The sequence below is a fragment of the Streptomyces diastaticus subsp. diastaticus genome (genome assembly GCF_011170125.1).
GTDB lineage: Bacteria > Actinomycetota > Actinomycetes > Streptomycetales > Streptomycetaceae > Streptomyces > Streptomyces diastaticus.
The window spans coordinates 869985-927655 of sequence record NZ_BLLN01000002.1 but is presented as its reverse complement, the minus strand read 5'-3'; the positions used below and the strand labels follow the sequence as shown (position 1 = coordinate 927655).

Genomic DNA, 57671 nt, shown 5'->3' with positions numbered 1-57671 from the left:
CCGGCTGGCCTACCTGGGGCGGTTCCTGCGCGCTCCGGAGACCGGGCGCCTGGAGCAGATCCAGGTGACCGGGCGGCGCGCGCAGCGCGTCTGACGGCTCACCCGCCGACCGGCGGGGGACGGCCGCGGCACCAGGCGAGCCCACCCCCGTCCGCCACGCCGCCACCCGGTGGCGGGGGAGCACCGAAACCGATCCGGAAGAGGACAGGAAGACATGGAACGCGGAACGGCACCCCGGCGACCGAAGCACCCGTCGAACGGCTCCGGCTATCCCGCGGACGCCTGCCTGCACGAGCTGTTCCAGGAGCAGGCGGCCCGCCGGCCGGAGGCGACCGCCCTCGTCCTCGGCGACCGCCGGGTCTCCTACGGCGAACTCAACGCGCGGGCCAACCGGCTCGCCCGCCACCTGGCCGGACAGGGCGTGGGACCGGGCGACCTGGTCGGCGTCTGCCTGGAGCGCGGTCCGGAACTGGTCACCGGCCTGCTGGCGGTGCTCAAGGCGGGCGCCGGCTGCGCGCCGATGGACCCCGCCTTCCCCGGCCCCCGGCTGGCCGAGATGGCCGGCCAGGCCGGCACCAGGGTCGTCGTCACCGACGTCGCGGGCGCCGACCGGGCCGCCGCCCTGGCACCCACCGTGGTCGTACTGCCCGGACCCGGCGCGCCCGAGGGGGCCCTCGCCGCGTACGGCGAGGAGGACCTGCCGCGCCGGGCCACGCCGGACGACGCGGCGTACGTCATGTTCACCTCCGGCTCGACCGGCCGCCCCAAGGGCGTGCTCTCCCCGCACCGCTCCCTGGTGCGCCTCCTCTTCGGCCAGGAGTTCCTGGTCCTCGGCGAGCACCGCACCTGGCTCCAGGCCGCGCCGGTCTCCTGGGACGCCTTCGCGATCGAACTGTGGGGGGCCCTGCTGCACGGCGGTACGGGCGTCCTGCACCCGGGCTCCACCCCCGACCCCGCGGTCATCACCGACCTGGCGGCGGCGCACGGCATCACCACCGCCTTCCTGCCCACCAGCCTCTTCAACGCGGTCGCCGACGAGTGCCCGGAGCTGATCGGCGGGGTGCGCGAGATCATGACGGGCGGCGAGGCGTGCAGCCCGCGCCACATGGCCAAGGCGCTGCGCGCCAACCCGGAACTGGCCCTCCTGCACGTCTACGGCCCGATGGAGAACGGCGGTTACACCACCTGGCACCGGGTCCGGCCCGACGAGCTGGACGGGTCCACCGTGCCGATCGGCCGTGCCATCGCCCACACCCGGGTGCACGTGCTCGACGACCGGCTCCGGCCGGTGGCCGAGGGCGGCACCGGCGAGCTGTGGATCGGCGGCGACGGCCTGGCTCGCGGCTACTTCGGCCGGCCCGCGCTCACCGCCGAACGGTTCGTCGCCTCACCCTTCACCCCCGGCGAACGGCTCTACCGCAGCGGCGACCAGGTGCGCCTGCTGCCCTCGGGCGAACTGGAGTTCGTGGGCAGGACCGACCACCAGGTGAAGATCCGCGGCTTCCGCATCGAGCCCGAGGAGGTACGCTCCGCCCTGCTCGGCCACCCCGCCGTCGCCGAGGCCGCCGTCGTCGCCGTCCGGCACGGCGAGGGCCCGCGCCGGCTCGCCGCCTACGTCGTCCCGACACCCGGGGACGAGGCCCCCGGCCGGGCCGAGCTGCGCGCCTTCCTCTCCCGCGAACTCCCCGCCCACATGGTGCCCAGCGCCTTCACCGCCCTGGAGCGGATGCCGCACAACGCCTCGGCGAAGGTCGACCGCGCCGCGCTGCCGGAGCCGGACTGGGCCGCCGCGGGGGAGGACCACGTCGCGCCGCGCGGCCGGGCGGAGGAGACACTGGCCCGGGTCTGGGCCGAGGTGCTGGGGGTGCCGCGCGTCGGCGCCCACGACGACTTCTTCGACCTGGGCGGCGACTCCATCGCCGCCGTGCGCGTCGCCTCCCGGGCCGCCGCCGCGCTCCGGACGCGCGTGGCGCCCCGCGCCCTGTTCCAGGCGCCGACGGTCGCCGCCCTCGCCGAACTGCTGGCCACGGCCACGGCCACGGAGCCGGCCGGCGCCCGCCCCGAGGGCCCGGCAGCCCCGAAGGCGGCCGGCCACACCGCGCTGCCCCTCTCGGACGCCCAGCGCCGGCTGTGGTTCCTCCACGAGTCGGGCTCCGGGGCCGCGGAGTACAACACCCCCCTCGGCCTGCGGCTGACCGGACCGGTGCGGACCGGTGCGCTGCGCGCCGCGCTGTGCGCGCTCTCCGCCCGCCACGAGCCGCTGCGCACCACCTTCGACTCGGCCGGCGGCGTCGGCACGCAGACCGTCCACGAGGTGCTGGAACCCGGCCTCGAACAGCTCGACCTGAGCGCGCTGCCCGCCCACGAGCGGGACGCGGCCGTCGAGCGGCACGTCCGGCAGGACGCGGAACGCCCCTTCGACCTGCGCACCGGACCGCCGGTACGCGCCCTGCTGCTGACCCTCGCCCCCGACCGGCACCTGCTCGTCCTCGACCTCCACCACCTGGTGACGGACGGCTGGTCGACCCGGCTGCTCATCGAGGAACTGGCCGCCCTCTACGCCCACCTGTGCGAGGCGCCCGGCACGGCGCCCCACGAGGCCGCCGCCGCCTGCGGGCTGGCCCCGCTGGAGACCCGGTACGCCCAGTTCGCGCTCCGGCAGCGGGAGCGGGCCGGGAGCGAGGAGCGGAGGGCGGCGCTGGAACGCTGGCGTGCCCGGCTGACCGGCGCCCCCGTGGTGGAACTGCCCGCCGACCGGGTCCGCCCGCCGGTGCGCTCCACCGCGGGCGCCGTCCACCGGTTCGAGCTGTCCCCGCGGCTCACCACCGCCCTGCGGAGGCTGGGCCGGGAACACGGCGCCACCCTCTTCATGGTCCTCGCCGCGGGTGTGCGGGCGCTCCTGGCCCGCGCCACCGGCGAGGAGGACATCTCCGTCGGCACCGTCTCCTCGGGACGTACCAGCCCTGAGCTGGAGCGGCTGATGGGCTTCTTCGTCAACACCCTGGTACTGCGCGGCACCGTCCGCCTCGACGCCGACTTCGGCGCCCTGCTGCGCGAGGTCCGCGGTACGGTGCTGGACGCCTTCGACGACGAGGACGTGCCGTTCGACCGGGTGGTCGAGGCGGTCGCCCCGCGGCGCGACCCCGGCCGGCACCCGCTGGTGCAGACCGTGGTGGCGCTCCAGGAGGAACTGCCCTCGGTCGACGACGCGGCCGGCCTGCGCATCGAGCCCTGCGACCTGCCGCGCGACCACGCGCGGTTCGACCTGTTCGTCGAGTTCACGCCCCGGGGCACGGCGCTGGGCTGCGCCCTGGAGTACAGCACCGCCCTCTTCGAGCCGGGGACCGTCGAACGGTTCGGGGCGCAGTTGACCGCCCTGCTGAGCGGCGCCGTCCAGCGGCCCGGCGAGGCGCTGGCCGCGCTGCCGCTGACCGACGGCGGGGAGCGGCCCGCGTCCGGCGCCGAGTCCGCGCGGGGTGGCGCCGACACCGGGCTCTGCCTGCACGAGGCGTTCGAGCGGCAGGCGGCCCGCACCCCCGACGCGGTGGCGCTGGTCTTCGAGGGCCGCCGGACCGGGTACCAGGAACTCGACGAGGCGGCCAACCGGCTCGCCCACCACCTCATCGCCCACGGCGCCGGACGCGGTCAGGTGGTCGCGGTCTGCCTGGAGCGCGGGCCCGAGCTGATCACGGCTCTGCTGGCGGTCCTCAAGTCCGGTGCCGCGTACGCCCTGCTGGACCCGGCCTTCCCCGACGAGCGGCTGGCCCGGACCCTGCGCCAAACCGCCGCCCCGGTCCTGGTCACCGACGCCGACGCGGCCGGCCGGTTCGCCGGCGCCACCGGAGTGCGGGTCCTGGACCTGGACGCCGAGCGCGGCTTGGTCGCCGCCCGTTCGCCGCTGGCCCCCCGCTCGGGCGTCACCCCGCTCGACGCGGCCAGCGTCATGTTCACCTCCGGCTCCACCGGCCGTCCCAAGGGCGTGCTGTCGCCGCACCGGGCCGCGGTACGCGTCGTCCTGGGCCAGGAGTTCGCCGCGTTCGGGCCGGGGCAGGTGTGGCTCCAGTCCGCGCCGATGTCGTGGGACGCCTTCTCCCTGGAGCTGTGGGGCGCGCTGCTGCACGGCGCCACCTGTGTCCTGCACCCCGGTTCGGTCCCCGACCCGGCCGTGATCGCCGCGCTCGTCCCGGCCCACGGCGTCACCACGCTCTGGCTCTCCGCCAGCCTCTTCAACGTCCTCGTCGACGAGGAGCCGGACGTCTTCGGCACGGTCCGGCAGGTCATCACCGGCGGCGAGGCCGCCTCCCCCGCCCATGTGGCGCGCGTCCGCGCCGCCTTCCCCCACCTGACGCTGGTCAACGGCTACGGCCCGGTGGAGAGCATGGTCTTCGCCACCGCCCGCCGGATCGAGGCGGACGACACCCGGCGGCCCTCGGTGCCGATCGGCACGCCGCTCGGCCGCACCCGGGTGCACCTGCTCGACGACCACCTGCGGCCGGTGGCGACCGGCCTGCCGGGTGAGGTGTGGATCGGGGGCGACGGGCTCGCCCTCGGCTACCTCGGCCAGCCCGCCCTGACGGCGGAACGGTTCATCGCCTCACCCTTCCAGCACGGCGAACGGCTCTACCGCACCGGCGACCTGGCCCGCCGCATCAACGACGGCGCCCTGGAGTTCATCGGGCGCGCCGACGACCAGGTCAAGATCCGTGGCTTCCGCGTGGAGCCGGGCGAGGTACGCGCCGCCCTGCTGCGCCACCCGGCACTGCTCGACGCGGCCGTCGTCGCCGTCCGCCCCGCCGAGGGCCCCAAGCGGCTCGCCGCCTACGCCGTCGCCGCGCCGGGAGCCACCGTGCCCGCCCCCGCCGAACTGCGGGGCTTCCTCGCGGCCTCACTCCCCTCGCACATGGTGCCGTCGGCCTTCACCGCGGTGGACCGGCTGCCGCTGACCCCGGCCGGGAAGCTGGACCGGGCCGCGCTGCCCGCCCCCGACTTCACGGCCGCGGCCACCGGCGGGTTCGTCCCGCCGCGCGAGGGGGCCGAGCGGACGCTGGCCCGCATCTGGTCCGAGGTGCTGGGCGTGGAGCGGGTCGGCGCGCAGGACAACTTCTTCGACCTGGGCGGCGACTCCATCCTCAGCATGCAGGTGGTCTCGCGGGCCCGGGCCGCCGGCATCCCGCTCCACTCCAAGGACGTCTTCCAGCGGCAGACGGTGGCCGCGCTGGCCGCCGTCGAGGGCGAGGCCGTCCGGCGCCCGGCCGGGGAAGAGGTGTCCGCCCTCGGCGAGGTCCCCACCACCCCGGTGCAGCACTGGTTCTTCGCCACCCCGCAGGAGCGGCCCGGCCACTTCGACCAGTACGTGGTCCTCGACCTCGCCCCCGGCACCGACCGCGCGGCACTGGCCACCGCCGTCGCCGCGCTGCCGGCCCGGCACGACGCGCTGCGCACCCGCTCGGTCCGCGAGAGGGGCCGGTGGGTCCAGTACACCGAGCCCCTCGGCGAGCCGGCGGCGGCCGGTCCGCGCACCGTCGACCTGACCGGGCGGACCGCCGCCGAGCAGGACGCCGCCGTCCGGGCGTGGCCGCACGGCGAGGGGGCCCGGTTCCGCCTGGAGGAGCCGGCCAAGTTCGCCGCGGTCCTCTTCGAGCGGGGCCCGGAACGGGGGCCGGCGCTGCTGCTGACCGCCCATCACCTGGTCGTCGACGGCGTCTCCTGGCGCATCCTCACCGAGGACCTGGAGACCGCCTACCACCAGGCGGCCGCCGGGCACCCCGTCGACCTGGGGGCGCCGACGACCTCGTTCCGCGCCTGGGCGCTCAGGCTGGAGGAGCACACCGCCAAGGGCGGGTTCGACGCCGAGGCCGGCTACTGGGAGAAGGCCGCCGCGCCGGGCCCCGCGCTGCCCCGCGACGGCGAGGGCCCGCGCCTGGCGGGCGCCGCCCGGAGCGTCACCGTGAAGCTGTCCGCCGAGGAGACCGGCAGCCTGCTGCGGCGGGCCTCGGCCGCGTACCACACGGGGGTGGAGACTCTGCTGGCCGCCGCCTGCGGCCGGGCGCTCGCCCGCTGGACGGGGCGGCGCCGCACCCTGGTCGCGATGGAGGGCCACGGCCGCGAGGAGCTGTTCGAGGACGTCGACCTCACCCGTACCGTCGGCTGGTTCACCTCGCTCTACCCGGTGGCGCTCTCGGTCGGCCCCGAGGACGGCTGGGACGTGACGCTCCCCTCCGTCAAGGAGCAGCTACGCGCCGTCCCCGGCCGCGGAGTGGGCTTCGGCGCCCTGCGGTACCTGTCCGGCGGCGCGCCCGGAGAGCCCGCCGACGGCCGGGTGGCGGGGGGCCTGCCCGAGGTGAGCTTCAACTACCTCGGCCGGTTCGACTCGGCGGGCGCCGACGGGCCCCTGGTCCAGGGCGGTTCGGGTGTCCAGCTCACCGAGGACCCCACGCGGCGCCGGCCGTTCCTCCTCGACGTGGTGGCCCGGGTGGAGGACGGGCGGCTCGCCGTGGAGTGGGTGCACTCCCCGGGCGTGCACGACGAGGCCACCGTGCGCACGCTCGCCGAGGAGACCGCCGCGGCACTGCGCGAGATCGTCCGGCACAGCGCCGACCCGTCGGCCGGCCGCGCCACCCCGTCCGACTTCCCGCTGGCCGGGCTGGACCAGGCCGCCCTGGACCGGGTGCTGGCCGGCCGCGACGTCGAGGACCTGTACCCGCTCACCGCGATGCAGAGCGGCATGTTGTACCACAGCCTGGCCGACGCGCGGCGGGGCCTGTACCTGGAGCAGATCTCCTTCACCGTGGACGGCCTCGACGACCCGGCCATGCTGGAGGAGGCGTGGCGCCGGGCGGTCGCCGACACCCCGGTGCTGCGCACCGCCGTCCTGACGGACGGCCTCTCCCAGCCGCTCCAGGCCGTCCACCGCACCGCCCCGCTGCCCGTCACCCACCTGGACTGGCGCGAGCGGACGGACCCCGCCCGGCGCGCCGCCGACTGGTCCGGGGTGATGGAGCGCGACCGCGCCCGCGGCCTCGACCTGGACCGGCCGCCGCTGTCCCGGATCACCCTGGCCCGGCTCCCCGAGGGCGGCGTACGGGTGCTGTGGACCTTCCACCACCTGCTCCTCGACGGCTGGAGCGTCTTCCAGTTGCTCTCCGACGTCCTGGACACCTGCGGCGCGGTCCTCTCGGGCGAGCCGGAGTCCCACCGCGCCGGCCGCCGCCCCTTCCGGGAGTACGCGGCGTGGCTCGCCCGGCAGGACACCGGTGCGGCGGTGCGCCACTGGCGCCAGGCCCTCGACGGGTTCACCGCCCCCACCCCGCTCCCCTGGGACCGCAAGCCGTCGGCCCGCCGGCAGAGCAGCTCCACCGGGCGGCTGAGCCGCGCCCTGCCCGCGCCGGTCACCGAGTCGCTGATCCGCACCGCCCGCGAGCACCGGCTCACCCTCAACACCCTCGTCCAGGGCGCCTGGGCACTGCTCCTGTCCCGCTACGCCGGCCAGGACGACGTCTGCTTCGGCGCCACCCGCTCGATCCGCCCCCCGGAGCTGCCGGGTGCCGAGACCGTCCTCGGCCTGTTGATCAACACCCTGCCCGTGCGGGCCGGGATCGAGCCGGGCGAGCAGCTGGTTCCCTGGCTCACCCGGCTCCAGGAGCGGCAGACCGCCGCCCGCGAGCACGAGCACCTGCCCCTGACCGAGGTCCAGGCGGGCAGCGGCGTCGCCTCGGGCACCGCGCTCTTCGACAGCGTGCTGATCTTCGAGAACTACCCGGTGGACACCGCGGCCCGGCCCGACGGGCTGCGGCTGCACACGGTCGACGGCGACGTCGAGACCACCAACTACCCGCTGGCCGTGACCGTCTACCCGGACGAGCGGCTGACCTTCCGCTTCGCCTACGACCCGGACCTCTTCGACGAGGCCACGGTGGAGCGGACGGCCGCCCGCCTGGAGCAGCTCCTCACCTCTGCGGCGCACCGGCCGCTGAGCCCCCTGCGGGCACTGGACTGGCTCACCGCCGAGGAGGAGCGGGAGCTGCTGGCGGCCGGCGAGGGCCCCGCGCCCACGGCCGCCGACGGCACGGTCCTCGACCTGCTCGCCGCGCAGACCGCCCGTACCCCCGAGGCGCCCGCGCTGAGCGGGGAGGGCACCACGCTGACCTACCGCGAGCTGGCCGAGCGTTCCGACCGGCTGGCGCGGGTGCTGGCCGGCCACGGCGCGGGCCCCGAGGACCTGGTCGCCGTCGCGGCCCGGCCCTCCACCGACCTGGTCGTCGCGCTGATCGGCGTACTCAAGTCGGGGGCCGCCTACCTGCCGCTCGCCCCCGACCATCCGGCCGAGCGGACCGCGTACATCCTCCAGGACGCCGAGCCGAAGCTGGTCCTGGCCGACGCCGCCGGGGCAAAGGCCCTGCCGGCGGGCACGCGGACGCTGCCCGTCGAGGACGCGGGGGCGGCCGTGGGGCCGGTCGCGGAGGCCGGATCCGGTCGCCCGCCGGGGGAGAGGCACCCCGCCTACGTCCTGTACACCTCCGGCTCCACCGGCCGGCCCAAGGGCGTCGTGGTCGAGCACCGGTCGCTCGCCGACTACGTGCGCTGGGCCGCCGGCGCCTACCCGGGCGCGGCCGGGGGCTCGGTGCTCCACTCGCCGCTCACCTTCGACCTGACGGTGACCTCGCTCTACCCGCCGCTGATCAGCGGCGGACAGGTGCGCGTCGCCGACCTGGAGGACGCGGCGCGGGCCACCGGCGACGACCGGGCGACCCTTGTCCTGAAGGCCACCCCCGCCCACCTGCCGCTGCTCTCCGCGCTCGGCGGGCAGCTCCCGGGCGCCGGTCAACTTGTCCTGGGCGGCGAGCAGTTGCTCGGCGAGGCGGTGGGCCGCTGGCGCCGGGAGCGTCCCGACGCCACCGTGGTCAACGAGTACGGGCCCACCGAGGCGACCGTGGGCTGCATGGAGTACCGGCTGCCGCCCGGCGCCGAGATCCCGCCCGGCCCCGTGCCGATCGGCCGCGCCCGGGCAGGCATCCGGCTGCGCGTCCTCGACACCTCCCTGCGCCCCGTGCCCGAGGGCGTCGCCGGCGAGCTGTACGTGGCCGGCACGGGCCTGGCCCGTGGCTATGTGCGGCGTCCGGCGCTGACCGCCGAACGGTTCACCGCCGACCCGTACGGCCCGCCCGGCACCCGCATGTACCGCACCGGGGACCTGGTGCGGCTGCGGCCCGACGGCGAAATGGAGTTCGTGGGACGCACCGACCACCAGGTGAAGATCCGCGGCCACCGGATCGAACTCGGCGAGGTCGAGGCGGCACTCGCCGCCCACCCCTCGGTGGCGGAGGCCGCCGCTCTCGCGCTCCCCGCCCCGCCCGGACGGCAGGAGACGGCGGAGACCGGGGACGGCGAGCCCCGGCTGCGGCTGGTCGGCTACGCGGTGCCCGCCGCCGGGCACCGCCCGGACGGCGCCGGGATACGCGCCGCCCTCGGGGCCCAGCTCCCGGCGTACATGGTGCCGTCGGCCGTGGTCGTGGTGGACGCCCTGCCGCTGACCGGCAACGGGAAGCTGGACCGCGCCGCCCTCCCCCAGCCGCCCGCGCAGGAGAGCGGCGAGGAGTACACCGCGCCCCGGACCCCCACCGAGGAGGCCGTCGCCGATTTGTGGGCGGCCCTGCTCGGAGTCGAACGGGTCGGCGCCCACGACGACTTCTTCGAGCGGGGCGGCGACTCGCTGCTGAGTCTCCAGGCCGTCCTGCGGATGAAGGTCGCCTTCGGCCTGGACCTCTCGCCGCGCGACGTCCTGAGCAGACCGACCGTGGCCGCCCTCGCCCAGCTGATCGAGGAACGCATCATCGCCGAACTGGAGCGGGCCGCCGCCGAGGAGGCGGGAGAGGACCTGCCGCCGTCCGCCTGAACGGCCGGCCGGACGCCCGGGCGGCGTCCGGCCGCCCCCCCTTGCCCGCCCCCGGAAACTTCCCGCACCACAGCCCACGGAGAGCCCACGTGACCGTCCCTGACCAGCAGAACGACCGCGTCGCAGCCCTGCCGGCGCACCTCCAGGAGCAGCTGCGCCGCAGGCTCGCGGGCGGCGGAACCCAGTCCGAGAACCGCATCCCCACCCTGCCCAGAGACGGCACCCCGCTGCCCGTCTCCACCGCCCAGCGCCGCCTGTGGATGCTGGGCGAACTCGGCCAGGGCGGCGCCGAGTACAACAGCGCGGCCGCCCTGCGCCTGACCGGTCCGCTGGACACCTCGGCCCTCGGCGCCGCGCTCACCGACCTGACCACCCGCCACGAGGTGCTGCGCACCACCTTCGCCGCGGACGGCGCAGAGCCGGTGCAGCGGGTCGCCGAGCCCGGCCCGCTCCCCCTGCGCGTCATCGACCTGCCGGACGGCGACGGCCCCGTGCGCGCGCGCCTCGACGCGCTGCTGCTGTCCGAGGTCCAGATCCCCTTCGACCTGCGCGAGGCCCCGCCGTTCCGGCCGTTCCTGATCCGCGAGTCGGCGGAGGTCCACGTCCTGGTGGTCTGCGCGCACCACATCATCACCGACGGCTGGTCCATGGGCGTGCTCCTCGACGACCTGGCGGAGCTCTACCGGTCGCGGCTGACCGGCGGCCCCAGCGGCCTGCCCGAGCCCCGCCTCCAGTACGCCGACGTCGCCGCCTGGCAGCGGGCCCGCCGGGACAGCCCCGCCCAGGCCGCGCACCTGGCCTACTGGGAGCGGACGCTGGCCGGGCTGGAGCCGCTGGAACTGCCCACCGACCGCCCGCGCCCGCAACTGCGCACCGGGGCCGGCGCCACCTGCTCCCTCGACCTGCCCGGCGAGGTCACACGGGGTCTGCGCAGGCTCGCCCGGGAGCACGGCTGCACCCTCTACACGGTGCTGGTCGCCGCGTACCAGGTGCTGCTGGCCCGGTACACGGGCAGCTCCGACATCGCGGTGGGGACCGTCGCCTCCGGGCGCGACCAGCCCGAACTGGAGCGGATGGCCGGGTTCTTCGTCAACACGGTGGTGCTGCGCAGCGCCGTCGACGAGCGGCAGCCCTTCACCCGTTTCCTGGACGAGGTCAAGGACACCGTCCTGGACGCCTTCGACCACCAGGACCTGCCCTTCGACGAGGTCGTCACGGCGCTGCGGCCCGAGCGCGACCTCGGCCGCACGCCGCTGGTGCAGACCCTCCTGGTGCTCCAGCGGGGCGCGGGTCCGGCGCCCGCCATGCCCGGCCTGGACGTCGAGCAGTACACCGTGCCGCGCGGCGCGGCCAACTTCGACCTCACCGTGGAGTTCGAGGACCGCGGCGAGACGGAGCTGCGCTGCACCCTCGAGTACGCCACCGACCTGTTCGACCCCGCCACCGCCCGGCGGACCGCCGCCCACCTGGCCTCGGTCCTCGGCGCGGTGGCCACCGCGCCCGGCACCCGGGTGGCCCGCCTGCCGCTGCTGGACGCCGAGGGGGAGCGGCGCGTCCTGGCCCTCGGCGAGGCCGTCCACGCCCCGGCCCCGCCGGCAGCCGACACGCTCCCGGCGCTCTTCGCCCGGCAGGCGGCCCGCGCCCCCGGCGCCGGCGCGCTGACCGACGGCCCGGCCACCCTCACCTACCGCGAGCTGGACGAGCGGTCCGACCGGCTGGCGCGACTGCTGGTGGAGCGCGGCGTGGGACCCGAGTCACGCGTCGCGGTGGCTCTGCCGCGCGGCGCCGACCTGGTGACGGCGCTGCTCGCGGTGGTCAAGGCCGGTGGCTGCTACGTGCCCCTGGACCCCGAGTACCCGGCCGACCGGGTCCGCCACATCCTCTCCGACTCCGCCCCGGACGCCCTGCTGACCTGCGCCGAGGTGGCTCCCACCCTGCCCACCGGGGAACTGCCTGTCCTGGAACTGGACGCGCCCGCCACCCGCGAGGCCGCCGCACGGCTCCCGGCCGGCGCCCTGACCGACGCGGAACGCCGCGCACCGCTCGGCGACGGCCACCCCGCGTACGTCATCTACACCTCGGGCTCGACCGGGCTGCCCAAGGGCGTCGTCGTACCGCACCGGAACGTGGTGCGCCTCTTCTCCGGGACGGCACAGGACTTCGCCTTCGGCGCGGACGACGTGTGGACCCTCTTCCACTCCTACGCGTTCGACTTCTCCGTGTGGGAACTGTGGGGCCCGCTGCTGCACGGCGGCCGCCTGGTCGTCGTGGACCACGCCACCTCCCGCTCCCCGCAGGACTTCCTGCGGCTGCTGGAACGCGAGCGGGTCACCGTGCTCAACCAGACCCCGTCCGCGTTCTACCAGCTGATCGAGGCCGACGAGGCGTCCGCCTCGGCCGGCGAGGAAGGCGCCGACCTGTCGGCGCTGCGCCGGGTCGTCTTCGGCGGCGAGGCCCTGGACCTCGGCCGCCTCGCCCCCTGGTACGCACGGCACCCGGACGGCCCGGTGCTGGTCAACATGTACGGCATCACCGAGACCACCGTGCACGTCACCCGGATACCGCTGGACGCCGGCTCCGCCGGGCGCTTCGGCGGCCGCAGCGTGATCGGCCGCCCCATCCCGGACCTCTCGGCCCGCGTCCTCGACAACGGCCTGCGGCCCGTCCCCCAGGGCATCACCGGCGAGCTGTACGTCGCCGGGCCCGGCCTCGCCCGCGGCTACCTGGGCAAGGCCGCGCTGACCGCCGGACGGTTCGTCGCCGACCCTTACGGCCCGCCCGGCACCCGCATGTACCGCACCGGAGACCTGGTGCGGCTGCGCCCCGACGGCTCGATGGAGTACGCGGGCCGCTCCGACCAGCAGGTCAAGATCCGCGGCTTCCGCATCGAACTCGGCGAGATCGAGTCCGCGCTGCACAGCCACCCCGGCGTGGCGAGCGCGGCCGTGGCCGTCCACCGCGACCAGGCCGGCCACCGGCGGCTGGTCGGCTACGCGGTGCCCGCCCCCGGCGACGCCCCGGACCCCCGGGCGCTGCGCGAGCACGCCGCCGCGAGCCTGCCGGACTACATGGTGCCCGCCGCCGTCGTCCTGCTGGACGCGCTGCCGCTGACCGCCAACGGCAAGCTCGACCGGAAGGCGCTGCCCGCCCCCGAGTACCCGGCCGCCGAGTCGGGCGGCACCGCGCCGCGCACCCCCACCGAGGAGACGCTGGCCGCCATCTGGTGCGAACTGCTCGGCGTGGACCGGGTGGGGGTGGAGGACAACTTCTTCGACCTCGGCGGCGACTCCATCCTCAGCATCCAGACCGCCACCCGGGCCCGCGCCGCCGGGCTCCGGCTGACCTCGCGCGACGTCTTCCTGCGGCAGACCGTCGAGCAGCTCGCCGCCGCGGCCGACGCCTCCGCCGACGCCGGCCGGGAGCCGGAGGCCGCCGTCGCCACGGGCCCCGCCCCGCTCACCCCCATCCAGCGCTGGTTCCACGAGACGTACCGGACGGCGCCCGACCGCGTCACCATGTCCGTGTACCTGCGGCTCGACCCGGACGCGGACGTCGCCGCCGTGCGCGGCGCCGTCCAGGCCCTGGCGGAGCGGCACCCCGCGCTCCGCTCCCGTTTCACCGTGCGCGACGGCGAGCGCGTGCAGGAGCCGGTCCCCGAGGCCACCGGCGAACTCCTCACCCACCTCGACCTGACCCCCGTACCGGCCGGCGAACGGCAGGCCGCCCGGGAGCGCGCGGCCGAGCGGGTCCGTGGCGGCTTCCGGCTGGAGACGGGGCCGCTGTTCGGCGCCGTCCTCTTCGACGAGGGCCCCGGCGTGGGGCGCCAACTCCTGTTGAGCGCACACCACATGGTCGTCGACGGGGTCAGCTGGCGGCTGCTTCTGGCCGAGCTGGACCGGGCCTACCGGCTGCTGGCCGAGGGCCGCCCCGCCGACCTGGGCGCTCCCCCGGTCTCCTTCGGCCAGTGGGCCCTCGCCCTGCGCGACCACGTCGCCTCGGGCGGGCTCGACCACGAAGCCGCCTACTGGGCCCAGGTCTTCGAGGGCGGCGGCGAACAGGTGCCGGTCGACCGGGACGGCGCCAACACCGCCGGGTCGCTGCGCACCGCGCACGCCGAACTCGACGCTCGGCTCACCGAGTCGCTGCTCCAGCGCGTCCCCGCCGTCTACCGCACCCGCGTGAACGACCTGCTGCTGAGCGCCGTCAGCACCGTCCTCGGCCGCTGGAGCGGCCATGAGCGCGTCGTCCTCGCGGTGGAGGGCCACGGCCGCGAGGCCGCCGTGCCCGCCTGCGACCCGGCCGGCACCGTCGGCTGGTTCACCGCCATGCACCCGGTCGCCCTCCGTCCGGACACCGGGGACGGCTGGCGTTCGGTGATCCGCTCGGTCAAGGAGCAGTTGCGCGCCGTACCGCAGAACGGTTTCGGCTACGGCGCCCTGCGCGAGCTGAGCGCCCCCGGCACCCCGGGCAGTGTCCTCGCGGCGGACCCGCTGCCGCAGGTCTCCTTCAACTACCACGGCCGCTTCGAGTCCGGCGCCGCCTCCGACGGCCTGCTCCGGGGGCGCCTGGAGGGTCTGGCCGACCGGCTCGCCGACGGGGAGGTCCGCCCGCACCTGCTGGACGTCGTCGGTGTCGTCGAGGACGGCCGGCTCGCCTTCACCTGGTTCTACTCCGACCAGGTGCACGCCCCGGCCACCGTGGAGCGGCTGGCCGCCGAGGTCGTGGCGGCGCTCGGCGAACTCGTCGCGCACTGCCTGGCGCCCGACGCCGGCGGCCGCACCCCCTCCGACTTCCCCCTCGCCCGCCTCACCCAGGCCGAGGTCGACCGGCTCGCCGGAGACGGGCGCCACGTCGAGGACATCGCCCGGCTCACGCCGATGCAGCAGGGCATGTTGTTCCACCGGCTGATGGACCCGGACTCGGACGCCTACGTCAACCAGATGGCGCTGCCCGTGCGGGGCGTCGACGACCCGGAGACCTTCGCCGACGCCTGGCGCCGGACCGTCGAGGCCACCTGGGCGCTGCGCACCTCGGTCGTCTGGGAAGGGCTGGACGAGCCGGTCCAGGTGGTCCACCGGCAGGTGGACCTCCCCGTCGAGTCGCACGACTGGCGTGCCCTGACCGCCGAGGAGCGCGAGCGGCGCGTCCGCGAACTGCTGGCGCGGGACCAGGCGCGCGGCATCGACCTGACGGCGGCCCCGCTGACCCGGATCTCCCTCGTGCGCACCGCCGACGACGAGGTGCTGCTGGTGTGGAGCTCCAGCCACCTGGTGCTCGACGGCTGGAGCGCGGCCGCCCTCTTCTCCGCGGCGGGCGCCGCCTACGCCGCGCTCCGCCGGGGCGAGGAGCCGCCGCGGCCCACCGCCCGCCCCTTCCGCGACCACCTGGAGTGGCTGGCCGGGCAGGACCCGGACGCCGCGGACGCCTACTGGCGCGAACGGCTGGCCGGCTACGACACGCCGACCCCGCTGCCCTACGACCGCCGGCCCGCCCAGGCGCACCGCGCCAGCTCCGCCGTCCCCCTCTCCTTCACCCTGCCGCCGGAGCTGACCGCCCGGCTGACCGCCGCCGCCCGCCGGCACCGGGTCACCATGAACACCGTGGTGCAGGGCGTGTGGGCGCTGCTCCTCTCCCACCACGGCGCCACCCGCGACGTGGTCTTCGGCGCCACCGTCTCCGGGCGCCCCGCCGAACTGGCCGGCGTGGAGTCGATGATCGGCCTCTTCATCAACACCGTGCCGGTACGCGCCCGCGTCGAGGCGGGCCGCTCCCTCGGGGAGTGGCTGCGCGGCCTCCAGGCCGAACAGCTGGAGTCCCGCCCGTACGAGCACACGGCGCTCTCCCGCATCCAGTCGCTGAGCGAGGTGCCGTCCGGCACACCGCTCTTCGAGAGCCTGGTGGTCTTCGAGAACTACCCGCTCCAGGACGGCGGCGCCACCGAGCACGGGCTGCGCATCGGCGAGGTCGACGCCGTCGACACCAACAGCTACCCGCTGGCCCTCACCGCCCACCAGGACGACCGGCTGCACTGCGAGATCGCCTACGACCCGGAGCTGTTCGACGCGGCGACCGCCGAAGCCCTCGCGCGGCGCCTGGAGGTGCTGCTCACCGAGACCGCCGCCGACAGCGACCGGCCCCTGTCCGCGCTGCCCTGGCTCCCCGAGGGGGAGCGCGAGGAGCTGCTGAGCCGGGCGAGCGGCCCGGTCCACCGCAGGCCCGCCGACCGGCCCGTCCACCTGCTCTTCACGGAGCAGGCCCGCCGCACCCCCGACGCCCCCGCCGTCCGCTCGGGCGACACCGTCCTGACCCACCGGGAGCTCGACGAGCGCACCGACGCACTGGCCCGGCGGCTGGCCGCCCGGGGCGCCGGCCCCGGCACCCTGGTGGCGCTGATGTGCGGGCGGGGCGTCGAGATGGCCGTCGGGGTGCTCGGCATCCTCAAGTCCGGTGCCGCCTACGTCCCGCTGGACCCGGGGCACCCCGCCAAGCGGCTGTCCCAGATCGTCGCCGACACCCGACCGGCCGTGGTCGTGACCCGGACCGGTTACCTCGACGTGTGGGCCGGCGCCGCCGAGGGCCTGGAGACCGCCACCGCCGTCCTCGACCTGGACGGCACCGCCGACGACGAGCCGCCCGCCGCCGAACCGGCGCCGGCCGACGCCCGCGACCTCGCGTACGTCATCCACACCTCCGGCTCCACCGGCCGCCCCAAGGGCGTCATGATCGAGCACCGGCAGCTCGGCTACATCCTCGACGCCTGGGAGCGGCGCTACCACCTCTCGGAGAAGCGCCTCGACTTCGTCTCCGTCACCAGCCTCTCGGTCGACCTGTTCTTCGCCGACCTGCTGCGCTCGGTCCCCTTCGGCGGCTCCCTGACCATCTGCCCCCAGGACGTGGTCACCGATCCGCCGAGGCTGCTGGAGCTGATCGAGTCCGTCGGCGGCACCGGCCTGGAGCTGGTCCCGGGCCTGGCCGACGCACTGGTCGCCGAGGCCGCCGTACGCGGCCGGCGACTGCCGCCGCTGAAGCTCCTCTCGGTCGGCTCCGAGGGCTGGCGCACCCAGGACTGCCTGCGGCTGCTGGACCACGTGGGCCCGAAGACGGAGGTGGTCAACGCCTACGGCTCGACCGAGGTGACCATCGACGCCACCGTGCTCACCCCCTCCCCGGCCGCGCTGGAGGGCGCCGCCTTCGTCCCGGTCGGCAGCCCGCTGGCCAACACCCGCGTGCACGTCCTGGACGACACCCTCTCCCCGGTCCCCGCCGGGGTCGAGGGCGAGCTGTACATCGGCGGTGAGGGCGTCGGCCGCGGCTACTGGGGCCGGGCCTCGCTGACCGCCGGCCGCTTCGTCGCCGACCCGTTCACCCACGGCGCCCGCCTGTACCGCACCGGCGACCGGGCCCGTACCCGGCCCGACGGGTCACTGGAGTTCCTGGGCCGCGCCGACGACCAGGTCAAGGTACGCGGCTTCCGCGTCGAACTGGGCGAGATGGAGGGAGCGCTGGCTGCCCTGCCCGGCGTGCGCCAGGCCGCGGTCAGCCTCCGCCAGGAGGCCGGGCGCACCCTGCTGACCGGCCACGTCGTCCTCGCCGCCGAGGCCGCCGGAACCACCGGCGGCGACCTGCGCCGGGCGCTGCTCGCCCGGGTCCCCGACTACCTCGTACCGGCCCGCTTCGCGCTGACCGACGCCCTGCCGCTGACCCCCAGCGGCAAGGTGGACCGCCGGGCGCTGGCCGCCACGGCCGCGGCGGGCGCCACCGGCGAGGAGCGGGTCGCACCGCGTACCCCCGTCGAGAAGCTGATCGCCTCGGTCTGGGCGCAGACGCTGGAGGTCGAGGAGGTCGGTGTCGACGACGACTTCTTCGAGCTGGGCGGCGACTCGATCCTCAGCATCCGGATCACCTCGCGGCTGCGTGCCGCACTCGACCGCGACCTCTCGCCGCGCGCGCTCTTCGACCACCCCACCGTGGCCCTCCTCGCCGCCGCCCTGACACGGACGGACGGCGGCCCGGCCACCGGACCGATCCCCCGGACCGAGGGCGACGAGGGGCTCCCGCTCTCCTTCGCCCAGCAGCGGCTGTGGTTCCTCGACACCTACGAGCCCGGCAGCACCGACTACGTGTCCCCCACCGGCCTCAGGATGCGCGGGCCGCTCGACCCGGAGGCGCTGCGGCACGCGCTGAGCGGCCTGGTGGCCCGTCACGCGTCGCTGCGCACCGTCTTCGGCGAGGTGCGCGGCCAGGCGGTGCAGCGGATCCGCCCGCCCGCCGAGGTGGCGCTGCCCCTCACCGACCTGAGCGCGCTCCCCGGCACGGCCCGGGAGGAGGCCCTGGAACGGCTGCTCGCCGAGCAGACCGGGACCCCCTTCGACCTGCGCGAGGGCCCGCTGCTGCGGGCCGCGCTGGTGCGCCTGGGCGAGGAGGACCACATCCTCTCTCTCTGCGTCCACCACATCGTCACCGACGGCTGGTCCAGTGCCGTGATCGCCCGCGACCTGGAGGCCCTGTACGCCGCCCGCCGCCGCGGCGGGGAGCCCGAACTGCCCCCGCTGCCCCTGCGGTACGCCGATTTCGCCCGCTGGCAGCGCGACCGGCTCACCGGCCCGGTGGCCGACGAGCAGATCGGCTACTGGCGGAATCAACTGGCCGGGCTGGAGCCGCTGGAGCTGCCCACCGACCGCCCGCGTCCGCCCGTCCAGACCAAGAACGGCGCCACGCTCGGCTTCCGCGTCCCCGAGGAGACGACGGACCGGATCACCGAGCTGGCCGCCGACCGCGGCGCCACCCTCTTCATGGTCCTCGTCGCCGCCTGCCAGCTCCTGCTGGCCCGCCACAGCGGACAGCGCGACATCGCGGTGGGCACCGTCTCCTCCGGCCGCGAGCGGGCCGAACTGGAGGAACTGGTCGGGTTCTTCGTCAACACCCTGGTGGTCCGCTCCGACATCGACGAGCGGGACAGCTTCCACGACCTGCTCGCCCGGGTGCGGAACACCGTGGTCGAGGGACTCGCCCACCAGGACGCCCCGTTCGAGCGGCTGGTGGACGAGCTGGTCCCCGACCGGGACCCGAGCCGATCCCCGCTCTTCCAGGCCATGGTGGTGCTCCAGAACACCCCGCAGCGGCGCGCCGAACTCGACGGCCTGCGGATCGAGGAGTTCGCCCTCCCCTCCCGCAGCACCGCCTTCGACCTGACCGTGCAGTTCGAGGAGGTGGACGGGGCGCTGGTGGGCGGCATCCAGTACAACACCGACCTCTTCGACGCCACCACGATCCAGCGGATGGCCGGCCGGCTGCGGACCCTGCTGGACTCGCTCACGGCCGCGCCCGACCGCCCGCTGCACACCGCCGCCCTGCTCCCCGCCGACGAGCACGCGGCGCTGCGGCGCGCCGGAACGGGGGCGCCGGTCGCGCCGCCCGAGGACCCGACGGCCACCGCGCGCTTCGCCGAGCAGGTCCGCCGGGCCCCCGACGCCCCCGCCGTGGTCGACGGCAAACTGACGCTCACCTACGCCGAGCTGGACTCCCGCGCCAACCGGCTCGCCCACCACCTGCGCGAGCGCGGCGTCGGCCCGGACGTCCTGGTGGGCGTCTGCCTGCCGCGCGGGGCCGACGCGGTGGTGGCGGCGCTGGCCGCGGTCAAGGCGGGCGGCGCGTACGTCCCGCTCGACCCCGCCTACCCGGCCGAGCGGCTCGCCGCCATGGCCGAGGAGACCCGCACCCCGGTGCTGCTCACCCTGGACCGGCTGCGCGAGCGGCTGACGGCGGCCCCCGCGGCGACCGTGCTGCTCGACCGCGACCAGGAGCGGATCGCGGGCCTGCCCGCCACCGCCCCGGACGGGCCGGCCGGCCCCGACCACCTGGCGTACGTCGTGTACACCTCGGGGTCGACGGGGCGGCCGAAGGGCATCATGATCCCGCACCGCTCGCTCTGCCACACGGTGGCCGACTTCGCCGAGCGGTTCGGCATCGGCCCCGGCGACCGACTGCTCCAGCATCTCTCGCTCAGCTTCGACGGCGGGGTCTCGGACATCTTCTGCACCCTGATGTCCGGCGCCACCCTCTGCTTCGGCCGGACCGAGAGCGGCCAGGAACTCGCCGCCGAGGTACGGCGACTGTCGGCGACCGTGCTGATGACCCCGCCCGCGCTGCTCGCCGCGCTCGACCCGGCCGACGTGCCGACGGTACGGGCGGTGGGCGCGGCCGGCGACGCCTGCCCCGCCCACCTGGCCGCCGTCTGGTCCGCCGACGGCCGCCGCTTCCGCAACATCTACGGCCCCAGCGAGACCACCCTGGTCGCCACCCTGCACACGGGCGGCTACGAGGGGAGCAGCCCGAGCGTGCCGCTGGGCGGGCCGCTCGCCGGGGTCCGGCTGCACGTCCTGGACCACTGGCTGCGGCCGGTCCCGCCGGGCTGCCACGGCGAGCTGTACATCGCGGGCCCCGGCCTCGGCCGCGGCTACCTACGCAACCCGGCGCTGACCGGGGAGCGGTTCGTCGCCTCCCCGTTCGGCGGTCCCGGTGAGCGGATGTACCGTACCGGCGACATCGTCCGCCTCCAGGCCGACGGGACGCTGGACTTCACCGGCCGCCAGGACCACCAGGTCAAGATCCGCGGCTTCCGCGTCGAGACGGGGGAGGTCGAGTCGGCGCTCCGCGCCCACCCGGACGTCGGCGAGGTCACCGTGGTCGCCGCCACCGATCCGGTCACCGGGCACAAGCGCCTCGCGGCGTACGCCACCCCCTCCGGTACCCCGGGGAGCGAGCGGCCGGTCCCCACGGCGCTGCGGACCTTCCTCAGCACCGTCCTCCCCTCCCACATGGTGCCGACGGCCTACGCCGTCCTGGACGAGCTGCCGCTCAGCCCCAACGGCAAGGTGGACCGCCGCGCCCTGCCGGACCCGGCCCCCGTCGCCGGCCCCGGTTCCGGCCACGTCGAGCCCGAGACACCGCTGCAACGGCTGCTCGCGGGCATCTGGACCGAGGTGCTGGGCCTGGAACGGGTCGGCATCACCGACCGGTTCTTCGACATCGGCGGCGACTCGATCCTCAGCATCCAGGTGCTGGCACGGGCCCGGGAGGCCGGGCTGCGGATGACCGGCAAGGACCTCTTCCTCCACCAGACCATCGCCGAACTCTCGCGCGTCGTCGAGGCCGGCGACGACGGCGCGGCGCCGGCGGCGGCACGCGGCCCGGTCAGCGGGGACGTCGCCCTCACCCCGGCGCAGCGGTGGTTCTTCGCCACCCGCCGGCAACCCGACCACTTCAACCAGTCGACCCTGCTCGACCTGGCCGGCCCGGTGGACCGGGAGGCACTGGGCCGCACCCTGCTGGCCCTGGTGGCCCACCACGACGCGCTGCGCAGCCGGTTCACGCCCGACGGCGCGGGGGCCCGCCGCCAGTGGGTCGCCGAGGAACCGCCGGCCGACGCCGACGAGCTGCTGGCCGTCCACGACCTGTCGCGGGTGGCCGCCGGGGCGCGGCGGGAGGCGGTCGAGCGACGCGCCGTCGAGGCCCAGCGCGGCTTCGACATCGCCCGCGGACCGCTGCTGAAGGCTGTCCTGTTCACCACCGGCGACGGCCCGGACCAGCTCTTCCTCACCGTCCACCACCTGGTGGTCGACACGGTCTCCTGGCGCGTCCTCCTGGACGACCTCGAACGCGGATACCACCGCGCCCTGGCGGGCGAGGAGATCGTCCCGTCGGCCCGCACCACCTCCTTCCAGGAGTGGGCCGCGCTGCTCCAGGAGCACGCCGCCGAGGGCGCGGCCGACGACGAGCTGCCGCACTGGGCGGATGTCCTGGGGGCGGTCGAGCCGCTGCCGGTGGACGGGCCGGGCCCCAACTCCGCCGCCACCGCCGCCACCGTGGAGATCCGCCTGGGCCGCGAGGAGAGCACCCAGCTGCTGCGCACGGCCCCCGCCCGTTTCCGCACCCGCGCCGCCGACGTACTGCTCGGCGCGCTGGCCCTGGCCCTCGGCCGGTGGACCGGACGCCGGCGGGTGGTGCTGGAGGTGGAGAGCCACGGCCGGGAGGAGATCTTCGACGGCGTCGACCTCTCCCGCACCGTCGGCTGGTTCACCTCGGTCCACCCCGTCGCCCTGTCCGTGCCCCCGGACACCCCCGCGCGGGACGGGGCGGGGCCCGACTGGGCCCGGCTGATGAAGTCGGTCCGCCGCGACCTGCGCGCCGTCCCCCGCGACGGCCTGGGGTACGGCGTCCTGCGCCACCTCGCCCCGGAGGACTCCCCGGCGTCCGGGCTGCGCACCCTCCCGGAACCCGAGGTGGTCTTCAACTACCTCGGACAGTACGAGAGCGCGGCTCCCGCCAAGTCGGCGTCCGGCTCCGGCCGGCTGATCGCGGTGGAGCACGGAGCCCTCGGCGAGGACGCCGGCTCCGAGGAGATCGCCACCCACCTCCTGGAGGTGGTCGGCAGCGCGGTGGACGGCCGGCTCGGTTTCACCTGGTACTACTCGACGGCCGTCTTCCACCCGGGCACGATGGCCAAGGTCGCCCAGCTCTTCGAGGAGCTGCTCGGCGACCTCGCCCGCCACTGCGCCGCCCTGCCCGGTGCCGCCCGACGGGAGAGCGAGTGATGGCCGTCCAGGGGAGGACCCTCGACCCGGAGCGGAACGTCCGCCCGCTCTGGCGCAACCGCGACTACAACCTGCTCTGGATGAGCAGGACCTTCACCGAGGCCGGGTTCAACGCCACCTTGATGGCCTTCCCCCTGCTGGTGCTGGCGGTGACCGGCTCACCGGCCCAGGCCGGGCTGGTCGCCGCGGTCAACGCGACCGCGCAACTGGTCGCGGGCGTGCCGGCCGGCACCCTGCTCGACCGGTGGAACCGCAAGGTGGTGATGTTGTCCTGCGAGATCGCCCGGGTCACGGTGCTCGGACTGCTGGTCTGGACGATCTGGCAGGACACCGTGCAGATCTGGCACATGGTGGTCACCGCCGCCGTCCTCGGACTCTGCGCCTCCCTCTACGACCCGGCTGAGGAGGCGTCACTGCCCCACGTGGTCCCCGAGGAGCAACTGGCCACCGCCGTCTCGATGAACCACGCACGCAGCAACATCGGGCAACTGCTCGGCACCGGTGCCAGCGGCGTCCTCTTCGGCGTCAAGCACCTGCTGCCGTTCGCCGCCAACGCCGTCGCCCACGTGGTCTCCTTCTGCCTGCTGCTCTTCATCCGGCTGCCCAAGCCGCCGCGGCCCGAGTCCGGAGAGAGCCGGCCGGGCTTCTGGAAGGAGACCGCGGAAGGACTGCGCTGGGTCTGGGGGCACCGGCTGATCCGGGTCACGGCGTGCTGCGCGGTGGCGTTGAACTTCCTCTTCCAGGTCGTCTACCTGGTCATCATCATGGCCGCCCAGCAGGACGACGTACCCTCCGGCCAGATCGGCATGATGGCCGCGATGTTCGGTGTCGGCGGCCTCCTGGGCGCCCTCGCCGCCCCGCGCCTCTACCGGCTGCTCGGGCAGCGCCACTCGGTGCTGATGGTCTTCTGGGCGATGGCGGTGCTGGCGCCCGTCTCCCTGACGGTGACCGACGGCCCCCTCCTGGGCCTGCTGCTGGCGGGCATGGCCTTCTTCGCCCCGACCGCCAACACGGCGGTCAGCACGTACCAGCTGCTGACCACACCCGACCGGCTGCGGGGCAGGCTCAGCGGGATCATCGGACTGGTGTCGGGCGTCTCCGCGGCACTCGGCCCCCTCGCCGGCGGTCTGACCATGGAGTGGGCCGGCCCCCGCTGGGCGATCGTCGCCGCCGCCGCGGGGACCGCCCTCGTCGCGGTGGTCGCCACTCTCAGCCCGACCCTGCGCGGCTTCACCCCGTCCGAGGACGAGACCGCTCCCGCGCCGGAACCCTCCGCCACCACACCGCCCGGCGGGGAGTGACCGCGTACGGCACGGTGGCGGGATGACGAGGGGGGCCGTCGGACGGGCGGCCCCCCTCTCCCGCGTGTCCCGCCTCAGACGTCCCGCAGGTAGGCCAGCACCGCCAGCACCCGGCGGTTGCCGTCGTCCGGGGAGAACCCCAGCTTGGTGAAGATGTTGCCGATGTGCTTGGCCACCGCGCCCTCGCTCAGGTGGAGTTCGTCGCGGATCATCGCGTTGGAGTGCCCCGCGGCCATCAGGGCCAGCACCTCCGACTCGCGGGCCGAGAGCAGCTGGGTACGGGTGCTGCGGTCCCGCTCGGTCAGCAGGTGGCGGACGACCTGGGGGTCGATGACGATGCCGCCGGCCGCCACCGACCCGATCGCCGCCACGAACTCGCTCAGCTCCCCGATACGGTCCTTGAGCAGGTAACCCAGTCCGCCCCGGGTCACCCCGGGCGTGCTCCCGTCGAGCGAGAACAGCTCCTTGGCGTACGCCTTGGCGACGTACTGGGAGATGACCAGGACGGGCAGGTCCGGGTGGTCCTGGCGGAGCCGCAGGGCGGCCCGCAGGCCGTCGTCGCCGTGGCCGGGCGGCATCTGGACGTCGGTGATGACCAGGTCGGGCCGGCACTCCTCGACGGCGGTGACGAGGGCGTCCGCGTCGGCCACCGAACGCACCACCTCGTGGCCGAACTTGGTCAGCAGCTCCTCGATACCGGCGCGCACCAGCGCGGAGTCTTCGGCGAGGACTATGCGGAGCGCGGGCACGGGACCTCCAGAGTGAGGGCGGTCGGACCGCCCGGGGGACTGGACAGGGCGAGTCTCCCACCGACCACCTCGGCCCGGTCGGCAAGCCCCTGGAGGCCGCTGCCGGCCTTGAGCGCGGCGCCTCCCACCCCGTCGTCGCGGACCGTGACCTCCAGCCCCGCTTCCGAACGGCGACCGCGGACCACGGCGTTCCGGGCTCCGCTGTGCTTGGCGACGTTGGTCAGCGCCTCGCTGACCACGAAGTACGCGGCGGCCTCGATCTGGCGCGGCAACCGCTCGGGCAGTTCCAGCTCGACCCGGACCGGCACCGGACAGCGCACCGCCGCCTCCGAGACGGCGGCGGCCAGCCCCCGGTCGGTGAGCACCTGCGGATAGATGCCGTGCACCAGGTCGCGGAGTTCGGTCAGGGCGTCCTTCGCCTCGCCGCGCGCCCGGGAGACCAGCTCCGCGCCACGCCGTACCGCCTGCGGGCTCTCCTGCTGCCCGGTGCCCTTCAGCTCCAGCTCGGCCAGGCCCAGCGTCATCACCAGGGCCACCAGGCGCTGCTGCGCGCCGTCGTGCAGGTCCCGCTGGATGCGGTGCCGCTCGGTCTCGAAGGCGTCCGCCAGCCGCGCCCTGGACCGGGTCAGCTCGACCACCCGCGCGTCCCGGTCCGGCTCGTCCTCGCGGGCCGCGGGGTGCAGCAGGAGACGGGCCAGCCGCGCCTGGAGCGCCGCCACCGCGCCGAAGCCGTAGAGGGCGACGGGCACCGCCGGGACGGCGATCGCGGTGAGGATCAGCGCCTCCGGCTGCCCCGAGCGGTACGCCGCCCAGGGCGGCACCACCAGCGTCGCGGCGAGCAGGACCGCCAGCATGAGCAAGGCCAGGTCGATCAGGAGGAAAAGGGTGGCGAGGAGCACCGCGTACCCGAACTCCCGCCAGGTGGAGGGCTCCCGGAGCCGCACGGTGAGCCAGGACTGGAGCCCCGGCTCCTCGACGGGGACGTGCGGGGAGGGGATGGCGGGCGTGCCCGGCTCCTCGATCAGCCGCAGCCTGCGGCGCTCGATCTCCGCGAGGGGAAGGCTGAACAGGACGGAGCCGACGAGCATCGCCACCCCGACCCCGATCACCGAGAGCAGCAGGCCCAGCCCGATCAGCACGCCGAGCACCAGCAGGGTGACCGCCCCGAGCCCCGCCCCGGAGAGCAGATACAGGAGCGCCCGCCAGGGCGCGGCGGAACTGAGGTAGCTCAGCGGCGGCTGCGTCGTCGGGCGTCTGACGTGCGGGGTGCTCACCCCACCACCCTAGGTACCCGGGTGCGCGGCGGGTGCCGGAAACCAGGGAATCCCCCGTCGGCGACGGCGCCCCCCACCTGCTCCGCACCGGGAGCGCCCGAACCGCTCCCGGCCCCCTCGACACCCTCCACGAGAAGCACGGCCACGGCGCAGGAATCTCCGGACCCGCCGCGAGACAGGCCACCCACGCACCGCCCCGGCACCGGTCGTCCTCGTGCCGGTCGGACGGAGGGCGGGGCGGCACGGCGGCACGCGGACCGTCCGCTCACGCCTGCCGCTCCCGGGTCCCGCCGCGCGACACGCCGGCCCCGGCGGAGAGACCGAGGCCGGGCAGACCCCGGACACCGGGCGATGTCTCACGTGAGACATCGCCCGAGTCGGGGGCGTACGGCTCCGCGGGGCCGACGAGGCCCGAGGTCATTTCAGGTGGACCGGGAGCGAGTCCACGCCGTAGACGATCGACAGCTTGCGGAACTCCAGGTCCTGGGGCTCGACGGCGAGGCGGAGTGCGGGGAAGCGCTCGACCAGGAGGGGGAAGGCGGCGCGCAGTTCCATGCGGCCGAGTTCGGCGCCGACGCAGCGGTGGATGCCGTAGCCGAAGGCCAGGTGCGAGGAGGCCGGCGGGCGGGAGGGGTCGAAGGCGTCCATGTCGGGCCCGAGCCGCTTGTCGCGGTCGGCGGCGCTCAGGGAGACGATGACGATGTCCCCGGGCGAGATGGTCTTGCCGCCGATCACCGTGGCCTCGCGGGCGAAGCGCGGGAAGGCGGTCTGCACGACGGTGAGGTGACGGAGCAGTTCGTCGACGAACGGGGTGGCGACGGCGGCCGGGTCCTCGGCCTCCCGGATCGCCGTGAAGTGCGTGTGGTCCTGGAGCATGATCAGGGTGCCCAGCGCCAACATGCTGGCCGTGGTCTCCAGGCCGCCCGTCAGGACGCCGTCGGCGAGGCCGGTCAGCTCCTCGTCGGTGACGTCGTCGCCGTGCTCCCGGATGATCATGCCGAGGAGACCGTCACCGGGCTCGCGCCGCTGCTGCTCGATGACGCCGCGCAGGTACTCGCGGGACTGCGAGATGGCACCGAAGGAGGCTCCGAGGCCGCCGAGCACGTCGAAGCGGGCCACCGAGAACTGCTGGAAGGCGTCGCGCTCCCCGTAGGGGACACCGAGGAGTTCGCAGATGACGAGGGCCGGGACGGGCAGGGCGAAGTGCTCGACCAGGTCGACCCGGCCGTCCGCGTCGGCGGCCGCGGCGAGCGCGTCGAGCCGCTCCTCGATGATCGAGTGGATCAGCGGGGTGAGCCGCGTCAGGCGCCGCATCGTGAACTCGGGGGTGAGCAGGCGGCGCAGCCGGGTGTGGTCCGGCGGGTCGGCGAAACCGAGGCCGCCCGGCTCGTGGTGTTCGGCGACGCCGTTGGTGCCGACGAGGTGGGCGAAGTCGTTGCTGAAGGCGCGAGCGTCGCCCAGCACCTCCTTGGCCTCGTCGTAGCCGGTGACCAGCCAGACCGGGACGGCGGGGACGGGCAGCCTGCTGACGGGCTCGCGGTCGCGCAGGGCACCGATCTCGGGGACCGGGTCGAGGCCGTCGCGCCGCAGCGGCAGCAGGGCCGGTTCGGGGAGTTTGGAGAGGGCGCTCAGATCGAGTGAGGTGCCCTTGCGGCGCAGGCGGCTGAGGTAGCGGCGGGTGAGCCAGGTGGCTATGGAGGAACGGGCGGTGCGTACGGTGCGTATGGGCGTGGCTATGGGCATGACAGGTGCTCGCATCTGTGAAGTGTGGCGGACAGGTGGACGGCGCCGTTCCCTCGTCCGACGGCCGGACCCCGATGGGGAGTACGCCGACGGGCGTGGTGGCGGTTCCGGCCGGTGGTCTCTGACGGGAGACCGGCCGGAGCCCGCCATGACTCCGGCACCCCTGTCCCGGGGCCGGGTCCGCGCGGCTGGAGGCCACGCGGTGGGAGGGGTGGACGGGTGAGCGCTGCGGGCCAGGTGGCAGCGAGCGGTGGCCGTGGCCGGGCGCTGCGTCCCGGCGCGACGCTGGTGGCGTACGGGCCGGGGCGGCGGGTGGGGGTGGGCCGGGTCAGGGCGGCTGCTTCGGTACGGGTGGGGTCCTCCGGATCGTGCGGTGGCGGGCGGATCGGCATGACAGCCGGGGCGCGGTCGGCGTCCCGACGTCTCAGACGACGTGAGGGGCCGGGTGGTTGAGCGGTTGATGATGACATGACCCTCGGAAGGCGGGTACAGGGAGTACCGGCCAGTCCGCTTTGCGGAGGTCTGCGTCCGCGGGCGGGACGGTGGGCCCACCGCACGGAGCACCCAGTCCCCCGCCGGCCGCCCCGGCCCGTCACGCCCCGCAGCAGCCACCCCCGGCCGCCGGGTCCGCCTCCGCCTGGGCCGCCGGTGAACCCTGCTCCGGCCGGGTCGCCCCCGTCCCGACGGCGCACCGCCCGGAGCCGGCGTCAGCGGCGTCACGCTCCCGGCCACGCGGGGCCTCCCGTGCTGACGCACCCCGGCCCTCGCCGAGGTCCGGTACGACCGGCTGGGCTCCGGCAGCGGGGGCACGGTCACCCGAAGACCGCCACGCGCGCCTTCACCGCCGGCGGGACGACTCCGCACTCACCGTCGCCGTCCCCTCGCCGCCGCCGTCGCCGTCCCCTCGCCGCCGCCGTCACCATCCCCTCGCCGCCGCCGGCGCCGCCTCGGGTCCAGGTGCCCGCCGGGGGGGCGTCGGCCCGTTCATCGAGATGCCCGCCCTCGCCGTGCCCGCCCGGCACCGCCTTTCGCGGCCGGCCCCTGGCGGGCCCGGCCGGGCGGGACGGTCCGCCGTAGGCCGCCTCCGGGAGGCCGGTGAGCGGCGCGTGCGGGAACTCGCCGCCGAGCCGGGCGTGACCGTGGCCGGGCCGGTCCTGACGCCTACCTCCCCGCCTCCCCCGGCACGAAGTGCTGGTCGGCGAAGGCCACCGCCGCCTCGACGGCGTCGGCACCGAGCCCCCAGTACGCCCCGGCCGCGTCGCCCCACGCCCGGTGGCTGAGCCGGGCCCAGGCGCGGGACTCCGGGCCGCCGGTCCAGGCGGCCCGGTCGAAGGGTGCGTCCGAGACGACGTGGTCGAGGGCGAGCAGGGCGGTGTCCCAGCCCGCGCCGACGCCGATCGGGCCGACCGGGCCCTGTTCGCGCACCAGGGCGTCGACGGTGGCGGCGGCCGAGGTGTGCTCCAGTTCGAGGGCGGTGCTGCGGCCGGGGGCGTCGGTGAGGCGCACCTCGATCTCGGTCACCGAGTCGGGGCCGTACTCCCAGGTGACCTTGACCAGGTTCGGGGACTCGCAGCGCAGCACCTCGCCCGTGGCCAGGCCCTGGACCTCGTAGCGGTCGCCCGGGTGCAGGTCGCCGGTGACGGGGGCGAGCCAGCGGGCGATCAGCTCCGGGTCGGTGCAGGCGGCCCAGACGTCCATGACAGGCGCCTCGTAGGCGCGACGCAGCAGCACCGACCTGCCGTCGCCCGCACGGAACGGCAGGTCCCCGATCTCCCGGTGCACGGCGGCGATCCGGTCGTGCATGTCGATCTCGCTCACGGTTCTCCCTCGCTCGTCGGGCGCGCCCCGCCACCGCACGGCGGGGGGTCCTCCTCACGCCTACCCCGCGACACGCGGGAACCGGGGGACGCCGGTTACCAACGGGACGCCACGTCGTTGAGTGAATCAGCCCATCACCGGCATTTCCCCCACGACTTGAGGAGTACCCGCCATGACCACCGCCGAAGGCACCGACCGCCGGACTCTGCTGAGGACCGGCGTGGCCGGGCTCGCCGCCCTGGCGGCCGGAGCCGTCCTCACCCCCGCGGCGCGGGCCGCCGGGGACGACCGCGACCTGCCGATGTCGCCGCTGGCCCTCTGGCTGCGCGGCGCCCCCGCCTTCGTGCGGGACGGGCGGCTCTTCACCGACCTGACCGGTGACCGGGACCCCGAGCGGTGGGTACTGACGGCCCAGCCCCAGCACGGCCCGGACATGTTCACGATCGAGCGGTCCGACCGCTCCGGCGTCGGCCTGGTCGTCCCCGAGGACGAGGGCGAGCCGGTCGCCGTCCGGCCGCTGCTCGTCATGCCGTCGTACCCGCCCCACTACCCGCCGAACGAGCTGTTCCGGATCACCCCGGCCGACCCGGCGCGCCGCGCCTACCTGGTCACCTCGGCCCTGTCGGACGACGCTCCGCGCCACCTCGCCCGCTCCCGGGTCGAGGACCTGTCGCTGCGCCCGAAGCCGGTCTTCGCCCGTCGCGCGCTCGACGGCGAGCAGCCGGAGCCGGTCGAGGTCCGGTTCGCCTGAGGCTCCGGCCCGGACCCGCGAACGGCGGCGGGGCCGCGGGCACCGTGTCCGGTCCCCGCGGCCCCGCCGCGCGTGCGCCCGCCGTCCGACCGGACGGCGCGGCCGGTCAGACGAAGGAGTTGATCTGGATGGTCTCGGTCCGGCCGGGACCGACGCCGATCGCGGAGACCGGCGCGCCCGACATCTCCTCCAGCGCCTTCACGTACGCCTGCGCGTTCTTCGGCAGGTCGGCGAAGGTCTGGGCCTTGGTGATGTCCTCGGACCAGCCCGGCAGGTACTCGTAGACGGGCTTCGCGTGGTGGAAGTCCGACTGGTTGTACGGCAGCTCCTCGACGCGCTTCCCGTCGATCTCGTACGCCACGCAGACCGGGATGCGCTCCCAGCCGGTGAGGACGTCGAGCTTGGTGAGGAAGAAGTCGGTGAGGCCGTTGACCCGGGTCGCGTACCGGGCGATGACCGCGTCGAACCAGCCGCAGCGGCGGTCGCGGCCGGTGGTCACACCACGCTCCCCGCCGATCTCGCGCAGCGCCTCGCCGTCCGCGTCGAACAGCTCGGTCGGGAAGGGGCCCGCGCCGACCCGCGTCGTGTACGCCTTGAGGATGCCGATGACCCGGCTGATCTTCGTCGGCCCCACCCCGGCACCCGTGCAGGCGCCGCCCGCGGTCGGGTTGGAGGAGGTGACGAAGGGATACGTGCCGTGGTCCACGTCGAGCAACGTGCCCTGGCCGCCCTCGAAGAGGACGACCTTGTCCTCGTCCAGCGCCTGGTTGAGGATGAGCGTGGTGTCCGCGACGTACGGGCGGATCGCGTCCGCGTGGACCAGCATCTCCTCGACGATCCGCTCGGCCTCGACGGCCCGGCGGTTGTAGACCTTGGAGAGCAGCTGGTTCTTGACCTCCAGCGCCGCCTCGACCTTCTGGAGCAGGATCGACTCGTCGTAGAGGTCCTGGACGCGGATGCCCGTCCGGTTGATCTTGTCGGCGTAGGTCGGGCCGATGCCGCGCCCGGTCGTCCCGATCCGGCGCTTGCCGAGGAATCGTTCCGACACCTTGTCCATGATGACGTTGTACGGCGTGATCAGGTGGGCGTTACCGCTGATCAGCAGCTTGGAGGTGTCGACGCCGCGCTCGTTCAGCCCGCTCAGCTCGGAGAGCAGGACCGACGGGTCGACGACGACACCGTTTCCGATGACGGGCACGCACCCAGGGGAGAGGATCCCGGAAGGGAGCAGATGCAGCGCGTACTTCTGGTCGCCTACGACGACCGTGTGGCCGGCGTTGTTGCCGCCCTGGTAGCGCACCACGTAGTCCACTGAGCCACCGAGCAGATCGGTGGCCTTTCCCTTGCCTTCGTCACCCCACTGAGCACCGAGCAGCACGAGTGCGGGCACAGGCGTACACCCCTTCCGGGCGGGGCATGTCCAAGGTTCAGGGCGCACACGCGTACGCGTACACGCCGACCGCCGTTGGCCGAGAACCGTCGGACCGCATGCCCCGAAATAGACGAAGCCCCTGGCGCAAGAGCGCAAGGGGCCTTTGCACCAAGATGCTACCCGAGGAAGGACCGAGGTGTCGGCTCGAGAGCCCGCCACGACCACCACGCCGTCGCTGCTGGTCATCGTGGACCCCACTGCCCGCCGCCTCGACGGGGAATCCGTCCGCATCGCGAAGGACGTGCTCAGCGCCGGCGCCCCGGTCAAACTCTGCCTCCCCGAGAGCCCTCGGGAGTACGCCCGCGCGCTGGCCCGGCGCGGTTCGCGGCGCCCGGTGCTGATCGGCGACGACCGCTCCTTGGTCCGCGCCGTCACCCAGCTCCACCTTCAACGGGAGCTGGCCGAGGCCGACCTCGCCATGGTGCCGGTCGGCCCGGGCGGCGCCCTGCGCCTCGCCCGCCACCTCGGGGTGCCCGCCTCCGCCGTGGCGGCGGCCCGCGCGGTGCTGGACGGGCAGCCGCGCCGCCTCGACCTGCTGGTCGACGACAGCGACGGCGTGGTCCTCGGCGAGCTGCACGTCCCGGCGCCGCCGCGCCCGGCGGGCCGGGTCCCCTGGCTGCGCCGGTCCGCCGCCGTCCGCACCGGGCCCATACCCCTGCGGGTCGAGGCGGACGGGCGGATCGTCGCCGACCTCGACCGCCCGGTCCACTCGGTCACCCTGGCCCCCGGCTCCGACGGGAGCGTACGCGCCGAGGTGCGCGCCGCCGCCCGGGACGACGCGCCCTCCCCCGGCGTGACCCACGCCGGGGTGGTGACGGTCTCCGGGCCCGACTTCCACTACAAGGCCGACGGGCGAACGCTCGGCCCGGTCCGCACCCGCACCTGGCGGGTGCGGGGAACGGCCTGGTCGCTGGTGCTGCCCTGAGGCGGGAGCCGCCTGACGACGCGTACGCCCGTGGCCGGGCCGGTCTCAGCGACCGAGGTGGCGCCGAAGGCGTCGCCCTTCCCGTCGGTGCCGCCGAGGCCCGGGCCTGGCTGGCCATCCGGTGCCGCCGACGACCGCCTCGGCGTACCCGTCGCCGTCGACGTCTTGAGGGAGGGCCGGGACGGCGCGGGCGGGTGCCGCCGTCGCCGCCGGGCCGAGGGACGGCACACCGCCCGCGGTCAGAGCCGGCACCAGGGCGGTGGTAGGGGTCCTCTCCGCACGGGAACCTCCAGCGGCCGGTCGGCACGGGCGGGCCCCGGGCCCGGCGCGTCCCGTCCCGGCGCCGCGACGGGATCGACCGGCCGTGGAGCGCGCCGGTTGTACGGCGTGGGCGGAGGATCGCCCTCCGCCCACGCCGGGATTCCGCTGCGAGGTCACGCGCGCCGGGTCAGCGGAGTCCGCCCGGGGAGGGGGTGACCAGCCCGGCCTCGTAGGCGAAGACGGCGGCCTGGGTGCGGTCGCGCAGGGAGAGCTTCACCAGGATCCGCGAGACGTGCGTCTTCACCGTCGACTCGGCGACGAAGAGGCGGTCGGCGATCTCCGCGTTGGACAGCCCCTGCGCGATCCGCACCAGCACCTCCGTCTCCCGCTCGGTCAACTCCCCGAACTGGCCCGGGCCCGGCGCCTGCGGCCGCTCGGCGAGCCGGGAGAACTCCGTGATCAGGCGGCGGGTGACGCCCGGGGCGAGCAGTGCGTCGCCGCTGGCCACCACCCGCACCCCCTCGGCCAGTTGCCGCGCCGAGGCGTCCTTGAGGAGGAAGCCGGAGGCGCCGGCGCGCAGCGCCTGGTAGACGTACTCGTCCAGGTCGAAGGTGGTGAGGATGAGGACCCGGGCGGCCGCGTCGGCGGCGACGATCTCCCGGGTGGCCTCGATGCCGCTCAGCTCCGGCATACGGATGTCCATCAGCACCACGTCCGGGTCGAGCGCGGCCACCTGCCGGACCGCCTCCCGGCCGTCGACGGCCTCGCCGACCACCTCGATGTCCGGCATGGCGCCGAGCAGCACGGAGAACCCCTCCCGCACCATCATCTGGTCGTCGGCGATCAGCACCCGGACAGGGCGGGCCCCGGTCAACGCTCCTCCTCCTTCTTGACGAGGCTGAGCGGCGTGGTCGGCGCCTCGGCCGCCGGCGTCTCGGTGGTCCTCGCGACGTCGGGGGTCCGGGGAAGGGTGGTGATCCTGGTGGTGTCGGTGGCCCCGGCCACGTCCGGGGTGTCGGCCGGGGCGGGCGGCCGGGGCGCGTCGGAGGCGGGGGACGGGTCGGCGGGGGCCGCCTCCTCCGGGGGCGGCAAGGGTGCCGGGAGGAAGGCGGAGACCTCGAAGCCACCGGCCTCGTCAGGGCCCGCGTGCAGTTCGCCGCCGAGCACGGCGGCCCGCTCGCGCATCCCCGTCAGGCCGTGGCCCGCGCCGGGCGAGGGATCGGCGGGGCGCTCCGGCGCGTCGTTGACGACGCGCAGCCCGAGCCCGACCGGCACGTACGCCAGCTCGACCCGCGCGCTCGCCCCCGGCGCGTGCCGCAACACGTTGCTCAGCGCCTCCTGCACCATCCGGTACGCGGACAGCTCCACCCCCTGCGGCAGCTCCCGCCGCCGCCCGGTCACCAGCTTCTCCACCGCTACGCCCGCCTCCCGGACACCGTCGAGCAGCCGGTCCAGGTCGGCCAGGACGGGCTGGGGGGCGTCGGGGGCCTCGTAGTCGTCGGCGCGGACCACACCGAGGACCCGGCGCAGCTCGGTCAGGGCCGCCACCGCGTTCTCCCGGATCGCGGCGAAGGCGTCGGCCAGCTCCTGCGGCGGGTCCTCCACCCGGTACGGGGCCGCCTCCGCCTGGATCGCGACGACCGACATGTGGTGCGCGACCACGTCGTGCAGCTCCCGGGCGATGGTGGTGCGCTCCTCCAGCCGCACGGCGCGGGTCCGCTCGGCGGCCGTCGCCGAGCGCTCGGCGCTCACCTCCCGGTGCGCCTCGCGGACCGTCTCCCGGGCGGTCCGGCGGAAGTGCCAGATGCTGACCGCGCAGAGGACGAGCCCGAGGAGGAACAGCAGGGGGACCACATTGCTGGAGCCGAACCCGATCAGCCCGCGCACGAAGAGCGAGAACCCGGCGGTGACCAGCCACATCCACAAGGCCGCCCGCGGCCCCTGCCAGGCGGCGGCCACCGCCGCCACCAGCAGCGTGACCAGGTACGAGGACGGGTTGAACGGGATCTCGTCGCCGTACCCCATGAGCACCGAGGCGACACAGCCGACCGGCAGCGAGAGCCACCAGGCGGCCACCGGCCGGGTCGCCGCCAGCACCGCGGGAGAGACCGCGACCAGCCCGATCACCGCCCGCTCGGGGAGCGACACGTAGTACCCGGCGGTGAGGCCGACCAGGAAGGCGAAGACGACGGCGCCGAACACGACCAGGTGGAGCGCGCGGGAGACGAGGAACCTCACCCCCGGCAGCCGCGTCGTCTCGCTGTCGGAGACCGGCAGCTCCGGCAGCGGCCGGTAGGCCCAGGCCCCGCGCAGCAGATCGTCGCGGAACCCGCGCAGCCCTGCGCTGATGAACTGGGCCTCCGGGCCCTTCCGTATCCCGGACGGGCGAGGTGGCGGTGGCGAGGTGAAGCCCGTGCTCTGCGTCATGCCACCACGGTAGGCACCACCACCCGTCCCCCACGTCCGCTTGACTACGGATTCCGCGGGGTCCGCCTTGAGGGGGAGGGAGGCGTGCGGGGGAGGGAGCCCGGCAGCCGCCGTCGTGCCCCTCCTCGGTGAGAGCGACGGCCGCGCCGGCACCCGGTGCCTCGGGACAGCCCCCGCCGTGGCCGGGTCACGCGTCGACGCCCGCGCCCGCCGCCTCCGCTCCCAGCGGTTCGGCGGCGCTCAAGGCTCCTCGCTTCCGCGTACCGCGCCCGTCGGCCGGGGACGCCCCACCCCGCCCCGGCCGGGCCGGCGCCCGGAGCGGGCTTCGGACGAGACACGTCCAGCGGGGGCCGCCCGAAGGACGAGGGCCCCCGCGAACCTGCCGCAGGAGCCGGGCCCGGGGCCCCTTCACCAGGCCAGTTGGGCTATCTCCTCCGCGACCAGGGCGCAGGCGGCCGACGCCGGGTCGATGAGGGGGAAGTGGCCGACGCCGTCGACCAGGGTGAAGCCCGGCATCTCCCCGGCCGCCGTCGCCGCGTCGGCGTACGCCTCCGCGACCGCCGGGGGCACCTCCGTGTCGGCGCTGCCCTGGACCAGCGTGGTGGCGATCCCGGTCGGCAGCAGGGCGACCGGGTCGGCGTGCGCCAGCCGCTCCTCGTACTCCTCTCCGAGGAACTGGGCGAAGGCACCCCCGCAGACGTCCAGCTCGGCGGCGGCCGCGAAGTCCGCGATGGGGGCCAGCGCCACCACCCCGCGCACGGCCGGGGGCCTGGGCAGGCGCCAGGGCGAACCGGCGGGCAGCACGTGCCGGGCCGCGGCCCAGAGCGCGAGGTGGCCGCCGGCCGAATGCCCGGTGAGGACGGTACGGCCCGGGTCGGCTTCCGGTACCGCCTCGGCCGCCAGCCCGGGCAGGGCGTCGAAGGCGGCGGCGACGTCGTCGAGGGTGTCGGGCCAGCGCCCGGCGCCCCGGCCGCCATCGCCCCGCCGGTACTCCACGCTCGCCACCGCGAACCCGCGTCCCGCCAGGAACGCGGCGAACGGCGAGAGGTGCCGCCGGTCGTACGCGGCCCGCCACGCGCCGCCGTGCACCACCACGACCAGCGGCGTGCCCGGGGCGGCCCCCGGCCCGCGCGGGGCGTAGAAGTCCACCACCTGGTCCGGCTCCGGGCCGTACGCCGCGGTGACGTCCGGTGCCGCCTCCGGCTGCGCGAACAGGGCGGTCTCCTCCGCCGCCGCGCGCTCCGCCGCGCTCCGCGCTGCGCTCACCGTCGTCCTCCTCGGTTCCACTCGGACCAGCCCGGCCCCACTGACATCCGGCCACAACTGGCTGGATTGTGACACGGGCCTCCGGTCGGGCGGCGCCGGCCGGAAGGCCCGTTCACGGGAGGCTCCCGCCGCGTCGGGGCGCCCCTACGGCGCTCAGGCCGTGCCGAGTGTCCCGGCCAGGACCCGGGCGGCCCGCTCGACGTCGGCGAAGCCGAGGTACAGCGGGGTGAACCCGAACCGCAGGATGTCCGGACTCCGGAAGTCGCCGACGACCCCGATCGCGATGAGCCGTTCCATCACCGACGCCGCGTCCGCGCACCGCAGCGCGACCTGGCTGCCCCGCTCGGCGTGCCCGGCCGGCGTCACCGACTCGACCCGGCCCCGCGGCACGTACGCCTCGACGCACCGCAGGAAGAAGTCGGTGAGCGCCAGCGACTTCGCCCGCACGGCGTCGAGTTCCACGCCGTCCCACACGTCGAGGGCGGCCTCCAGGGCGAGCATCGAGAGGATGTCGGGGGTCCCGACGCGCCCCCGCACCGCCCCGTCGGCGGGCCGGTAGCCGGGTTCCATGCCGAACGGCTCCACGTGGCCGTTCCACCCCGGCAGCGGCGAGTCGAACGCCTCCTGGTGGTCCGCGCGCACGTACAGGAACGCCGGGGCGCCCGGCCCGCCGTTCAGGAACTTGTACGTGCACCCGACCGCGAGGTCCACCCCGTGCGCGTCGAGCCCGACCGGCAGCGCGCCCGCGCTGTGGCACAGGTCCCAGACGGCCATCGCCCCCGCCTCGTGCGCGGCGGCGGTGAGACCGGGCAGGTCGTGCAGGCGGCCCGTGCGGTAGTCGACGTGGTTGAGCAGGACGGCGGCGGTGCGCGGACCCAGCGCGGCGGGCACCTCGCCGGCCTGGACCGGGCGGACGGTGCAGCCGGTGAGACGGGCCGCCGACTCGGCGATGTAGCCGTCGGTCGGGAAGGTCGCGGCGTCGACCAGGATCTCCTCCCGCGCCTCGTCCCGGCCGCGGGCGATGCGGACCGCGCCGACCACCGCCTTGAAGACGTTGACGCTGGTCGAGTCGGAGACCACGACCTGGCCCGGAGCAGCCCCGACCAGGGGGGCGATCCGCTCGCCGATCCGCTCGGGCGCGGTCCACCAGCCGCTCTCCGTCCAGGAGCGGATGCGCAGCTCGCCCCATTCCCGGCCGATGACGTCGGCGACCCGTCCGGGCACGGCCTTGGGCAGTGCGCCCAGGGAGTTGCCGTCCAGGTAGACCGTGGACTCGTCGAGGACGAACTCCTCGCGCCTGTCCCGCAGGACGTCCTCGGCGTCGAGCTTCGCCGCCTCCGCGGCCAGGTGCGCGTACGCCTCGGGACGCGCGCTCCCCGTCTCCGTCACGCTCATGTGCTGATTCCCCTCCCCGAGCCTCCGGCGGGGTGCCGGAGGCGGTCGTCGGTCGTGCGGGTGGTGCGGGTGCCAGGGGTGGCACGGGTGGCACGGGTGGCACCGCGGGCGGGTGCCGGTACCGGTGCCGGGTGGCGCTCAGACATGGCTGCGGGCCGTCCACAGCTCGGGGAAGACGGTCTTGCCCGCCCGCTTCTCCAGCCAGGCGACGCCGGCGGAGCCGCCGGTGCCGGTCTTGGCGCCCATGGCACGGCGGGTGGCGGTCAGGTGGTCGTTGCGCCAGCGCCAGACCAGTTCGGCCACGTCGGTCAGCACCTCGCCGAGCCGCAGCAGCTCCGCGTCGGCCGCCACCGGCCCGTCCGCCGGAGCGCCCTGCCCGGCGGCGGGGCCGATCTCCTGGGCGCCGTAGACGGCGGTCCAGACGGCCTCGACCTCGCTGGACGGCTCGTACCGCTGGGTGAGGTCGCGGTCCAGGACCTCGGCGGGGATCGGGTGGCCGCGCCGGGCGAGGAGGCGCAGCACCTCGTCGTAGAGGCTCGGCTCGTGCAGCGCCTTCTCCAGCTCCGCGTGGACGCGGGGCGCGCCGCGGTGCGGGACCAGCATCGACGCGGACTTGTCCCCGAGCAGGAACTCCATCCGGCGGTACATCGCGGACTGGAAGCCGGAGCCCTCGCCGAGCGAGCCCCGGTAGGAGTTGAACTGGGCCGGGGTCAGCCCCGAGAGCGGCCGCCAGGAGTCGTTGAGCGCGGCCATCTCGCGGAGCGAGCGCTTGAGGGCGTCGAGCGCGGTCGGGACGTCGTCCCGGCGCAGGGCGGCGGAGGCGGTCTCCCATTCGTGGACGATGACGGTGAACCACAATTCCATGACCTGGGTGGTCACCAGGAAGACCATCTCGCCGGGGTCGTCCGACCGCAGATGCTGAAGGTGGGTGAGGACGTCGGCCTGGACGTAGTCCTCGTAGGGGGTGGTACCGGCGAAGTCGAGGTTCGGGGTGTCCGAACCGGCTTCCGTGGCACCGAGGTCGTGCGACATCTCTGTCTCCTCGATACGAACTACCGGGTAGCGGTCCGCTCGACCGCCCACCGCACGACGTGCCGTGGAAAGCGGGAGCTCCGGTCCCCTCGAACCCTCCGGCGCGCGGATCGCGCACACGGGCTCACCTCGCATCATCCGACGCCGGGGCCGCGACTGCAAGGCAGGTGCCAGGGGTGGGGCGGGGCGCCCGGCGACGCCGCCGCCCACAGCCGCACCCGGCCGGCGCCCTCACCTCGGAGGCGCGTCCTGCGGGGGGGCCGGCACCGACGCCCTCACCGCCCGCGACACGTACTACGGGAGGCCGGCACCGACGATCTCCTCGCGGGCGACCCGGCCGGCGACCCCGCCGCCGCTCGGACCCTGCTCCCGGACGGCGCGCCCGACCGCTTCCACCACGCGCCTACCGCCCCCGTTCCGCCCCCGGCCCCGCCGCCCCGGGCCGCCTCCCCGGCTGAGCGGTGCCGCGCCCGCCCGCGCACCGGCGACGCCGGGACGCGGGGCCCCGCACCCGAGGGGGCGCACCCACCCGGAGCTCGCACATGCCCGCGCGGCGCTCGGACACCTCGTGACGGGGACACGCCGTTCGCCGGCCGGGGCGCCCGGAGACGGGAAGGGGCCGGGCGGCAGCCCGCCCGGCCCGTGCCCGCGCCCGGCGGGCGCCGTCGTTCCGTCCTGATCAGCCCAGGGTCTGGGCCGCCGTCGGCGAGGAGTCGCGCAGGAACTCCGTGCAGCGCTCGTACTCCTCCTGCTCTCCGATGGCCCCGGCGGCCCGCGCCAGCGCGTGCAGCGCGCGCAGGAAGCCGCGGTTCGGCTCGTGCTCCCACGGCACCGGGCCGTGGCCCTTCCAGCCGGCCCGGCGCAGCGAGTCGAGGCCCCGGTGGTAGCCGGTGCGCGCGTAGGCGTACGACTCGACGACGCCGCCGTTCTCGAAGGCGGCGTCGGCGAGCTGCGCCCACGCCAGCGACGACGTGGGGTACTTCGCCGCGACATCGGCGGGGGCGGCACCGGCGGCGAGCATGTCGCGCGGTCCGGGGTCTTCGGGCAGGTGGGTCGGGGGCGGTCCCCCGAGCAGGTTCTCGTGAATGGCCATGGTCTCCAGTTTGCCTGGCCATTGCCGAAGTTCCGCTACCGGTCCGCCTCCGGTTCCAGCGGCGGCGACCCCATCGGGCAGCTCGTGCGCGGCCGCGCGCGCTTCAGCGCCGGGTCGTCGGCGGGGCTGCGCACCTGCCACCAGGCGAGCGCGGCGCCGATCACCAGCAGGCCGGCGCACATCGGCATGGCCCGTCGGAAGGCCGCCTCGAACTCAGACGCCGACCGGTACGCCTCCGGCGTCATCCGGGCCAGCAGGGGCAGCGCGGCGACCGCGACCAGCCCGGCGGCCCGCGCGGCCGCGTTGTTGATCCCGCTGGCCAGCCCCGCCTTCCCCGCGTCCACCGAGGCCAGGACGGTCGCGGTCAGCGGCGCCACCATCGTCACCAGCCCCACCCCCAGCAGCGCCACGGCGGGCAGCACGTCGGCCGGGTAGGAGGCGCCGGGGCCGGTCCGGAGCATCAGGAGCATCCCCGCCGCCGCGACCAGCGGACCCACGGTCAGCGGGACGCGCGGGCCGACGCGCTGGCCCAGCTCGCCGGACTTGGCCGAGAAGAGCAGCATCAGGACGGTCGTCGGCAGCAGCGCCAGCCCCGCACCGAGCGCCGAGTACCCGGCCACCACCTGGAGCTGGATCGCGGCCAGGAACATGAAGCCGCCGAGCGCCGCGTAGACGCAGAAGGTCACCAGGTTCACCGAGGTGAACAGGCGCGAGGAGAAGACCGACAGCGGCAGCATGGGGTCCGCGCGCCGCCGTTCCACCCGCACGAAGACCCCGCCGAGCACCACGCCCGCCGCCGCCGCGCCGATCACCACCGGGGAGGCCCCGTCCGACGGCGCCTCGATCAGCGCGTACGTCACCAGGGCCAGCGCCAGTGCGCCGAGTCCGGCCCCCAGCACGTCGAACCGCCGCCCGCCCGCTCCGGCCCGCGCCCCCTCAGGCACGCTGGTGTCCCGCGATTCCGGTACGTGCCGCAGCGCCACCGGCACGCAGACGGCGGCCAGCGGCACGTTCAGCAGGAAGACCCACCGCCACCCCGGCCCGTCCACCAGCCAGCCACCCACGAACGGGCCGATCGCCGCGCCCACGCCGCCGAGACCGGACCAGAGGCCGACCGCCCGCGCCCGGTCGTCCGGACGGAACCCGGACTGGATCAGCGCCAGCGAGCCGGGGGTGAGCAGCGCGCCGCCGACACCCTGGAGGGCGCGTGCCCCGATAAGGACGAGGTCGTTGGGGGCGAGGCCGCAGGCGAGGGAGGCGACGGCGAACCAGACGACACCGATGACGAAGACCCGCCGCCGCCCGAAGCGGTCGCCGAGCGCCCCGCCGAGCAGGATCAGCCCGGCCAAGGTGATCATGTAGGCGTTGACCGTCCACTGAAGGGCCGCCAGGTCGGTGTCGAGGTCCCGCCCGATGCGGGGCAGCGCCACGTTGACCACGGTCGAATCGAGCATGGCCATGCTGGAGCCCAGCACGGTGGTCAGGATCATCCACCGGCCCGAGGCGTCCTTCAGGCGGATCTCCCCGGCCCGCTCCACGCCCCCGCCGCCCGCCGCGCCCTCGCCCCGTCGCCCGCGCCGATGAGAAGCCATGCGCCGATCGTGCCGCCGCCCGGCCCGGCCTGCCATCGCACGGGGGCCGGCCGGGTCCGCCGCCGCGGCGGGTCTTGGCTGGGCCGTCCTCAGCCCCGCAGCGCCCTGATCAGCGCCTCGACCCCGGCCTCCGCCTTGGCCCGGGGGCACCCCAGGTTGAGCCGGACGAACCCCGGGGCCCCGTAGACGGAGCCGCGCATGATGGCGACCTTCTCGCGCTCCACCAGCGTCCGCTGGAGCGCGTCCTCGTCCACGCCGAGCGGGCGCAGGTCGATCCAGGCCAGGTAGCCCGCCTCCGGCGGTTTCCAGCCCAGTTCCGGGAAGGCCGCGCCGAGGCGGTCGGCGAGCAGGCCGAGGTTGCCGCCGATGTAGGCGCGGGCCGCGTCGAGCCAGGGGGCGCCGTGCCGGTACGCGGCGATGTGCGCGGTCAGTGACAGGACGGCGGGCGAGGCGAGCCCCTCGCCGGTCTCCATCCGCCGGACGAACTCGGCGTGGTCCGCCGCGTTCCCGAGGAAGCCGTAGGAGCCCGTCAGGGCGGGGAAGTTGAACGCCTTCGAGCCGGAGGTGATGAGCGCCCACCGCTCGTCGGGACCGCCGAAGCCGGTCCACGGAAGGTGGCGGCGGCCGGGGTGGACGAAGTCGGCGTGGATCTCGTCGCTGATGACGGCCACGCCGTGGCGGCGGGCGAGGGCGGCCAGCGCGGTCAGCTCCTCGGCGCTCCACACCCTGCCGGTCGGGTTGTGCGGCGAGCAGAGCAGCAGGACGCGGGCGCGGGGGCGGGCGAGCAGCCCCTCCAGCACGCCAAGGCCCGGGTCGTGCAGCGGCGCGGGCACACGGACGCGGCCGAGCCCGTCGACGGCCTTGCGGAACCCGTCGTATGTCGGGGTGTGCAGGACGACCTCGTCGCCGGGCTCGGTCCACATCCGCAGAAGCTGGGAGAGCTGGTTGAGGACGGAGGGGGCGTGGACGAGCCGGTCGGTGTCGACGACCGTGTCGTGGCGGGTGGCGAACCAGTGGGCGACGGCCGGGCGGAAGTCACCGAGCCGCCAGTCGGTGTAGCCGAGGACGCCGTGGGATATCCGCTGGTGGAGCGCGTCGAGGATGACCGGCGCGCAGGCGAAGTCCATGTCGGAGATGGTGAACGGCAGCAGCCCGTCCACCCCGAACCGGTCGGCGACACCGTCCCACTGGACGCTCCAGGTGCCGGAGCGGTCAACGGGGGTGTCGAAGTCGAAGCTCACGGGCGGGCCTTTCACGGGGCGGAGGGCGGGGACGACGGCGGGCCCGGCCCCTTCGGCGGCGAACCGAAGGAGACCGGGCCCGGTGGCACGGCGGGTCAGGCGCTCGGGCCCGGCCGCCCGGCGGTCACTTCAGGCGCGTGCCGGCCGACCGCAGGTTCTGGCAGCCGACGACGACGCGGGCGGCCATGCCCGCCTCCGCCGCCTTGCCCCAGGTGCGGGGGTCGTACTGCTTCTTGTTGCCGACCTCGCCGTCGACCTTCAGCACGCCGTCGTAGTGGCGGAACATGTGGTCGGCGACCGGGCGGGTGAAGGCGTACTGGGTGTCGGTGTCGATGTTCATCTTGACGACGCCGTTGGCCAGCGCGGTGGCGATCTCCTCCTCCGTGGAGCCGGAGCCGCCGTGGAAGACGAAGTCGAAGGGCTGGCTGCCGGCCCCCTTGCCGAACTTCTCGGCGACGCTGGACTGGAGGTCGGCGAGCAGCCCGGGGCGGAGGACGACGTTGCCCGGCTTGTAGACGCCGTGGACGTTGCCGAAGGACGCGGCCAGCAGGTAGCGCCCCTTCTCGCCCAGGCCCAGTGCCTCGGCGGTGCGGACCGCGTCCTCCGGCGTCGTGTAGAGCTCGTCGTTGATCTCGTGGGTGACGCCGTCCTCCTCGCCGCCGGTCGGGGTGATCTCGACCTCGAGGACGATCTTGGCGGCGGCGGCCTTGGCCAGCAGCTCCTGGCCGATGGCGAGGTTGTCCGCCAGGGTCTCGGCCGAGCCGTCCCACATGTGCGACTGGAAGAGCGGGTCACGCCCGCCCTTCACACGCTCCTCGGAGATGGCGAGCAGCGGGCGGACGTAGCCGTCCAGCTTGTCCTTGGGGCAGTGGTCGGTGTGGAGGGCCACGGTGATGTCGTACTTCGCCGCGACGATGTGCGCGAACTCGGCGAGCGCGACCGCGCCCGTCACCATGTCCTTGTTGTGCTGACCGCCCAGGAACTCCGCCCCGCCCGTGGAGATCTGGATGATGCCGTCGCTCTCCGCCTCCGCGAAGCCGCGCAGGGCGGCGTGGAGCGTCTGCGACGAGGTCACGTTGATGGCCGGGTAGGCGAACTTGCCTGCCTTCGCCCGGTCGAGCATCTCGTTGTAGACCTCGGGGGTTGCGATGGGCATGTGTTCGCTCCTTGTGATGTGCCGGTACGTACTTGGCCCTGACCTGGGGGCGACGACATTGTCGTGTCCATCTTTCCAGACTTGCCCCCGGCCTCCACCCGAGGGGACGGGCCAGGAGGCGACACTTCCCGCCACAGATCCACACAATCCGCCACCACGGGAACTTCCCCGGAGCCGTCCCGGCCGGTTCGGGCGCCTACGCGATGTTTCACGTGAAACCATGCCCCGTTTCCCAGGAAACCGGACATGCGATGTTTCACGTGAAACATCACGGCGCCTCGCCCGCGACGGTCAGCCGAGCCCCAGCTCGTCCAGCGCGTAGGCGTACAGGTAAGGGACGCCGGCGGTCTCGGCGATCTTCTCCCCGGCCCCGGTGGCCCGGTCCACGATGGTCGCCACCGCGACCACCTCGGCGCCGGCCTCCCGGGCCGCCTCCACGGCGGTCAGCGGCGAACCACCGGTGGTCGAGGTGTCCTCCACGACCAGGACCCGGCGCCCCGCGAGGTCCGGGCCCTCCACGCGGCGCTGCATACCGTGGGCCTTCGCCGCCTTCCGGACGACGAACGCGTCCAGCCGCCGCCCCCGCGCGGAGGCCGCGTGCAGCATCGAGGTGGCGACCGGGTCGGCGCCGAGCGTCAGGCCGCCCACCGCGTCGAACTCCAGCTCCGAGGTGAGGTCGAGCATGACCTGCCCGACCAGCGGCGCCGCGGCCCCGTCCAGCGTCACCCGTCGCAGATCGACGTAGTAGTCGGCCTCCAGGCCGGAGGAGAGGGTGACCTTGCCGTGCACGACGGCCTTGTCCTTGATGTGGTGCAGCAGCTCGCCGCGTACGTCGCTCATACGGGGAATTTTACGGGCGGGGGGTGCGGCCGCCCCGCCCGGTCCGCCGCCCCTCAGCCCAGCCGCCGCCAGCTCCAGGTCGTCGACGCCTCCAGCGGGTCGAGCTGCGTGACCAGGCGGGGGAGGGTGTTGAGGCCGTTGGGCGGGCCGGTCTGGGGCTCCACGCAGACGGCCTCGGCCTGCTCGTCGTAGACCACCACCCACTGCTCGCGGGAGGCGACCGTCAGCTCCAGCTCACCGGGCCAGACCACCTTCACGTCGACCCCGTCCGGCATACCGAAGCAGTCGTCCCAGGGACCGGGGAGCGGCGCGATCCGCCGGCCCGTCGGCAGGTGGTCGCCGCCGCGCTCCTCCTGCCAGGCCGCGTCGAACTCCAGCCGCGCGCCCTCGCCGCCGCGGCCGAGGTCCCGGAGGAACCAGGGGTGCCAGCCGATCTGCGCAGGGAAGGAACTCTCGTACGCCTCGACGCCCATGGAGAGCGTCAGCGCGCCGTCCTCCAGGGCGATCCGCTGCGTCACCCGGCCCGGGTAGGGCCACGGCTCACCCAGTTCGCAGGTGAGGACGGTCTCGGTCCCGGAGGCCAGGGCCACCTTCCAGGGCATTTCGCGTCCGGTGCCGTGGATCGCGTGGGGCGGGTCGTTCAACGGCAGTTGCCACACCTCGGCACCGTCCCGGAACCGGCCCTCGGCCACCCGGCCGCACCACGGCACCATCGGGAAGCTGCCGAACCCGGCACCCTGGCGCAGCAGTTCCACCCCGCCGATCCGCAGACTCGACAGCCGTCCGCCGTCGCCCGCGTCCACCGACACCTCGGCCTCGCCCGCGGCGAGCCTCACCACATCCTCAGTACTCACGCCTCGACCCTAGAGGGTGGTCCCGGCCTCCACATGCGCGGCGGGCTCCGCGCGGGTGAACCAGGGCCGCCTACGAGCGGCGGCGCAGCGCCCGGCCGACCACCACCGCCGAGGCCACCACCAGGGCGGCGGCCGGCGCGGCCCAGCGCAGGGTGGCGGAGGTGGTGGTCGCGGTCGGGGCGGGGACGGGGGCGTAACGGCCGCGTGGCGGGGCGTGGTCGACCTCCTCGGCGCTGCGGCCGATCATCGTGCGCCGGGCGTGGGCGGCCTCGGCGGGCTCGATGTCGGGCACCTCGATGACCTCCTCGACCTCCTCGTCGAGGTCGACCTCGTCCTCGTCGAAGTGGTCCTCGTCCTCCGCGCCGTCCCGGCTGTGGATCGCCGCCGCCAGTTCCTCGGGGGTGATCTCGTCCTCGTCGTCCGGGGTGGGCGCGGCCGAGGCGGCGTCGGCCGCCTCCTCGGTGCCGGGCTCGTCGGCCCGCTCGCCGCGCCCCGCCGCCTCCGGCCCGGCCGCGGGAGCACCGCCGGCCGGTGAGTCCGGGAGCACCGCGGCGTCCCCGCCCGCGCCCGACGCGCCCTGCCCGGAGCCGGCGCCCGGCCGGCCCGTCTCCCCGGCGAGGGCTTCCACCGCCTGGGTGAGCAGTGCGCGCACCCCCCGCTCGGCGGCCGACGGGTCGAGCCGGGCGCCCCGGCCCTCGACGCGGGCCCGCACGTCCAGCCCCACCCGGGTGCCGCCCTCCGCCGGGACGAGCCGGAGCCGCACGGTGGCCTGCCCGTGGCCCGTGCCGCGCGCCTCGTCGCCCTCGGCCTCGAAGACGTAGGTGCCGTCGGCCTCGGTGGTCAGCCGCAGGGTGCCCCGGTAGGTGATGGTGCGCCCGTCCAGCCGCAGCCGCAGCCGTCCGGCCAGGGCGCTCCCGGCACCCCGCGCCGTCTTGGCGTCGCCGTCGGCGGCCGGCTCGGGGTGGAGGCCGGGCACGCCGCGGACGGCTGTCGCGGGGGCCCGCAGCGCGGCGCGCAGGGCCTCGGCGGGCACCGGGACGAACACCTCATGCTCCATGCCAGCCGAGCCTACCCACGCCGACGCCGTCCTGTACCCCGTCGACGGCGGGCAAGGGCCCCGGCAGCCTCCACCGCCCGCCCGTTCCCCGGCCGCCCCGGGGTCCGCGGCCCCCGCCGTCCCGTACCCGCCCCCGGGCTCATCGCGGGTAGCGCGGATGGCTGAGGGTGGACGGCGGCAGGTCCGGCAACCGGGTGGCCTCGGCGGCCAGCCCGCCCGCGCGCAGGGCGGCCCGGTCCAGCGTGAGCGGGGGCCCGCCGTCAGCGGGGGGCGCCAGGGTCAGCGGCGGGCGCTCCCGGCCGGCGAGGATGAATCCCCGGTCGGGCGCCTTCGGGTGGTGCCGTGGAGCCCGGTCCGGGCCGAAGGCGAAGGCCCCGTCGTTCCCGGCGGCGCTGTAGGGGACGGTGAGCAGCCCGGCCGCGCGCACGGTGGCGTCGACCGTCCAGAAGGTCCTGGGCCCCTCGACCGGCGAGCCGGAGTGGACGGCGAGGCGGCCGCCGGGGGCCAGCGCCCGCGCCACCAGGCCGAAGAACTCCTCGGAGTACAGCTTGGTGCTGGAGGTGATGCCGGGGTGCGGCAGGTCGGCGACGATCACGTCGTACCCGCCGCCGGGGCCCGGGCGGTCCGCCCGCAGCCAGTCGAAGGCGTCGGCGGTGACCGGGTGGAGCCGGGGGTCGCCGTAGGCATGGTCGTTGAGAGTGGCGAGGCCCGGGTCGCGGCGGGCCAGGTCGACGACGGCCGGGTCGAGTTCGACCAGGTCGACGCGGCGGACGCCGGGGTGGCGCAGGACCTCCCGGGCGGCCAGCCCATCCCCGCCGCCGAGGATCAGGACACGGTCGTGCGGACCGGCCATCGCGGGGTGCACCAGCGCCTCGTGGTAGCCGTGCTCGTCGGCGCCGCTGACCCGCAGCCGCCCGTCGAGGAAGAGGGCGAGGCTCGGTCCGCGCCCGCCGGTGAGGACGATCTCCTGGACCTCGCTCTGCACGGCGACCCGGACCTGCGTCCCGTACATCGCACGGCGGGCCGCGTCCTCGAAGTCGCCGACGAGGACGGCGGCGGTGCCGAGCAGGGCGAGGACCGCGACGTTGAGCAGGACCAGCAGCCGCCGGGAGCGCCGGGACAGGTCCCGGCCGAACAGGCCGAGCACCAGCGCGCCCCCGGCGAAGGCGTTGACGGCGCCGGTCAGCAGGGCACCGGTGAGCTGGCCGAGGAGCGGCAGCAGCAGGAAGGGGAAGGCGAGGCCGCCGACGAGGGCGCCCACGTAGTCGGCGGCGAAGAGGTCGGCGACGGCGCCACCCGCGTCCTGCCGCCGGATCCGCTGCATCATCTCCATCAGCAGCGGCACCTCCGCGCCGATCAGCACGCCGATCAGCAGGGAGAAGGCCACCATCAGGAACCGGGCGCCGCCGGGCCCCCCGGCGAACCACTCCGGGGACCAGGCGAAGGAGGCGTAGAGCGCCAGCGCGCTCACCCCGCCGACCAACGCGAGGATCGCCTCGACCACGCCGAATCCCAGTGCCGCGCGGCAGCGGAGTCGTTTCGCCAGCAGCGCCCCCACGCCCATCGCGAAGACCATCACGGAGAGCACCACGGAGGCCTGGGTGACCGAATCGCCCATCAGGTACGAGGCCAGGGCGACCAGTTCGAGCTCGTAGACCAGGCCGCAGGCGGCGCAGACGAAGACGGTGGCGAGCACCAGCAGCCGCGCGGCCCCCGGGCCCACCGGCAGCCCGCTGCTGAACTCCCTCCCCCGTGAAGCACGTTCTGCTCCTGGCGCGGGCCGGGTCGGGGCTACGGGTTCCATCACCCGGTGAACGCTACGTCACCACGACGACACGCCCCGTCACTCGCAAGAGTGCCCGGGGAGCGGAGAGCGGGCGTGAGCGCACACGGTCGCCCCGTCCCGCGCACGCGGACTCACCGCGCGCCCCGCGCACTCCATCGGACACTCGGACACCCTCCCCCCGGGTGACGCACCCCCGGGGGGACACCCCGCCTCGCAGGACCCCCGCGCCCCGCGAGGCGGCTCAGCCGCGGGCGGCCTCAGCCGACTCGCGCACCCGGCGGGCACTGCGCGCACCCGCCCGCGAGCGGGTGACGACGAGTTGCCCCTCCTCGGGGTAGGCGTGCCAGGTCCGCCAGTGCATCTGGCCGTCACGCCACTGGGCGATGAGCGCCGTGAAGGCGTCGGGACTGCCGGGGAAGACCCCGGCGAGGCCGTGCGGGTGGTCGGCGACGAGGGCGAGCAGCTCCTGGGCACGCCCGGAGAAGGCGCTCGGCGTCATCACCTCGACGCGCGCCGAGAACGCGTACTCCCAGTCGCCGACGCGCTCGGAGACGCCGACCGGCAGCGGACTCTTGCTGCCGGGGATGCAGGCCACGGTCTCCGAGCAGACGCCGCGCTCCTGCTCCAGCAGCACCTGATGGGAGGCGCCGAGCAGCCTGAGCTGCAAGGCGTTGCCGCCGAGGCGGAGATCGAGGGTGGCGAGGGCGGGCAAGGGCTCGCGGCCCAGAGCCCAGGCGAGGTCGGACGCACGCGTATCGGTGTAGACGGTCTTGAGGGTCGTGAGCATGACTCGGCTCCGCAACACGCAGGGATGGGTGGCCGCCCCTCACGGGAACGCGGAGTGCGTGGATCAGGACGCGGCCGGCGAAGGTCCGGGGGGCTGTATGGACGGATTCGAGGGAATCACGAACCGACTTGGCGCCACAGCGTTTTTACCTGACCACAGAGGGTTGTCATCCCCCCGGGGGTGAAATAGCTCAACCGTTCAACCACCTACACCCGCAACCTCGGCGGCGTCACCGCCCCACACGTCTCCCGCGCCCCAATTCCCGCTCCTGGCAGGCGAATCGATTTCCCCGGACCACCGTCACGCCCCCGGGGCCCGCGCCCGCGCTCCGCTGTGCGAGCCGGGCCCCCGGACGCGGGGGCGTACGCGATCCGGCGTGCGCGGTCCGGGCGTGCGCCCGGACCGGCCGCCCCGTGCGAGCGGGCGCCGCGTCAGCTGCCGCCTCCGCAGCCTCCGCCCCCACCACCACCGCAGGACGAACCGCCGCCGCAGCTGTGGCCTCCGCCGGACGATCCGCCGTCCGACGAACCGCCGCCCGAAGAACCGCCGTCCGACGAACCGCTGTCCCACCAGCCGCCCCCGCCGCCGCAGCCCCCGCCGGTGGCGCCGCCCCCCGAGTAGGAGCCGCCGCCGGACCGGCGCCCGCGCCGCTTCGCCTGCGCCTTGCTCCGCCGCGCCGCGATCACGCACACCACCCCGACCAGCACGAATCCCGCGAATACGAACATCCCGGCCCTCCCCGTAGTCATCCCCGTCCCCCGTGCCCGCCGGAGCCTCCCGCCGGTCTTCCGGTCGCGGGCGGCCCGACGCGGCGGGTTCGCCTTGACGGTCCCCCCTCCGCCCACCACCCAAAGCGGAGTTGAGGAACTCCAGAGGTTCGCGCGCCCGCGCTCCGCCCCGCCGCGCGCGGGACGGGCGCGCCGGACGCCGGACCCCGTACGACCGGTGGCGCGCGTCAGCCGCCCCCGCCCACCCCCGCCACCCCTGCCACCGCCGCCACCACCACCACCACTCGCAGGACGACCCGCCTCCGCATTTGTTCCCCCCGCCGGACGAGGCGCCGTTCCGCCAGCCGCCCCCGCCGCCGCAGCCCCCGGCAGGTATCCCTCGACGGGCCCGGACCGGAACGGCGACGCCTGCGCCGCCCCGTCTCCTCATCCACCCACGGCCCCTGTGACTCGTTCCCCCCTCACGACGCCCCGCCCCCCGAAGCGGAGTCGCGGCGCTCCCGGCGTCCGCGCCCCGCGCCCCGCCCCAGGCCCCCGCCCGGCCCCGCCCCCGCCTGGCACAATGGCCGCTCGGCACGGGTCCGGCACGCCGGACAGGGCGCGACGGACGGCGGAACACCATGAACGACAGGCCCCTCCTCAACCGCAGGCTGGCCGAATTCGGCACCACGGTCTTCGCCGAGATGTCGGCCCTGGCCCAGTCCACCGGCGCCATCAACCTCGGCCAGGGCTTCCCCGACACCGACGGTCCCGAGGAGGTCCGCGAAGCCGCGGTCCGCGCCCTGCGCGACGGCCTCGGCAACCAGTACCCGCCCGGCCCCGGCATCCCGGAGCTGCGCCAGGCCGTCGCCGAGCACCAGCAGCACCGCTACGGCCTCACCTACGACCCCGACACCGAGGTCCTGGTCACCGCCGGCGCCACCGAGGCCATCGCCGCCTCCCTGCTGGCCCTGGTCGAGCCCGGCGACGAGGTGATCGCCCTGGAGCCGTACTACGACTCGTACGCCGCCTCCATCGCGCTGGCCGGGGGCGCCCGCGTCCCCGTCCAGCTCCGCCCCGACGCCGGGACCGGCACCTTCCGGCTCGACCTCGACGAGCTGCGCGACGCCGTCACCCCGCGCACCCGCCTCATCCTGCTCAACACCCCGCACAATCCCACCGGCACCGTGCTGACCCGCGACGAACTCGCCGCCGTCGCCCGGCTCGCCGTCGAGCGCGACCTCCTGGTCGTCACCGACGAGGTCTACGAACACCTCGTCCTGGACGGCGCCCACCTGCCCCTCGCCTCCTTCCCGGGGATGCGGGAGCGCACCGTCACCATCTCGTCCAGCGGGAAGACCTACTCGTTCACCGGCTGGAAGGTCGGCTGGGTGACCTCCACCCCCGCCCTGGTCTCCGCCGTCCGCTCGGCCAAGCAGTTCCTCACCTTCGTCTCGGCCGGCCCCTTCCAGTACGCCATCGCCGAGGCCCTGCGCCTGCCCGACGCCTACTACGACGACCTGCGCGCCTCCCTGCGGGCCAAGCGCGCCCTGCTCACCGAGGGCCTCGCCGCCGCGGGCTTCGGCGTCTTCCGCCCCTCGGGCACGTACTTCATCACCACCGACGTCCGCCCTCTCGGCCACACCGACGGCATCGACTTCTGCCGCCACCTCCCGGCCCGCGCCGGCGTCGTCGCCATCCCCAACGCCGTCTTCTACGACGACAAGACCGCCGGCTCCCCCTTCGTCCGCTTCGCCTTCTGCAAGAAGGACGAGGTACTGAGCGAGGCGGCGGAACGGCTGGCGCGGCTGAGGGCCAGGTGATGCAGGAGTCCGGCGCCCGGAACGAGCCGGTGTTCTCGCGCGGCCACGAGGGACCGGGCCGCACGCTCATCCGCGACGAGGTGCGGGACACCGTGGCCGACGCCGCACCGCCCGAGGGCGCCGGGAGCGACTGACCACCGCGCGCGTGAAGCGGCTGGTCAGGGTCGGTCCCGGCCCCTCGACTCGGCCTTCCCCCGCGCGATGGCCCGCCACGACACGACCGCCCGGCGGACCCCGTCCCCCGTGCTCAACTCGGCGGCGTCGGAAAGGGATTCGAGGAGTTCGCGGGTGAAGGCGCGGGCCTCTCGGGCGTCGAGGTGGCGGGACCAGGGGAAGACCTCGGGGAGGGCCGCCTGGAGGGACTCGGCGCCGTCCTTCTGCTTCAGCAGGGCGAGGAAGAGGCGGGAGGCCGTGGTCAGGTTCTTCTCGGCGATCTCGGCCACCGATGCCGTGGTCAGCACCAGGTCCGGCGCGTCCTGGAGGGTGAGGCGCAGCCGGCCCGCGGTCGCGGCCCTCGCCGCGACGCCGCGCGGGTTCCGGAAGAGGTCGGTGAAGGAGACGGACGCCGACTCCGCACCGGGATGAGTGACAGCCATCCTCAGAGTGTCGCCGGAGTGCGGCAGCCACGGGCCCCCGGCGCAGGGGCGTGCGGGGGCGGCGCACGGCGCACTGGGCGCGCGGGGTCGTTCCGCGGGCCTTCGCGCGTCCGCCACGCCACCCTCGCCCCCCGCTCACCCCACCCCGTGAGCAAACCGGTACGCGCCCTTCCGTTCTCCGTGCCGCGCCGTGTACGAGCCGGAGCCGGTGAGCCCTCGGAGGGGTCGCGGGTGGTGCGGGCGCGCCACCGGCGGTGGCGGGGTGAGGTGCGCCGGGAGCTGTGCCCGCTGGGGATCGTCCTCAAGGGCGGCCTGTGGTACCTGGTCGCCGCCTCCGGCGAGCGGGCGGACGGGCCGGTGCGGACGTACCGGATCGCGCGGCCGGCCGAGGCGGAGGTGACCGGTACGCGGTTCGCGCGGCCCGAGGGGTACGGGTCGGCGGCGTACTGGGCGCGGTCGGCGGAGCGGCTGGCGGCGGCGGTGCGCCGGAAGACGGCGGTGGTGCGCGTGTCGCCCCGGGCGGTGGAGCTGCTGCCGATGCTCCTCGGGGGCGAGGCCGTCGAGAGTGCCGGGGAGCCGGACGCGGCGGTGGCGCGGACGGTGGCGGAGCTGGCCGGGCGGTACCGGGAGGGAGGCCGCCGGGCGGACGCGCCGGAGCCCGCCCCGCTGGAGTGCGGGACGGGCTCCGGGGTGCCGTGGGGCGGGAGGGGGCGCCCCCTACTCCTCGTCGTTCTTGGGCTCGGCCGAGTCGACCTCCGACTCCAGGCCCAGCTGCTCGACCAGCCAGCGGTCGAACTCGATGGCCGCGCGGACCCAGCTGACGGTGGAGGAGACGAAGTGCTCCAGGGCCACACCGGTGCCGATCAGCATCTGGGCCTCGCCGATGAGGCGGACCGTGCCGTCGTCGTGGGTGTGGGTGTAGAGCTTCGGCCACAGGGTGCGGCGGTTCCAGTCGTCGATCGACTCCAGCAGCTTCGGCTTGTCGTCGATCTTGTGCGGCCGGTCGTAGAACGTCCGCACCGAGAAGACCTGCTGGTCACCCTCACCGCGGAACATGAAGTAGGTGCGGAACTCCTCCCACGGCGCCGCGAGGTCACCCTCGTCGTCGACGACGTACTTGAGCTCCATCTGGTCCAGCAGCTGCTTGACCAGATCCTGGTCGGGGACGACGGGGCCCGCCGGTCCTGCTGCCTGCGGTTCGGGCTTGCCCCCGAAATTCGGAATGGAGGACGGGTCGATGCTCACCGTGTGATTCCCTTCGTACGGTTTCCCGTGCATCCTCTCCCATCCCCGCCCGCCCCTGGCAACCCCGCGGCCCCGCCACTCCCGCGTGTCCGCCGAGGGCTCAATCCGTACGGCGGACACGCGGGGAGGCGGTCAGCTCTCGGCGCGACCGACGAGGAGGCCGTCCTCGAAGCGGTCGACGCGGACCGTGTCGCCGTCGCGGACCTCCCCGGCGAGGATCTCCTTGGCGAGCCGGTCGCCGATGGCCGTCTGGATCAGGCGGCGCAGCGGCCGGGCGCCGTACGCCGGGTCGAACCCCTCCTTCGCCAGCCAGGCCAGCGCCTCGGGCGTCACGTCGAGGCTCAGGCGGCGGTCGGCGAGGCGCCTGGCCAGCCCCGCGATCTGGAGCCCGGCGATCCGGGCCAGCTCGTCCTCGTCCAGGGCGGAGAAGATCACCAGGTCGTCCAGCCGGTTGAGGAACTCCGGCTTGAAGGAGGCCCGGACCACCTCCATGACCTGCCGCCGCTTCTCCTCCTCGGGCGCGGAGCCGACCAGGTACTGACTGCCGAGGTTGCTGGTCAGCACCAGGATGGTGTTCCGGAAGTCGACCGTCCGGCCCTGCCCGTCGGTGAGCCGCCCGTCGTCCAGCACCTGGAGCAGGATGTCGAAGACCTCCGGGTGCGCCTTCTCCACCTCGTCCAGCAGCACCACGCTGTACGGGCGCCTGCGCACCGCCTCGGTGAGCTGGCCGCCCTCCTCGTACCCGACGTAGCCGGGGGGCGCGCCGACCAGGCGGGCCACCGAGTGCTTCTCGCCGTACTCGCTCATGTCGATGCGGATCATGGCCCGCTCGTCGTCGAAGAGGAAGTCGGCGAGCGTCTTGGCCAGTTCGGTCTTGCCGACGCCGGTCGGGCCGAGGAAGAGGAAGGAGCCGGTCGGCCGGTCCGGGTCGGCGATCCCGGCCCGGGTGCGGCGCACCGCGTCCGAGACGGCCCGCACCGCCTCGCTCTGGCCGATCAGGCGGCGGCCCAGCTCCGCCTCCATCCTCAGCAGCTTCTGCGTCTCGCCCTCGAGCAGGCGCCCGGCCGGGATGCCGGTCCAGGAGCCGACCACGTCGGCGATGTCGTCGGGGCCGACCTCCTCCTTGACCATGGTGTCCTTGGCGACCTCCTCCTCGGCCTCGGACGCCGCCTCCAGGTCCCGCTCAAGAGTGGGGATCTCGCCGTACAGCAACTTGGAGGCGGTGTCGAAGTCGCCGTCGCGCTGGGCGCGTTCGGCCTGGCCGCGCAGCTCGTCGAGGCGCTCCTTCAGCTCACCGACGCGGTTGAGGGACTGCTTCTCCTTCTCCCAGCGGGCGGTGAGCCCGCGCAGCTCCTCCTCGCGGTCGGCGAGGTCGCGGCGGAGCTTGTCCAGCCGCTGCCGGGAGGCCGGGTCGGTCTCCTTGCCGAGCGCCAGCTCCTCCATCTTCAGCCGGTCCACCGAGCGCTGGAGCTCGTCGATCTCCAGCGGCGAGGAGTCGATCTCCATGCGCAGCCGGGAGGCCGCCTCGTCGACCAGGTCGATGGCCTTGTCGGGCAGGAAGCGCGAGGTGATGTACCGGTCGGAGAGGGTCGCGGCGGCCACCAGCGCGCTGTCCGCGATCTGCACCTTGTGGTGCGCCTCGTACCGGCCCTTGAGGCCGCGCAGGATCGCGATGGAGTCCTCGACGGTCGGCTCGGCCACCAGCACCTGCTGGAAGCGGCGCTCCAGCGCCGGGTCCTTCTCGATCCGCTCGCGGTACTCGTCCAGCGTGGTGGCGCCGACCATGCGCAGCTCGCCGCGGGCCAGCATCGGCTTGAGCATGTTGCCCGCGTCCATCGCGGAGTCGCCGCCGGCGCCCGCGCCGACGACCGTGTGCAGCTCGTCGATGAAGGTGACGATCTGGCCGTCGCTCTCCTTGATCTCGGAGAGGACCGTCTTCAGCCGCTCCTCGAACTCGCCCCGGTACTTGGCGCCCGCGACCATCGCGCCGAGGTCCAGCGAGACCAGCCGCTTGTCCTTCAGCGACTCGGGCACGTCGCCCTTGACGATCCGCTGGGCCAGCCCCTCGACGACGGCGGTCTTGCCGACACCGGGCTCACCGATGAGGACCGGGTTGTTCTTGGTGCGCCGCGACAGCACCTGCACGACGCGGCGGATCTCCTGGTCCCGGCCGATGACCGGGTCGAGCTTGCCCTCTCGGGCGGCGGCCGTGAAGTCCGTGCCGAACTTCTCCAGCGCCTTGTACTGACCCTCGGGGTCGGGCGTGGTCACCCGGCGTCCTCCTCGTGTGTTCTCGAATGCCTCCAGCAGCTTCCCGGGCGTGGCTCCCTGCCCGGTGAGCACCTCGGCGGCCTGGCCGCCCTTGGCGGCGACGGCGATCAGCAGGTGCTCGGTGGAGAGGTACTCGTCGCCCAGGTCCTTGGCGCGCCGGTCGGCGTCGGCGATGACCGCCAGCAGCTCGCGGTTGGGCTGCGGCGGGGCGACCGTCGAGCCGGTGACGCTGGGGAGCGCGGCGAGCACCCGCTCCACCCCGGACCGGACCGCGGCCTGGTCGGCCTCGACGGCGGCGAGGAGGTCGACCAGGTTCTCGTTGTCCTGCCCCTCCAGGAGGGCCAGGAGCAGGTGGGCGGGGGTCAGGTCCGGGTTCCCCCCGGAGACCGCCCGGGTGGTCGCCGCGTTGAGCGCGTCCCGGCTCCTGTTGGTCAGCTCTGCGTCCACGTGTCCCTCTCCTCGTCCGTTCGTCCGTCCCGTCGTGCCTCGTACACCGTGCGTGCCGCCTGGCTCATCGTGCTCCGCCGGGCCCGGCCTGTCGCGCCGGGCGGGCCCCGCCCGGCCCTGTCCGACACCGATCACACCGGCACTGACAGGCTCGCCGTACACAAAGTTGAGTCTAGTCCACTCAAGGCGATCCGGTCATCCACCCTTCCGCCTGCCCGGCACCTCCGCCCCCTCCCCAGCCCTCCGCCAGGAACCTCCCGCCCGACCGGCGCCCCCGCGGCGCTCGCCCCGGCGCTGGAGCGGTACGGCTACTCCCTCTTCGGGATCGCCGCCGCCCTGGCCCACGCGACCTGTACTTCCCGGCCGACGACCCCCACCGCGCGCCCTCGCCACCTTCGCCGCCCGCCGCCTTCGCCGCCGCTCGCCGCCCTCGCCGCCCTCACCGCCCTCGCCGTCGGCCGGTCGGCGACAAAGAAGGGCCGCGCGCCCGTGCTGGTCCCCGCTCTCACCGTGACGGGCCTGACCACCGGCATCGGCCTGCTCCCCCACGGACGAGACCGTCGCCGTCGCCCCCGGCCCCGCTCCCCCTGCCGCGCATCGCCAGGGCGTCGCCGTCGGCGCGCAGTGGGGCGGCGCGATGCCGGTGGCCACCGAGTACGCGCCCGAGGGCAGGCGCGGCCTCCACGGCCGCCTCGCCCAGCTCGGGGTGCCCGCCGGCGTGGTCACCGCCCGGCAGTGTCCTCCCGGCCGCCGGTCGCTCACCTCGGACAGCACGCTCTCCGGCTGGGCCCGGCGGGTGCCCTTCCCGGCCGGCCTGCCGCGCTCAGCCTCGCCCGGTACATCCACACCCGGGCCGAGGAGACGTCCGAGTCCGCCGGGCCGAACAGCACTGGCCGGACGGGCTCCCTGGCCGAACAGGCGCCGGCCGGACGGGAGAAGCGCGATCAGGGCTCCCCGCCGCGCACGGTCCTCCGCGACCATCTCGGCACCCTCCTGCTCGCCGGCGGCTCGTTCGCGTCAACATTGCGGCCTCCCACTCCTGCTCACCGGGGTCCTCGACCACACCACCCGCCAACCGGGCACGGGCCGCGGGCCGGTCCTCGCCGTCTCCCTGCGCGTCAGCCTCACCCGACTCGCCCTGCCACCGGCCTCCGCCGCCCTCTCCGACCGCGTCGGCCGCCTGCGCGTCCACCCGGCGGCGCGGCCGGGATCGCCCTGGGGGCCGTTCCGCTCCTCCCGCTGACCGACACCGGCTCGCTGCCGTGGCCGGCCGTCGGCACCCTGGTCGCCGGCTGCTTCCTCAGCGTCATGTACGGC

At 75.2% G+C, this 57671-nt stretch carries 30 protein-coding genes and 1 pseudogene (1 of these 31 only partly in view); 9 read left to right on the top strand and 22 right to left on the bottom strand.

From position 1 onward, the window contains the following. The 4 genes from Sdia_RS05845 to Sdia_RS05830 form a co-directional block, all read left to right on the top strand. Positions 1-94, top strand: the 3' end of a protein-coding gene (locus Sdia_RS05845) for a serine hydrolase domain-containing protein (RefSeq protein ID WP_100455273.1). The gene continues 1229 nt to the left of window position 1, outside the view; 94 of the gene's 1323 nt are visible here — the last part of the coding sequence; its start codon lies off the left edge, out of view; its stop codon occupies positions 92-94. Positions 95-214: 120 nt separating this feature from the next. Further along, complete coding sequence (locus Sdia_RS05840) at positions 215-9892, top strand: non-ribosomal peptide synthetase (protein ID WP_189500092.1); 9678 nt, start codon at positions 215-217, stop codon at positions 9890-9892. An 89-nt stretch (positions 9893-9981) separates the two neighbouring features. Next, positions 9982-22485: a non-ribosomal peptide synthetase gene (locus tag Sdia_RS05835; protein WP_189500091.1), complete on the top strand. Its 12504-nt coding sequence runs from the start codon at positions 9982-9984 to the stop codon at positions 22483-22485. After that, positions 22485-23786, top strand: coding sequence for an MFS transporter (locus tag Sdia_RS05830; protein WP_115068896.1), 1302 nt, complete (start codon positions 22485-22487; stop codon positions 23784-23786). Before Sdia_RS05835 ends, Sdia_RS05830 begins: the two co-directional genes overlap by 1 nt. Before the next feature lie 74 nt (positions 23787-23860). Here the strand turns inward: Sdia_RS05830 and Sdia_RS05825 are convergent, their stop codons facing one another. From Sdia_RS05825 to Sdia_RS05810, 4 genes are all read right to left on the bottom strand, one after another. Then, positions 23861-24535, bottom strand: coding sequence for a response regulator transcription factor (locus tag Sdia_RS05825; RefSeq protein WP_202854056.1), 675 nt, complete (start codon positions 24533-24535; stop codon positions 23861-23863). Then, positions 24517-25809 (bottom strand): sensor histidine kinase, encoded by a 1293-nt coding sequence (locus tag Sdia_RS05820; RefSeq protein ID WP_189500090.1) that lies wholly within the window; start codon positions 25807-25809, stop codon positions 24517-24519. The genes Sdia_RS05825 and Sdia_RS05820 overlap by 19 nt, the downstream gene beginning before the upstream one ends. A gap of 417 nt (positions 25810-26226) precedes the next feature. Further along, positions 26227-27552: a cytochrome P450 gene (locus Sdia_RS05815; RefSeq protein WP_115068898.1), complete on the bottom strand. Its 1326-nt coding sequence runs from the start codon at positions 27550-27552 to the stop codon at positions 26227-26229. 1161 nt (positions 27553-28713) lie between these two features. Then, entirely contained in the window at positions 28714-29370 is a 657-nt protein-coding gene (locus Sdia_RS05810) for an SRPBCC family protein (protein ID WP_100455267.1), read from the bottom strand. A 172-nt stretch (positions 29371-29542) separates the two neighbouring features. Between Sdia_RS05810 and Sdia_RS05805 the strand changes: the two genes are divergently transcribed. After that, positions 29543-30121, top strand: a complete 579-nt coding sequence (locus tag Sdia_RS05805; RefSeq protein ID WP_115068900.1) for an I66 family serine proteinase inhibitor — start codon at positions 29543-29545, stop codon at positions 30119-30121. A 106-nt stretch (positions 30122-30227) separates the two neighbouring features. Here the strand turns inward: Sdia_RS05805 and Sdia_RS05800 are convergent, their stop codons facing one another. Continuing rightward, on the bottom strand, positions 30228-31511 hold the full coding sequence (locus Sdia_RS05800) for an adenylosuccinate synthase (RefSeq protein WP_100455265.1): 1284 nt from the start codon (positions 31509-31511) through the stop codon (positions 30228-30230). A 178-nt stretch (positions 31512-31689) separates the two neighbouring features. On the opposite strand from Sdia_RS05800, the gene Sdia_RS05795 reads away from it, so the two are divergent. Continuing rightward, positions 31690-32478 carry a diacylglycerol kinase gene (locus tag Sdia_RS05795; protein WP_124287399.1) on the top strand — a complete coding sequence of 263 codons (789 nt, stop codon included), beginning with the start codon at positions 31690-31692 and terminating at the stop codon, positions 32476-32478. Positions 32479-32926: 448 nt separating this feature from the next. Here the strand turns inward: Sdia_RS05795 and Sdia_RS05790 are convergent, their stop codons facing one another. The 14 genes from Sdia_RS05790 to Sdia_RS05725 all read right to left on the bottom strand — a co-directional run bounded on the left by Sdia_RS05790 (position 32927) and on the right by Sdia_RS05725 (position 49265). Further along, the gene (locus Sdia_RS05790) at positions 32927-33613 is read right to left on the bottom strand and encodes a response regulator (protein WP_100455263.1); all 687 of its coding nucleotides are present in this window, start codon (positions 33611-33613) and stop codon (positions 32927-32929) included. Beyond that, on the bottom strand, positions 33610-35166 hold the full coding sequence (locus tag Sdia_RS05785; protein WP_100455262.1) for a sensor histidine kinase: 1557 nt from the start codon (positions 35164-35166) through the stop codon (positions 33610-33612). The genes Sdia_RS05790 and Sdia_RS05785 overlap by 4 nt, the downstream gene beginning before the upstream one ends. A 408-nt stretch (positions 35167-35574) precedes the next feature. After that, the gene (locus Sdia_RS05780; protein WP_100455261.1) at positions 35575-36432 is read right to left on the bottom strand and encodes an alpha/beta hydrolase; all 858 of its coding nucleotides are present in this window, start codon (positions 36430-36432) and stop codon (positions 35575-35577) included. Positions 36433-36585: 153 nt separating this feature from the next. Then, the gene (gene kynU / locus Sdia_RS05775; RefSeq protein ID WP_189500089.1) at positions 36586-37827 is read right to left on the bottom strand and encodes a kynureninase; all 1242 of its coding nucleotides are present in this window, start codon (positions 37825-37827) and stop codon (positions 36586-36588) included. A gap of 138 nt (positions 37828-37965) precedes the next feature. Then, positions 37966-38859: a tryptophan 2,3-dioxygenase family protein gene (locus Sdia_RS05770; RefSeq protein ID WP_100455259.1), complete on the bottom strand. Its 894-nt coding sequence runs from the start codon at positions 38857-38859 to the stop codon at positions 37966-37968. Positions 38860-39538: 679 nt separating this feature from the next. Continuing rightward, positions 39539-39952 (bottom strand): DUF3151 domain-containing protein, encoded by a 414-nt coding sequence (locus Sdia_RS05765; RefSeq protein ID WP_100455258.1) that lies wholly within the window; start codon positions 39950-39952, stop codon positions 39539-39541. A 35-nt stretch (positions 39953-39987) separates the two neighbouring features. Continuing rightward, on the bottom strand, positions 39988-41544 hold the full coding sequence (locus tag Sdia_RS05760; RefSeq protein WP_100455257.1) for an MFS transporter: 1557 nt from the start codon (positions 41542-41544) through the stop codon (positions 39988-39990). A gap of 89 nt (positions 41545-41633) precedes the next feature. After that, positions 41634-42785, bottom strand: coding sequence for a MalY/PatB family protein (locus Sdia_RS05755; protein WP_100455256.1), 1152 nt, complete (start codon positions 42783-42785; stop codon positions 41634-41636). Positions 42786-42909: 124 nt separating this feature from the next. Further along, positions 42910-44163 carry a class II fructose-bisphosphate aldolase gene (gene fbaA / locus Sdia_RS05750; protein ID WP_262417657.1) on the bottom strand — a complete coding sequence of 418 codons (1254 nt, stop codon included), beginning with the start codon at positions 44161-44163 and terminating at the stop codon, positions 42910-42912. 69 nt (positions 44164-44232) lie between these two features. Continuing rightward, on the bottom strand, positions 44233-44781 hold the full coding sequence (gene pyrE / locus Sdia_RS05745; protein WP_100455254.1) for an orotate phosphoribosyltransferase: 549 nt from the start codon (positions 44779-44781) through the stop codon (positions 44233-44235). Positions 44782-44834: 53 nt separating this feature from the next. Further along, entirely contained in the window at positions 44835-45635 is an 801-nt protein-coding gene (locus tag Sdia_RS05740) for an aldose epimerase family protein (protein WP_100455253.1), read from the bottom strand. A gap of 70 nt (positions 45636-45705) precedes the next feature. Beyond that, positions 45706-46692, bottom strand: coding sequence for an SRPBCC family protein (locus Sdia_RS05735; protein WP_189500088.1), 987 nt, complete (start codon positions 46690-46692; stop codon positions 45706-45708). Between the two features lie 139 nt (positions 46693-46831). Then, positions 46832-48496 carry a polyamine aminopropyltransferase gene (locus Sdia_RS05730; RefSeq protein WP_100455251.1) on the bottom strand — a complete coding sequence of 555 codons (1665 nt, stop codon included), beginning with the start codon at positions 48494-48496 and terminating at the stop codon, positions 46832-46834. A gap of 223 nt (positions 48497-48719) precedes the next feature. Beyond that, positions 48720-49265: a DUF2617 family protein gene (locus Sdia_RS05725; RefSeq protein ID WP_100455250.1), complete on the bottom strand. Its 546-nt coding sequence runs from the start codon at positions 49263-49265 to the stop codon at positions 48720-48722. Positions 49266-50613: 1348 nt separating this feature from the next. On the opposite strand from Sdia_RS05725, the gene Sdia_RS05720 reads away from it, so the two are divergent. Together Sdia_RS05720 and Sdia_RS29940 are read left to right on the top strand one after the other, a co-directional pair. Beyond that, positions 50614-51795, top strand: coding sequence for a pyridoxal phosphate-dependent aminotransferase (locus Sdia_RS05720; RefSeq protein ID WP_124287403.1), 1182 nt, complete (start codon positions 50614-50616; stop codon positions 51793-51795). After that, positions 51795-51929, top strand: a complete 135-nt coding sequence (locus tag Sdia_RS29940) for a hypothetical protein (RefSeq protein WP_262417656.1) — start codon at positions 51795-51797, stop codon at positions 51927-51929. The genes Sdia_RS05720 and Sdia_RS29940 overlap by 1 nt, the downstream gene beginning before the upstream one ends. 24 nt (positions 51930-51953) lie before the next feature. Here Sdia_RS29940 and Sdia_RS05715 read toward each other — a convergent pair whose 3' ends face one another. Continuing rightward, positions 51954-52391, bottom strand: a complete 438-nt coding sequence (locus tag Sdia_RS05715) for a hypothetical protein (protein ID WP_100455248.1) — start codon at positions 52389-52391, stop codon at positions 51954-51956. Between Sdia_RS05715 and Sdia_RS30700 the strand changes: the two are divergent. Further along, positions 52377-52724: pseudogene (locus Sdia_RS30700) on the top strand (WYL domain-containing protein); the annotation flags it as partial. The gene Sdia_RS05715 and the pseudogene Sdia_RS30700 sit on opposite strands and share 15 nt — an antisense overlap. 384 nt (positions 52725-53108) lie before the next feature. Here Sdia_RS30700 and Sdia_RS05705 read toward each other — a convergent pair. Together Sdia_RS05705 and clpB are read right to left on the bottom strand one after the other, a co-directional pair. After that, positions 53109-53636: a YbjN domain-containing protein gene (locus Sdia_RS05705; protein WP_100455247.1), complete on the bottom strand. Its 528-nt coding sequence runs from the start codon at positions 53634-53636 to the stop codon at positions 53109-53111. A gap of 132 nt (positions 53637-53768) precedes the next feature. Next, positions 53769-56354, bottom strand: a complete 2586-nt coding sequence (gene clpB / locus Sdia_RS05700; protein ID WP_189500087.1) for an ATP-dependent chaperone ClpB — start codon at positions 56352-56354, stop codon at positions 53769-53771. Positions 56355-57671 lie beyond the last annotated feature (1317 nt).

What these genes read in the sequence shown, in the direction of transcription:
- Sdia_RS05730 (WP_100455251.1), bottom strand. Translation starts at nt 48,496, where the DNA reads ATGGAACCCGTAGCCCCGACCCGGCCCGCGCCAGGAGCAGAACGTGCT.
- Sdia_RS05760 (WP_100455257.1), bottom strand. Translation starts at nt 41,544, where the DNA reads ATGGCTTCTCATCGGCGCGGGCGACGGGGCGAGGGCGCGGCGGGCGGC.
- Sdia_RS05735 (WP_189500088.1), bottom strand. Translation starts at nt 46,692, where the DNA reads ATGGAGCATGAGGTGTTCGTCCCGGTGCCCGCCGAGGCCCTGCGCGCC.
- Sdia_RS05830 (WP_115068896.1), top strand. Translation starts at nt 22,485, where the DNA reads ATGGCCGTCCAGGGGAGGACCCTCGACCCGGAGCGGAACGTCCGCCCG.
- Sdia_RS05725 (WP_100455250.1), bottom strand. Translation starts at nt 49,265, where the DNA reads ATGCTCACGACCCTCAAGACCGTCTACACCGATACGCGTGCGTCCGAC.
- Sdia_RS29940 (WP_262417656.1), top strand. Translation starts at nt 51,795, where the DNA reads ATGCAGGAGTCCGGCGCCCGGAACGAGCCGGTGTTCTCGCGCGGCCAC.
- Sdia_RS05715 (WP_100455248.1), bottom strand. Translation starts at nt 52,391, where the DNA reads ATGGCTGTCACTCATCCCGGTGCGGAGTCGGCGTCCGTCTCCTTCACC.
- Sdia_RS05805 (WP_115068900.1), top strand. Translation starts at nt 29,543, where the DNA reads ATGACCACCGCCGAAGGCACCGACCGCCGGACTCTGCTGAGGACCGGC.
- Sdia_RS05770 (WP_100455259.1), bottom strand. Translation starts at nt 38,859, where the DNA reads ATGTCGCACGACCTCGGTGCCACGGAAGCCGGTTCGGACACCCCGAAC.
- Sdia_RS05785 (WP_100455262.1), bottom strand. Translation starts at nt 35,166, where the DNA reads ATGACGCAGAGCACGGGCTTCACCTCGCCACCGCCACCTCGCCCGTCC.
- fbaA (WP_262417657.1), bottom strand. Translation starts at nt 44,163, where the DNA reads ATGGTTTCACGTGAAACATCGCGTAGGCGCCCGAACCGGCCGGGACGG.
- Sdia_RS05720 (WP_124287403.1), top strand. Translation starts at nt 50,614, where the DNA reads ATGAACGACAGGCCCCTCCTCAACCGCAGGCTGGCCGAATTCGGCACC.
- Sdia_RS05815 (WP_115068898.1), bottom strand. Translation starts at nt 27,552, where the DNA reads ATGCCCATAGCCACGCCCATACGCACCGTACGCACCGCCCGTTCCTCC.
- Sdia_RS05765 (WP_100455258.1), bottom strand. Translation starts at nt 39,952, where the DNA reads ATGGCCATTCACGAGAACCTGCTCGGGGGACCGCCCCCGACCCACCTG.
- kynU (WP_189500089.1), bottom strand. Translation starts at nt 37,827, where the DNA reads ATGAGCGTGACGGAGACGGGGAGCGCGCGTCCCGAGGCGTACGCGCAC.
- pyrE (WP_100455254.1), bottom strand. Translation starts at nt 44,781, where the DNA reads ATGAGCGACGTACGCGGCGAGCTGCTGCACCACATCAAGGACAAGGCC.
- Sdia_RS05840 (WP_189500092.1), top strand. Translation starts at nt 215, where the DNA reads ATGGAACGCGGAACGGCACCCCGGCGACCGAAGCACCCGTCGAACGGC.